Consider the following 57,671-nt stretch of genomic DNA (forward strand, 5'->3'; position numbering starts at 1 on the left):
CATCTTCGCGTTACACTTTTCGCCATCAATAAGGCAGGGTGTTCAGGTTATCACAACAAAGGGGCAGACTATGATTCACTGGCAAGATCTCCACCATGCAAAGCTCAATACACAGCAGCTGTACGCCATTCTTGAGCTTCGCTGTGCGGTATTTGTTGTTGAGCAACGGTGTCCGTATCAGGATGTGGATGGTGATGACCTGAGTGGTGAAAATCGGCACATTCTGGGTTGGCATAACGATGAACTGGTGGCGTATGCGAGGATTCTGAAAAGCGATGATGAGCTTGAGCCGGTCGTCATTGGGCGGGTGATCGTAAGCGAAGCGCTGCGGGGTGAAAAATTGGGGCAACAGCTAATGACTCAGACGCTGGCCTCCTGTACGCAGCATTGGCCGCACAAGGCGCTGTATCTGGGGGCGCAGGCACATTTGCAATCATTCTATGCGCGCTTTGGCTTTGTGCCGGTCACGGATATTTATGACGAAGACGGTATTCCACACGTCGGAATGGCGCGGGAAGCACATCAGGCGTAAACAGGCGCAAACACGCCTGATTGTCTATAGTTAGCGGGTACGTCAATAGAAAGGGAGAATAAAATGTCTTTTCATTCTTATGAATCACGTATCGATGACGATCTGGAATTATTGAGTGAAACGCTGGAGGAGGTGCTGCGTTCTTCCGGCGATCCAGCCGATCAAAAATACCTTGAGTTAAAAGCGCGGGCAGAGCGGGCGTTAGAAGAGGTGAGAAATCGCGTCAGCCACGCCTCTGACAGCTACTATTACCGCGCGAAGAAAGCCGTTTGCCGGGCGGATGATTATGTGCATGAAAAACCCTGGCGCGGAATCGGCGTTGGTGCCACGGTCGGTTTAGTGATGGGATTATTGTTAGCACGGCGATAAATTCCATTCCGTCAGCGCATTTGTACGTACTCCCTAACTGGGGGTACTGCTTTTTCTGCTCAGTACCCCGTATAATGTGAGGTTTTTAACAGGGAGAGGTCCGCGTGCATTCAATCACTACTGCGCTGGAAAGTCTGATGCGTAATTTGTCGCAAGAGATACCAGCAGCACCTGGAATTCGTATTTACGATATCCCTTTCCCACTGAATGATGCGTTTGACGCTTTAGGATGGCTGGCCAGTCAACCTGTCTGGCCCCAGTTTTACTGGCAACAGCGTAATGGCGATGAAGAAGCCGCCGTACTGGGCGCTGTTGCTACATTTTCCTCGCTCGAATTAGCCCAGCATTTTTTACATCAGCATAATGATAATCCTGACCTGCGTATCTGGGGCCTGAATGCCTTTGAGCCTCAGCGCGGCCATTTGTTATTGCCACGGCTGGAGTGGCGACGTTGCGCCGGGGTGGCGAGCTTACGCTTACATCTTTTTAGCGACGTGTCGCTGCGTGAAGACGCCGCGCAGGCGGTGGCGTTTATCTCATCGCTCGCCAACGTAAAGCCGCTGCCCGCATTGCGTCTGCGTTTGACGGGAGAACAGAACTGGCCGGATAAAACTGGCTGGACAGACCTGATAAAGCTCGCCACGCAAACGATCAATGGGGAACAGCTCGATAAGGTCGTGCTGGCGCGGGCGACCGATTTACAGTTTTCTCAGTCGGTTAACGCCGCGGCCGTGATGGCTTCCAGTCGTCGTCTAAACCTGAACTGCTACCATTTCTTTATGGCGTTCTCCGCAAAGTGTGCGTTTCTTGGTTCTTCCCCTGAACGGCTGTATCGGCGGCGTGACACGGCGCTGCGCACCGAGGCGCTGGCGGGAACCGTTGCCAACCACCCTGAGGATCATCGGGCCTGGCAGTTGGGGGAATGGCTAATGAAAGATGATAAAAACCAGCGCGAGAATATGCTGGTGGTCGAAGATATTTGCCAGCGTCTGCAAGGCTGTACGCAAACTCTTGATGTGCTGCCGCCGCAGGTGCTTAGACTGCGCAAAGTGCAGCACCTGCGCCGCTGTATCTGGACGGAACTGAATCAGGCTGATGATACGCTTTGTCTGATGCAACTCCAGCCCACGGCGGCAGTCGCAGGTATTCCGCGTGAGCTGGCGCGTGAATTTATCCAACAAAATGAACCGTTTGAACGCGAGTGGTATGCCGGTTCTGCGGGTTACCTTTCTCTGCGCCAAAGCGAGTTTTGCGTGTCATTACGGTCGGCGAAAATTAGTGAAAATGTGATACGCCTGTATGCCGGGGCAGGGATCGTGCGTGGTTCAGATCCTGAACAGGAATGGCAAGAAATAGACAATAAAGCGGCAGGACTGCGCACTTTATTACAGATGGAAGGGTAATGAGTTGTATATTACCGACTCATATCAAAAATCCATTTATTCGATTCTTTATACTGTGTCGCAATATTGATACCGGACAATCTCATGTCAGTAAGCGCATTTAACCGACGCTGGGCGGCGGTCATTCTGGAAGCACTCACTCGCCACGGCGTCAGGCATGTCTGCATTGCCCCTGGCTCTCGTTCTACACCGTTGACTCTGGCGGCTGCGGAAAACCCGGCTTTTATTCACCATACTCATTTTGATGAGCGTGGCCTTGGGCATCTGGCCTTAGGTCTGGCAAAAGTCAGCCGGCAGCCTGTCGCTGTGATTGTGACGTCCGGTACGGCGGTGGCAAATTTGTATCCCGCGTTGATTGAAGCGGGCCTGACCGGTGAAAAGCTGATTCTACTCACGGCTGACAGACCTCCTGAGCTTATCGACTGCGGCGCTAACCAGGCGATTCGTCAGGCCGGAATGTTTGCCTCGCATCCATCGCAAACGCTCTCTTTACCGCGCCCGACCCAGAACATTCCGGCTAGTTGGCTGGTATCCACCATTGATAACGCCTTAGCTGCGCTGCATAGCGGGGCGGTTCATATCAATTGCCCATTTGCGGAACCGCTGTATGGCGACATGGACGAAACGGGGATTGACTGGCAGCAGCGCCTTGGCGACTGGTGGCAGGATGATAAACCCTGGTTGCGTGAAGCGCGTCGGCTGGAAAGCGACAAGCAGCGTGACTGGTTTTTCTGGCGACAAAAACGCGGCGTTGTTGTTGCAGGCCGCATGAGCGCGGAAGAGGGCAAAAAGGTTGCGCAGTGGGCGCAGATGCTAGGCTGGCCGCTGATTGGCGATGTTCTGTCGCAAACCGGACAGCCTTTGCCGTGCGCCGACCTGTGGCTGGGAAATGCGAAAGCGGTCACTGAATTACAACAGGCGCAGATTGTGGTGCAGCTTGGCAGTAGCCTGACCGGAAAACGGCTCCTGCAGTGGCAGGCCAGCTGTGATCCGCAGGAATACTGGATTGTCGATAATATCGAAGGCCGCCTTGATCCGGCTCACCATCGTGGGCGCAGGCTGGTAGCTACGGTTGGCGACTGGCTGGAGTTGCATCCGGCGGAGAAACGTCAGCCCTGGTGCGTGGAGATCCCACGCCTGGCGCAACTGGCCTGGCAGGCGGTAGAAGCCCGTCGCGACGCGTTTGGTGAAGCGCAATTAGCCCACCGTATCCGCGAATACTTGCCGGAGCAGGGGCAACTGTTCGTGGGCAACAGTCTGGTGGTGCGCCTGATTGATGCGCTGTCGCAGCTTCCGGCGGGTTACCCGGTCTATAGCAACCGTGGCGCGAGCGGCATTGACGGCCTGCTGTCAACGGCAGCAGGCGTACAGCGCGCCAGCGCGAAATCGACGCTGGCTATCGTCGGCGATTTATCTGCGCTGTATGACCTCAATGCGCTGGCGTTATTGCGCCAGGTTTCCGCGCCGTTTGTCCTGATAGTGGTCAATAATAACGGCGGGCAAATTTTTTCCCTGTTGCCGACGCCAGCAAGCGAACGCGAACGATTCTACCTGATGCCGCAAAACGTGCATTTTGAGCATGCTGCCGCCATGTTTAACCTTAAATACCAGCGCCCGGAAAACTGGGAGCAACTGGAGAGCGCGTTGACTAACGCCTGGCGTACTCCGGCGGCAACGGTGATTGAGCTGGTGGTAAACGAAACTGATGGGGCGCAAACCCTGCAGCAACTGCTGGCGCAGGTAAGCCATCTATGATCCTGCACGCGCAGGCGAAAGTGGGCCAGACGGGATTTCCCTGGCTGGTTTTCCTGCACGGTTTTTCCGGTGATTGTCGGGAATGGCAGACGGTTGGCGAAGCGTTTAAGAATTATTCGCGGCTGTATATCGACCTGCCGGGACATGGTGGCTCCGCTGACATCAGCGTGAGCGGATTCGACGACGTAAGCGCTTTGCTGCGTAACACGTTGCTTAGTTACAACATACTTAAATACTGGCTAGTAGGCTACTCTCTTGGCGGCAGAGTCGCGATGATGGCGGCTTGTCAGGAGATGCCAGGACTGTGCGGTCTGGTGGTTGAAGGTGGACATCCAGGCTTGCAAAGTGAGGAGGCGCGCGTTCAGCGTCGCCTCTCTGATGGTCGCTGGGCTGCGCGTTTTCGCGCTGAGCCGTTGTGCGAGGTGTTTATTGACTGGTATCAACAGCCGGTTTTTTCCTCGCTGAATGCGGCGCAAAGAGAAGCGCTGGTCGCACTGCGTAGCCAGAATAACGGGCATACGCTGGCAGCGATGCTGGAGGCCACCTCGCTAGCCGTACAACCTGATTTACGTGCGCAACTCACTACGCGCACATTTCCGTTTTATTATTTATGTGGTGAACGTGACGATAAATTCCGCGCCCTGGCGGCGGAAATATCCGTACCAAGCCATGTGATTCGTAATGCCGGACACAACGCGCATCGGGACAATCCCGCTGGCGTGGTGGACTGTCTGGCTCAGATTCTGCATCGCTGACTATAGGACATTTTATGATCTATCCTGATGAAACAATGCTTTACGCACCGGTAGAATGGCACGATTGCTCTGAAGGCTACACCGACATTCTCTACGAGAAATCCACCGACGGTATCGCAAAAATCACCATTAATCGTCCGCAGGTACGCAATGCCTTCCGTCCGGTCACCGTGAAAGAGATGATCCAGGCGCTGGCGGATGCTCGCTATGATGACAACATTGGCGTGATTATTCTGACCGGTGCTGGCGACAAAGCGTTCTGCGCAGGTGGCGATCAGAAAGTGCGCGGTGACTACGGCGGATACCAGGATGATTCCGGTGTGCATCACCTGAACGTACTGGACTTCCAGCGCCAGATTCGTACCTGTCCGAAGCCGGTAGTGGCGATGGTTGCAGGCTTTTCCATCGGCGGCGGCCATGTGCTGCACATGATGTGTGACCTGACCATTGCGGCTGAAAACGCCATCTTCGGCCAGACCGGTCCGAAAGTCGGTTCCTTCGATGGCGGTTGGGGTGCCTCTTACATGGCGCGTATTGTCGGTCAGAAAAAAGCGCGTGAAATCTGGTTCCTGTGCCGTCAGTACGATGCGAAGCAAGCGCTGGATATGGGCCTGGTAAACACCGTGGTTCCGCTGGCCGATCTGGAAAAAGAGACCGTACGCTGGTGTCGTGAAATGCTGCAAAACAGCCCGATGGCGTTGCGCTGCCTGAAAGCTGCACTGAACGCCGACTGCGATGGTCAGGCTGGTCTGCAAGAGCTGGCGGGTAACGCCACCATGCTGTTCTACATGACGGAAGAAGGTCAGGAAGGCCGTAACGCCTTTAACCAGAAACGTCAGCCGGATTTCAGCAAATTTAAACGGAATCCGTAATGCGTAGCGCGCAGGTATACCGCTGGCAGATCCCCATGGACGCGGGGGTGATTCTGCGCGACAGGCGGTTAAAAACGCGTGACGGGCTGTACGTTCGCCTTTGTGACGGCGAGCGCGAAGGGTGGGGAGAGATCTCCCCGCTGCCGGGCTTCAGTCAGGAGAGCTGGGAAGAGGCGCAAACCGAGCTGCTGGCCTGGGTCAACGGCTGGCTACAGGGGGATTCTTCCTTACCGCAGCAGCCTTCGGTCGCCTTTGGCGCAAGCTGTGCGCTGGCCGAACTGGCTGGCGTATTGCCAGAAGACGCAGACTACCGTGCGGCACCGCTGTGTACGGGCGATCCTGATGATCTGGTACTGCAACTGGCGGACATGCCGGGTGAAAAAGTAGCGAAGATTAAGGTCGGACTGTATGAAGCGGTTCGCGACGGTATGGTCGCCAACCTGCTGCTTGAGGCTATCCCGGAGCTGCATTTGCGACTTGACGCCAACCGAGCCTGGACGCCGTTGAAAGCCCAGCAGTTCGCGAAGTACGTTAATCCAGAGTACCGTGGGCGCATCGCTTTTCTCGAAGAGCCATGCAAAACCCGCGATGACTCTCGTGCTTTTGCGCGTGAAACCGGCATTGCCATTGCCTGGGATGAAAGCTTGCGTGAAGCGGATTTCATCTTCGAAGCCGAAGAGGGCGTCAAGGCAGTGGTTATCAAACCTACGCTGACGGGCAGTCTCGATAAAGTGCGAGAACAGGTGGAGGCGGCGCATGCACTTGGTCTCACCGCTGTTATTAGTTCGTCGATCGAGTCGAGCCTGGGCTTAACCCAACTGGCGCGAATTGCCGCCTGGCTGACGCCGCAGACCATTCCGGGGCTGGATACCCTGAGCCTGATGCAGTGCCAGCAGGTACGCACCTGGCCGGGTAGCGCATTGCCGTGTATCGATGTTGATGCGCTGGAACGCCTGCTATGACCCAGCGGGAAATGCCCGATAGCGTAAGCATATCGGGCCTGGTACAACCCGATGACTGGCCGTGGCGTCACTGGCGACAGGTTCGTGCAGAGGTGCCTGCTCTACGCCTCAACGATGAAGTATTAAGCTGGAGCGAGCTCTGCACGCGCGTTGACCATCTGGCCAGCGGTTTTGCCGCTCAGGGCGTGGAAGAGGGCGATGGCGTCCTGCTTCGCGCCTGGAATCATCCACGTGCTTTGCTGGCCTGGCTGGCATTGCTGCAATGTGGGGCGCGGGTTTTACCTGTGAACCCACAGCTGCCTCAATCGCTGCTTGACGCGCTGGTCCCGGGCTTAACGCTGCGTTTTGCGCTGGATCTTGAGGCAGCTAATGTTCTCGCGGGACTCCATCCTTTGCAGATGCAGGCAGTGCCAGGCAAGCATGCCGCCGCGTGGTTACCCCAGCGTTTGAGCACGATGACGTTAACCTCAGGTTCTACCGGATTGCCAAAGGCAGCGGTGCATACCTGTCAGGCTCATCTGGCAAGCGCGCAGGGCGTGCTGTCATTAATGCCGTTTGACGCTGAAGATGACTGGCTGCTCTCGCTGCCGCTGTTTCATGTTTCCGGCCAGGGTATTTTGTGGCGTTGGTTGTTTGCCGGGGCACGAATGACCGTGCGCGACAAGCAACCATTGGAGCAAATGCTGGCTGGATGCACCCATGCTTCGTTGGTGCCCACGCAGCTGTGGCGCCTGCTGGTCAACAAAACGGCGGTAACGCTCAAAGCAGTGCTCCTGGGTGGCGCGGCAATTCCTGTTGAATTGACGGAACAGGCGCGCGAGCAAAGGATTCGCTGCTGGTGCGGTTACGGTTTAACGGAGTTTGCTTCTACGGTCTGTGCGAAAGAAGCAGATGGCCTGGCGGATGTGGGGTCGCCCCTGGCAGGCAGAGAAGTCAGAATCGTTGATGGTGAAGTCTGGCTGCGTGCCGCCAGCATGGCGCAAGGTTACTGGCGTAACGGGCAGTTGATTCCTTTAGTAAACGCGGAAGGCTGGTTTGCCACCCGCGATCGCGGGGTGTTGAAGGACGGCAAGTTAACCCTTGTCGGTCGGATGGACAATTTGTTCTTTAGCGGCGGGGAAGGCATACAGCCGGAAGAGGTGGAACGCGTGATTGCTGCACATCCGCATGTTCTGCAAGCCTTCATTGTGCCGATAGAAGACAAAGAGTTTGGTCATCGCCCGGTGGCGGTCGTTGAGTATGACACCAATGCGGGTGACACCAATCTGGCTGAGTGGGTGAAAGATAAGCTGGCCCGCTTTCAGCAACCGGTATGCTGGCTGACATTGCCACCCGAACTAAAATCCGGAGGGATTAAAATCTCTCGTCGTGCGCTGTCAGATTGGGTAAGTGCTTCATTGTTAAAATTAAGCAAACAGTAATTACATTTCTCACTTTCACCATTAAGTCGCTATTGTCATTTTGTTTATCTGCTAAAGTGTAACCTGTTGTGAAATCTTTTAACAAAAGGTGCGCTATGGAATGGCATGTGAAGAAGTCTTGCTGTCACAAAAAAGCAGGCAGGCTCTATATCGTACTTTGTGATAGCGGCGGTTCGCTAAAGATGCTGGCTGAGGCGCAATCTTCCGAGTGGGTTAAGCCCGGAGACCTCCTTTCACCGCTGAAAGATGCACTGTATTGCATTAATCGCGATACCTCACGGTTAATCAAAATAGTTGATGCCAGACAGTACATGTGCGACGAATGGGAACGCCTGTTACGACTGTCTGAAGATAAAAAATCTCAGGGTTGGCGCTGGTGTGAAGGTAAAAAAATCGTCAGTAGCCCTGCCATGATGCACAGCACACCGGCGAGCGCTTTCGCTGAAAATATTCCCTGCCAGCCGGGCAGGATCATTGATGCAACCCACACCAGTACATAGCTCAGGCTGAGCAGGGCATACGCTTTGCTCAGTGCGAGCTGGTGCAGCGCTTTATGCCAGCAAATCACCGACAGTAAATACCCTGCCAGTCCGGCATACAGAGCAAACGCGCCAACGCTAAGAGAGAATACGGCAGAAATGAATTGCTGCGGCTGCAGCATTGGCGGCAGATTATCCATCGCAAAGCCGAGACTCAACTGGGCGGCTGAAGTGATAATAACGCTGCATAATCCCCAAAAGATGCCCATTACACCGCACTCCCAAGAATAAAGATGCCGGTGATGATTAACCCCACTCCCAGCCAGTGGCGCGGGGTGACGGGTTCGCGCCAGATTTTCCAGGCAGCCAGAGTCACCCATACAAAATTAAGACTCAGCATGGGGTAGGCGATGCCGACCGGAATGTTCTGCAGCACCGCCAGCCATAGCAGCATGGCCAGACCGAGACTTGCCAGAGCAAGCCCAATCCATAGCGTAATGTGGCGTTTTCGCGCTCGAACGGGAACGGGTCGCGACGCCTGCTTCTGACATAACTGACCGCAGACGCTGAGCAGACTGGCGAGAACTAAGGCTATCCAGATCATTTCGGCCGATACTGAATCAGGACCAGACGCCCCTGATTATCGATATAGTCAGCGGGAGGGATAGCAAGTCGATTAATATCTTCATCCTTATCGACTGAAAGCACGAGCGTAATGTTTCCTTGCTGACGATGTTGCGCTAACCACTCGGCAAAGTTCCCCCGACCGACAAAACGCCCCTGGGCATCCGGGTAGTTAAGGCCATATTTTAACTCGCCCGTTTGTCCGTACATTATGATGTCGTCACGCTTCAGGCTCCAGGCCAGCCCCGCGGCGACGCCAACGCTGTCGGTGAGAATATAACGGCTCGACTCCAGCGACTCTTTGGTCATCTCGACAAAAAATTGTGGCTGTTTAGATTCCATCACCCGGTCAGGAATGGAGAAACCAAACAACAGTGCCAGGCCTAATGGACACAGCGCTGCGAACGTCCAGTTCTTCTCTCGGTTATTTAGCGTATACCAGCCAAAGAGCGTCCAGATGATAAAAATGCCCCACGCACAAAACACTTTATAGGTTTCGATATGCGACCAGACCGGCGTCTTTAATGGACCCAGAGTAGATACAATAAACGTGGCGACAATGCCGGTCACTCCGAACAGAACGTTGATCCAGCCATTCACGCGCAGCGCGGTTGCGCCTTTTTCCGCGGCCTGCAGGCCGAAACGCGCCGTCAATATTGCCAGCGGCGCGAAGCAGGAAAGAATATAGGTCGGCAGTTTTCCTTTCGCGATGCTGAAAAACAGAATTGGCATGATAAGCCAGCTTAGCAGGTACAGTGCGCTGCGCGGAACATCCCGTTCACGCCAGCCCGTACGCAGCGCGCCGGGGAGCAGCCCGAGCCACGGTAATGCGCCAGCCACCAATACCGGAATGTAGTACCAGACGGGGGCCTTATGTTGGGCATCCTCCTGCGCGAAGCGTTGAATATGCTCGACCCAGAAGAAGTAATGCCAGAAATCCGGCTCACGCCGGGCAATCGCTATTCCCCAAGGCAGCACAGTCACGATGCAACCGACTACTGCCAGCAGACCGTAGATAATGAGATCTTTCCAGCGCTTTTGTACGAAAACCCACGGCAGTACGCTGAGCACAGGAACGGCGAGTGCCAGGAAACCCTTGGTCATCACGCCCATGCCGCAGGTTAACCCTAACAGCAGAAAGGCGGTAATTTTGCGCGTTCTGCTGGTGGCTTGCATCCCCTCCCAAAAGCAGCACATGCCCGCCATTAGCCAGAGCGCAATGATGGGATCAAGTACCGCGTAGGTGCCGATGCTGTAAACCGAAAAAAACGTTAAAAAGATAACCGAAGAGAGTACGGCGGTGCGCTTATCCCGCCACAACCGCATGGCTAGCCAGGCTACCATTAGCGCCGTCAGCAAAGTGGCAAAGATGGCTCCTGCTCTGACGCCGAAATTATTGGTGCCAAACAGCCATTGCCCGATGCTGTTTAACCAGTATCCGGCAATCGGTTTTTCAAAATATCGCAGCCCTAAAAAGTGCGGAACGATCCCGTCGCCAGAGGTCAGCATTTCCCGACTGATTTCGGCATAGCGCGTTTCATCAGGCTGCCACAGCAGGCGACTGTTGATGGGGAGAATAAAATACAGCGCAATAAAAGCGATAAATGCCAGGGTGTAGCGGACAGTATGTTTCATCTTGTCACACTCACCGGTTGTTGGCGGCCGACCCATCCCTCTCTGCCGGGTATTTTGCCACGCACGATCTGCCCTGTTGGCAGCGAACTGACATCGTCCGGTAACAGGTCGCCGAGCGGGCAAAATGTTATCCCCATGTCTGCGGCGCGAGTAAGCAGCTCGTCAAAATTCTGCTGAAAGGCGATGCCTTCAACTTCCGCATGAATGGTATACACCGGTGTTCCTCTGCTCATCTGGATGTGGGAGAGAATGTAAGCGTTGAAGTCCACCGCCTGGACTTCCTGACCAACCACTTCATCCCAGGTGGGTAGCGTGACGGGAATTTGCGGCGTACCTGTTTTCCCGGACGTCAGCACCGGACGGAATAACGACGTTCCCCGACAGTCGCTGTTATAACGCAGATGGAACGTTTCTTTGGCGTGGACGACGCGATCGTCGGCACGCCATCCGGCAACGGCAGAACAAGTGACGGGTTGTCCGATAAGAGTTTCAAGGGCCGTGATGCCTCGTGAAATATCATCAATCAGCTGTTTGTCATTCCAGTTTCCGCTTCGCGCCTGCCAGGCATGGTGATCCCAGGCATGCAGACCGGTTTCATGAAGCAGGGCGGTTTGCGCAATGATCGCCGCGTTGGCCTGGCCGATCTCTTTTCCCGGCCAGGCGGTTCCCGCCAGCAATATATCCCATCCGTAAAGTGATGCGGCGTTTGAGCGCAGCATCTTCCACAGAAATTGTGGTTTCACAAGACGCCAGAGGTGGCGTCCCATGTTGTCCGGTCCAACGCTAAAGAAAAAACTTGCCCGCACGTTATGTCGGTTCAATGTCTCCAGCAGGCGGGGTACGCCTTCGCGCGTCCCCCTGAAAGTATCGACATCTATGCGCAAGCCGACTTGGGTCATGATGTGTGTTCCGTGATATTCACACTGCGTAAGAAGAAGTCCAGCGTCTCTTCTACCGTTTCCTGCATCTCAATGGTGGGCTCCCAGTTCAGGCAGCGTTTCGCATTGCGGATGTTGGGCTTACGATGTTCAACGTCTTGATAACCTTTACCATAGTAGCTGCTGCTTTCGACGTCACGGAAACCGGCAAACGGCGGGAAGTGGTTACGCAATGGATGTTTTTCAAAGCAGGTAAGCAGCATTTCTGCCAGTTCCTGAATACTCGCTTCGTTCTGCGGATTACCGATGTTGATAATCTCACCGTCGCAGCGTCCGCCTTCGTTTTCAATGATGCGGTACAGGGCTTCGATACCATCCCGAATGTCGGTAAAGCAGCGTTTTTGCTTGCCGCCTTCAATCAGCTTAATCGGTGAACCTTCCACCAGATTGAGGATCAGTTGGGTAATGGCGCGTGAGCTGCCGATACGCGCGGCGTTAAGGCTGTCCAGACGCGGTCCCATCCAGTTAAATGGCCGGAACAGGGTGAAACGCAATCCCTCTTTTTCGCCGTATGCCCAGATTACGCGGTCCAACAACTGCTTGGAAACGGAGTAGATCCAGCGTGGTTTATTCACCGGACCGACGATCAGATTCGAGCTGTCCTCATCGAAAACTTTGTCGGTACACATGCCGTAGACTTCGGACGTTGACGGGAAAATGATGCGCTTGCGGTATTTCACGCAGTAGCGAATGATTTTCAGGTTCTCTTCAAAATCGAGCTCAAATACGCGCAACGGGTTGCGGGTATATTCGATTGGCGTTGCGATCGCCACCAGCGGCAGCACGACGTCGCATTTTTTAACATGGTATTCAATCCATTCGGAGTGAATGCTGATGTCGCCTTCGACGAAGTGGAATCGCGGATGCTGCAGAAAACGTCCAATGGCGTCACTGCCAATATCGAGCCCATACACTTCGTAATGATCTTCTTGCAGCAGGCGTTCGGTCAGATGGTTACCAATGAAGCCATTAACGCCGAGGATCAGCACACGGGTGCGGCATTTGCTGGTGGCAACCGACTGGCTGTTCAGGCGAGAACCTGGTACCAGGCCCAAAACCTGAGCCAGTTGCGAGCCTTGCATTGCAATACCATCGCCAGCTTGTCCGGTAATAATTTCCAGGGCGCTATCGCCACAGGCGATCAGCAAAGGAGAAACGGAGATGACGGTACCCGGTTGGGCCGCTGAGTTATTTACGCAAACGCGCGATGACCAGACGGTGAACTTTTGTGTGCCGACATAGCTATATGCGCCCGGCCACGGATCGCTGACGGCGCGGACCTGGTTATGCAACTCCGCGGCAGGTGTGTTCCAGTCGAGGAAGCTATCTTCCGGTGTACGGCGACCAAAACAGGTAGCATCTGCTTCCTGTTGGGGGCGTTCTGCATAATCCCCGGTTTTAATCGCGGGCAGTGCCTGTTCCAGCAGGTGACGCGCAGCCTGACACAATTTATGGTGCAGCGTTAACGCCACGTCATCTGGCGAAATAGCGACGCGCTGCTGGGCAATAATGGCACCAGCATCCGCGCGTTTGACCATGCGGTGAAGCGTGACGCCGGTTTCGGTTTCGCCATTGACCAATACCCAGTTCAGCGGCGCGCGACCACGGTATTTCGGCAGCAACGAACCGTGCAGATTAAAAGCTCCCGCAGGCGCAAGACTGAGGATCTCATCACTCAGTAAATGACGATAGTAGAACGAGAAGATAACATCCGGCGCCAGTTGGCTAATGCGTTCAATCCACAAGGGATGATTGACCTCGTCCGGGGCGTAAACCGGAATTCCGGCGCTGGCGGCAAGGCGGGAAACCGAACCAAAAAATGCTTTTTCGCCCGGATTATCGGTGTGCGTAAAAATGGCAGCGATTTCATAACCGGCATCCAACAAAGCCTGGACACCCTGACATCCCATATCGTGATAGGCAAATACGATGGCTTTCATGCGCGGTTTTCCTCGGTTGGCTGCGTGGTTTGTGGGCGGATAACGTGTTGAACAAAATAGCGGGGGCGGGCGCGGACATCGTTATAGATGCGACCGATATATTCGCCGAGTAAACCCATGCCAATAAACTGTGCGCCGATAAAGGTAAACAGGACGGCAAACAGCATGAATACCCCTTCCGCGGCCCACTGTGGACCGAGCGTCAGACGCAGAACCACAAGCAGGATAGACAAGGTAAAGCCAGTGGCGGCGATTACGCTGCCCAACAGGCTCAACATACGAAGTGGCGTTGTGGTCAGACAGGTCACCAGGTCATACATCAGGTTGATCAGACGCATAAAGCTGTATTTGGAGTCACCAAATTCTCGCTCTGCATGGTGTACCGGGATTTCCGTAGCGCGCCGGGCAAAAATGTTGGCCAGAATCGGGATAAAGGTACTGCGCTCCTGGCAATGCAGCATGGCATCGACGATGTGGCGGCGATAAGCGCGTAACATGCAACCGTAGTCGCCCATCGCTTTACCGGTGGTGCGCTGAATCAGATGGTTAATCATTCGCGATGCGGTCTTACGAAATACGCTGTCCTGACGGTTCTGACGTACCGTGCCGACCACATCGAAGCCTTCATCTGCGGTGGCGACCAGCCGTGGGATCTCCTCCGGCGGGTTTTGCAAATCGGCATCCAGTGTGATGATCACGTCGCCGGTGACATGACTGAAACCGGCCATAATCGCCGAGTGTTGCCCGTAATTGCGATTCAATAAAATAGAAACAATATGACTGTTCGGTGCCAGGGAAGCGTCCATCATCAGCTGTGCGGAATGGTCGCTGCTGCCGTCATCAATTAGCAAAATTTCATAGTCTTTGCCCAATTTTTCGCAGGCAGCGCTGGTGCGTCTGATTAACTCCGGCAAACTTTCCTGTTCATTAAAAACGGGAATGACCACCGAGACTTTTTTGATCGGTGCTGCTTCAAACATGGTTATTGTCCTGCAATCTCGCGAAGTGCCGTAATTACCCGCTGGGTGTCATTGGCGGTCATGTCGGGGAATAACGGCAGTGAGCAAATGCGCGCGCTATTCCATTCTGTATTAGGGAGCGAAAGGGTAGTGAAGCGTTCGCGGTAATATTTTTGCGTATGGGCCGCACGAAAATGCAGACCGGTGCCGATATTTTTGGCCTTTAACGTCTCCATTAAGGCATCTCTGCTCAGACCGCAGCGGGCTTCGTCAACGCGAATGATGAACAGGTGCCAGGCGTGAACGTGCGCCCACTGGGGCAGACTCAGTGGTTGGAATGGCGTATCGGCCAGCGCCTGTTGATACTCGCGGGCAATTTGCGCCCGGCGTGAGTTCAGGTGTTCCAGTTTATTTAGCTGTACCAACGCAATGGCGGCGTTGATATCCGTGAGGTTGTACTTGTACCCTGGCGCAAGAACTTCGGCCTGCGGCGCCCGGCCATAGGTTTGTCGATCAAAGGCATCAACGCCCAGACCGTGAAACTTCAGGCTGCGAAGCCGTTGGGCAAGCTGGCTGTCGTCGGTAACGATCAACCCGCCTTCGGCGCAGGTAATATTTTTGATGGCGTGAAACGAGAATATTGCCGTGCCGCGCGCGCCGACATGACGACCTTTATACAACGTCCCTACGGCGTGGGCCGCATCTTCTATAATCGGAATGCCATAGCGTTCGCCAATGGCATAAATCGCGTCCAGGTCGGCGGGGGCGCCTGCGTAATGTACCGGAATAATGGCTTTGGTTCGCGGGGTGATGGCGGCCTCAATTTGCTCCGGTGTGACCATGAGCGTATCGCGGTCGACGTCGATCATGACTGGCGTCGCACCCAGCAGGACAATCATGTTGAGGGTAGAAACCCACGTCATTGACGGTGTAATGACCTCATCGCCTGCACCGATGTCCAGCGCCATCAGCGTGATGTGCATACCTGCCGTAGCGGAGCAGACGGCGACGGCGTGTTGATTTCCCGTGAGCTGGCAGAAGGCTTCTTCCAGCTGTTGATTTTTCGGGCCGGTGGTTATCCATCCAGAGTCCAGAACCGTCTTCACAGCAGCAAGTTCTTCAGCCCCCATTGCCGGGCGAGAGAAAGGCAAAAAGTCAGACATCATTATTCCTTCAAGCCATTTAACGCCACCGACGTTTTATTTTTAGTGATAAACAGGGGCGTCGTTAATTATTTCATCAGGCTTCAAAGGGTAATGACGGAAGGTTAATTTATCCTTAAGAGTTTAAGGTTTGGGAAAGAGAGAGGAATAGCGTGTTTTTATTTATCTTAATGAAAAAAAGATCATGTAGGTTCTTGAGTAGTTTGGGCGACATTGCTGTTATCTGCAGACTGATGAGCGCAATGCCGCTATTAAGAATGTTAATTATATGCCGTTATTAAAATGATGATTTACAGTAACCCTTTCAAGGTTAACGTTTTACGCGTGGCGATATTTAAATCGTAGGAGCCGAGATCTTCCGCTTTAACCCAGGCGAATGCCTGGAATTCTTCATTAATCTTCACTTCACGATTAGCCGCCACACAATCGAAGATGAGATAAATCATATAAATCTCTTCCTGACTGCCATCGGCGTACGTTTTGGTGCGAACATCGTCACTGAAGGTCCATGGCGTAATATCTGATAACACCAGTTGTTCGCCCAGCTCTTCTCTTACTTCACGGCGCAAAGCTTCTTCAATACGTTCACCCGGTTCAACGCCGCCGCCAGAAAGCGCCCACTGACCGGGGAACACACCGCGGTCGTCAGCCATTTTGCACAGTAAATAACAGCCATCGTTTTGAATTAATGGGCAAACAATTGTTCTTTGGCGCATAAGTCGAATCCTTGTAGGGGGAGGTATAGAAAATTCCATCGTGCATGCATCTTACCTTTTGCTGGCGGTAGAAAAAACGCTTCATCGACGAATAACGCCGCTTTGGCAGGGAAAACAGGATGTTTGTAGAAAATGGCGTTCTGCTGCCATCAGTGGCGTAATTGCTACAAGAATTTAACCTTATCTAAATCTTGTGAGTAGTATTTGCTTACAATATGTTATTGCATCGCTTTTTTAGTGCATTGATTCCTCGTGATCTGACAGTACAATTCACCGGTTTTGGGGCTATGTTTTGATTCTTGCTGGAAAGGATAGAAAATGAAAAAAAGTTTAATGTTGGGTTTTGCCGGAATGCTGTTTGTTTCCGCGTCGGCGAGCGCGATTAGCATCAGCGGCCAGGCTGGCGAAGACTACACCAACCTGAGTTTCGGTATGGGTACTGAGACCACCGGTCTGGCCGTCAGCGGTAACTGGATGCATAACGATGACGACGGCGATGCGGCCGGTCTGGGACTGGGTCTGAATATTCCTCTCGGTCCGCTGCTGGCAACGGTCGGTGGGAAAGGCATTTATACTAACCCGAATGATGGTGACGAGGGTTACGCGGCGGCGGTCGGTGGCGGTTTGCAGTGGCCGATTGGCGACAGCCTCCGCCTGTTTGGTGAGTATTATTACTCTCCCGATTCTCTTTCCAGCGGTATCGACAGCTATGAAGAAGCGAATGCAGGTGCGCGTCTGACCATTATGCGTCCGCTGAGCATTGAAGCCGGTTATCGCTACCTGAACCTGGCAGGCAAAGACGGTAACCGCGATAACGCGATTGCTGACGGCCCGTACGTTGGGGTTAACGCGAGTTTCTGATTTTTCCGGCGCGGCGTTCAGTCGCGCCTTCCCCCCTCCATGCGTTATAGTGTTTTCATCATAAAAGCAGGAGAACACGATGTTAAACGTGGAGATGCTATCCACCGGGGATGAAGTGTTGCACGGACAAATCGTCGACACGAATGCCGCCTGGCTGGCCGATTTTTTCTTTAATCAGGGGTTACCGCTAACCCGTCGCAACACGGTAGGCGACAATCTTGATGATTTGGTCGCCGTTTTGCGTGAGCGTAGCGAACATGCCGATGTACTGATCGTTAACGGCGGTCTGGGACCAACCAGCGATGATTTGAGCGCGCTGGCGGCGGCCACGGCAAAAGGTGAAGGGCTGGTGCTGCATGAAGCATGGCTCGCCGAGATGGCGCGTTATTTCCGCGATCGTGGACGCGTGATGGCACCGAGTAACCGCAAACAGGCTGAGCTACCTGCCAGCGCGGAATTCATCAATAATCCGGTAGGAACCGCGTGTGGGTTTGCCCTGAAGCTTAACCGCTGCCTGATGTTCTTTACCCCAGGAGTGCCATCAGAATTTAAAGTTATGGTTGAGCATGAGATCCTGCCGCGTTTGCGTGAGCGTTTTTCGCTGTCTCAACCCCCGCTATGCCTGCGATTAACCACCTTTGGTCGTTCTGAAAGCGAGCTGGCGCAGAGCCTGGATCCGCTGCAATTGCCTCCGGGAGTGACAATGGGCTACCGCTCGTCAATGCCGATTATCGAACTAAAGCTGACCGGGCCGGATTCCCAACGGGAAGCGATGCTGGCGCTGTGGCCAGAAGTTAAGCGGGTTGCCGGGCAGAATATGATTTTCGAAGGTACGGAAGGTTTACCCGCGCAAATCGCCCGCACGTTGCAGGAACGGCAATACAGCCTGACGCTAAGCGAACAATTCACCGGTGGTCTGGTGGCGCTGCAGCTTTCGCGCGCGAATGCTCCGCTGTTGGCGAGCGAAGTGGTTCCGCCCCAGGAAGAAACGCTGGCGCAAACGGCACACTGGATAACCGAACGACGCGGCAACCATTATGCCGGGCTGGCGTTGGCGGTATCGGCTTTCGAAAACGAACATATTAACTTTGCGCTGGCAACGCCTGATGGAACGCATGCCTTACGCGTACGGCTGAACGCTAATCGTTATAGTTTGTCGGTGCGTCAGGAAGTGTGTGCAATGATGGCGCTCAATATGCTGCGCCGTTGGCTCAACGGGCAGGATATTGCCAGCGAACACGGTTGGATAGAAGTGGTTGAATCCCTGACGCTGCCTTCCTGACTTGCACTCTCTCACGCGCTTGTTATGGGAAGGCATTCTGGCCTTCCCGTTATCAGTCCAACCTGTTGTACTCTCTGTAAAAAAATCCGTGCGTTAGTTCACAATTATGCTCGTTTTTTCTCCAGCCAGCTGGAAGAACGAGAGGATTTGATGCGCTTCACAATTTTAACCCCCTTAACCTACCACACTGATTCCAGTATCTCAGACTGGAGTCCAGTATGTTGGAATCAAGCAAAGTTCCCGCGCTCACCAGGGCGATCGAAATACTCAATCTCATTGCGCGTATCGGCCCATGTAGCGCCGCCACCATCATAGAGGCGCTGGGTATTCCAAAAAGCACCGCGTACCTGTTACTTAACGAACTGAAGCGTCAGCGCTTTATCAGCATTGATCATCAGGAAAATTACTGCCTGTGGACCAAGCTGGTTGAGCTGTCCGGGCATGCGCTGAGCAAGATGGATTTACGTGAACTGGCGCGTCCCCGGCTGACACAGCTGATGGATGAGACAGGGTTACTTTGCCATCTCGGGATCATCGACCACGAAAGCGCGTATTACATTCTGAAAGTGGAATCGTCATCCACTATCAGCGTGCGCTCCCACGAAGGGAAAAGTCTTTCGCTCTATCGCTCGGGTATTGGCAAATGCCTGCTGGCCTGGCAACCGGCAGCCGCACGAAAAGCCATTATTGAACAGCTGATATGGGAACAGGCAACGCCGACCACTATCACCAGGCCACAGCAGTTGAATGATGAGCTGGAGCGTATTCGACAGCGTGGATGGAGCTTTGATAATGGCGAAGATTATCCCGATGTTCGCTGCGTCGCAGCGCCTGTTTTTAACGCTAACAATGAACTGACCGCCGCGATTTCAGTGGTCGGCACTCGTCTGCAAATTAACGAAGAGAACCGTGATTATCTGGCCGGTAAAGCGATTGCCTGCGCCAGGGATATTTCACGCCTGTTGGGATGGAAAAGTCCCTTCGACTCACTCGCTTCATAAAAAGGAGAACACCATGACCCTACCTAAAATTAAACATGTTCGTGCCTGGTTTACCGGTGGCGCTACGGCGGATAAAGGCGCTGGCGGCGGCGACTATCACGATCAGGGGGCTAACCACTGGATTGACGATCATATCGCCACGCCAATGAGCAAATATCGTGAATATGAGCAATCGCGCCAGTCCTTTGGCATCAACGTATTAGGAACACTGATTGTTGAAGTGGAAGCTGAAAACGGACAGACCGGTTTTGCTGTTTCCACGGCAGGGGAGATGGGGTGCTTTATTGTGGAAAAGCATCTCAATCGTTTTATTGAAGGGAAATGCGTCAGTGATATCAAACTCATTCACGACCAGATGCTGGGCGCAACGATGTACTACTCCGGCTCCGGCGGTCTGGTGATGAACACCATCTCGTGCGTGGATCTGGCGCTGTGGGATCTGTTTGGCAAAGTGGTGGGGTTACCGGTCTACAAGCTACTGGGCGGCGCGGTACGCGACGAAATTCAATTCTACGCGACCGGTGCGCGCCCTGATCTGGCGAAAGAGATGGGCTTTATTGGCGGCAAAATGCCAACCCATTGGGGGCCGCACGACGGGGATGCGGGGATCCGCAAAGATGCGGCAATGGTAGCCGACATGCGTGAGAAATGCGGTCCGGATTTCTGGTTGATGCTCGATTGCTGGATGAGTCAGGACGTGAACTATGCCACCAAACTGGCCCATGCCTGCGCACCGTCCAACCTGAAGTGGATCGAAGAGTGTCTGCCGCCGCAGCAGTATGAAGGTTATCGCGAGCTGAAACGTAACGCCCCGGCGGGGATGATGGTCACCAGCGGTGAACACCACGGGACGCTGCAGTCCTTCCGCACGCTCTCAGAAACCGGCATCGATATCATGCAGCCGGATGTGGGCTGGTGCGGTGGGTTAACCACGCTGGTGGAAATTGCCGCTATTGCTAAATCGCGCGGACAGCTGGTGGTGCCGCATGGTTCCTCGGTTTACTCGCACCATGCGGTGATCACGTTCACCAATACCCCGTTCAGCGAGTTTTTGATGACCAGCCCGGATTGTTCAACGATGCGCCCACAGTTTGATCCGATCCTTCTGGACGAACCGGTACCCGTCAATGGCCGCATTCATAAGTCGGTGCTCGACAAACCAGGATTTGGCGTCGAGCTTAACCGCGACTGCAATCTGAAGCGCCCTTATAGCCACTAATGACCAGTGCGTTGCCAATACCATGGCAACGCCCTCATTTCTTTGAGGATCTTGCTATGAGTACCACGTTACTTGATGGTGTGGTGAAGAAAAACCGCGCCCGTTTGATTCCCTTTATGCTGGCGCTGTATGTGCTGGCGTTTCTTGACCGCTCGAACATCGGTTTTGCCAAAGAGACCTATCAGATTGATACCGGTCTGAGCAACGAAGCTTATGCGTTGGGCGCGGGGATTTTCTTTGTGGTTTACGCCTTTCTGGGGGTTCCTGCCAACCTGTTGATGCGTAAATTTGGTGCCAGAACCTGGATTGGTACCACCACGTTGCTGTGGGGATTCCTCTCTGCGGCGATGGCATGGGCGGATACTGAATCGAAATTTCTGATTATCCGTACTCTGCTGGGGGCGGCAGAGGCGGGCTTCTTCCCCGGTATGATCTACCTGACGTCCCAGTGGTTCCCCCAGCGTAACCGCGCCAGCATCATGGGGCTGTTCTACATGGGGGCGCCGCTGGCGTTAACCCTGGGATCGCCGCTTTCCGGTGCGCTGTTGGAGATGCACGGCTTTATGGGGCATCCAGGGTGGTTCTGGATGTTCGTTATCGAAGGTTTACTGGCGGTAGGCGCGGGCATTTTCACCTTCTTCTGGCTGGATGATACCCCGCAGCAGGCGCGTTTCCTGAGCGCGGAGGAAAAGGCTGTGCTCATTAGCCAGTTGACAAGTGAAGAGGAAAAAAAGGTTACTTCACGCCTGTCGGATGCGCTGCGTAATGGCCGTGTCTGGCAACTGGCGATTATCTATCTGACGATCCAGGTGGCGGTGTATGGCCTGATCTTCTTCCTGCCAACTCAGGTTGCTGCGTTGTTAGGGACAAAAGTGGGCTTTACGGCTTCGGTCGTGGCGGCAATACCGTGGGTGGCGGCGCTGTTTGGTACCTGGCTTATTCCCCGTTACTCCGATCGCACCGGCGACCGGCGTAATGTTGCCGCGCTGACGCTGCTGGCGGCAGGAATCGGCATTGGCCTTTCCGGGCTGGTTTCACCGGTACTGGCGATTGTGGCGCTCTGCGTCGCGGCGGTCGGTTTCATTGCGGTACAGCCGGTGTTCTGGACGATGCCAACGCAACTTCTTTCCGGGACAGCTCTGGCGGCGGGGATCGGCTTCGTCAACCTGTTTGGTGCCGTCGGCGGCTTTATTGCTCCCATTCTGCGCGTCAAAGCCGAAACGGTGTTTGCCAGCGATGCGGCGGGCCTGCTGGTCCTCGCGGGCGTCGCGATTATTGGCTCGCTAATCATCTTTACGCTGAGTGTGAACCGTTCAGTTTCACAAGCAGGCGCTGCGCATCATTAATCTTATCTACGTTGTAAGGATCGTTATGAACGCATTGTTATCAAATCCCTTCAAAGAAGGATTACGCAAAGGGGAAGTCCAGGTCGGCCTGTGGCTCAGTTCGACCACCTCCTACATGGCGGAGATTGCCGCGACGTCGGGCTATGACTGGCTGCTGATTGATGGAGAACACGCGCCGAACACGGTGCAGGATCTTTACCATCAGTTGCAGGCGATTGCGCCTTATGCCAGCCAGCCTGTGGTTCGCCCGGTGGAGGGCAGTAAAGCGTTGATCAAGCAGGTGCTGGATATTGGCGCGCAGACGCTGCTTGTCCCGATGGTCGACAGCGCAGAGCAGGCGCTTCAGGTGGTTTCCGCGACTCGTTATCCACCGCTCGGCGAGCGTGGTGTCGGCGCCAGCGTGGCACGGGCGGCGCGCTGGGGGCGTATCGACAATTATATGGCCCAGGCTAATGAATCACTCTGCCTGCTGGTACAGGTCGAAAGCAAAGCGGCACTGGATAATCTGGATGCCATTCTGGACGTTGACGGTATTGACGGTGTCTTTATTGGCCCGGCGGATCTTTCTGCGTCGTTGGGCTATCCGGATAATGCCGGACACCCGGAGGTGCAGCGGATCATTGAGCAAAGCATTCGCCGTATCCGCGCAGCCGGAAAAGCAGCCGGTTTCCTCGCTGTTGACCCAGCAATGGCGCATAAATGTCTGCAATGGGGAGCAAATTTTGTCGCGGTAGGCGTGGATACCATGCTTTATACCGAAGCGCTGGATCGCAGGCTGGCAATGTTTAAATCAGGACCGGCAATTCAACCGCTGAAAAGTAGTTATTAGGTGCTAAAGCCCGGTAGCCAACGCCACCGGGCAACAGAATTAACCTAACGCTTTGGCAAGCAGGGTGATGGGGTGTTCGCAGCGCTTACTGGTAGACATCTCAATCTGCCATTTACAGGTTTCGCAGTCGGTGACGACGATATCAGCGCCGCTGTCTTCAATCTGGCGGAACAGCGGTGCGCCAATGGATTGCGATGTCGGGTAGTTTTCCTTTTTAAAGCCGTATGTCCCGGCAATCCCGCAACATTGCGAGTCCAGCACCGATAGCTCCAGCCCTGGAATTTGTCGTAGCAGTTCCAGCGTGTAGAGCGTCCAGCCCATTTTCTCCATGTGGCATGGCGTGTGGTAGACCACTTTCAGCGGCAGCGTTTTCAGCGGCAGCGTTTTGCCTTCATCCAGCTTGCGCCACAGCCAGCGGGTTGCCAGTTCAATGTGTTCGCGTAGACCTGAGTTGTCGACGTCCAGCACTTCCGGATATTCATCACGCAGTGCAAAGGTGCAGGTTGATGAGGTGGCGATCACCGGAATGCCTTTACCGTCAATTGCTTCTCTGAGCGAGGCCACGTTGCTCACCGCCTGCTTACGCGCTTTATCGGTAAAGCCGTTGGCAATCAGCGGTACGCCGCAGCATTTCTCTTTGCTCAGCAGTTGCACCCCAGTTCCCATCGCATTCAACACTTTGATCAGGTCTTTGCCGAGCTGCGGATGGTTATAATTCACAAAACAGCCGTGGAAAAAGGCAACCTGATCCTGATATTGCGCTTGCTGTGCGGCAACGCTGCGATACCAGCGGCGGAAGGTACCGAAAGAGTACTTCGGCAGCGTACGGCGATGGTCGATTTTTAGCGCGTAATCCAGCAGCTGACGCACCGGCTTGAGTGAGGTGGCGGTATTCACTATCGGGGCGAACGGTGTGGACACGCTACCCATCAAATCGGTATGGCTTAAGACAAAGTTACGCAGCGACGGACGCGTTGTGTCGTATTTGGCGCGCGCGCGTTGGATGATATCGCCAATCTTCACATCTGACGGACAGGCTACTTCGCAACGCTTACAGTTGATGCAGTATTTCAGCGCATCGTCATATAACGCGCCATCTTTCAGGCGCAGACGCTCACCGTCCGGTCCGGCCTGTTTAGGACCAGGGTAGTTCGGATTGACGCGACTTACCGGGCAGGCCGTGGTGCACACCGTGCATTTGATACAACTTTCAAAACGTGTGTCGCTCATTGCTGGCCTCCTGCACGTTTCGCAATATGATGTGCGGCGTGTAAGGCGCTAACAGCGCACACGCCGCCTCCGCAACCCTGGGCGATAGGGTCGAATCCGCCGAGAACGGAACCGATGGCATACATGTTCTCTATCGTTTGTCCCGCCAGCGACGGGCGCAGCCCGGCATCGGTCGTAACGCCAAACTGCTGCCACGGTTGTGGGTCGAAGACGTCACGCTCATACCACTCGGCGCGCGTGGCGGTTTGCTGTACATCCAGCCCCAGGATAGGTTCGTAGATGGCCTCACGCGTGGCGACCAGCCCGCTGCTGAAGAAGCTGCCGCTGGCGAGCACGGCGAAACGTGGCCGCAAAGGAATATCGGCATGATTACGGGTCCAGATTTCGCTGACTACGCCGTCCTGACAGGTGATTTTCTTCACTTCATCACCCGGCATCCAGACGCCGCCCTGGCGCACAAACTGGCGCTGCAATTTGTTATGCAAACGCATACCCAGTACCGAAGGCGGTAGGGTCGGTAACAGCGTCAGCGAGCAGGGGAGGCGCTCGTTAAGCCATTGCCAGAGCTGTTCATCCGCCAGACCGAAGCAGGCCGGCATAATTATCATGTCGCAGGTTTTTGCTACTGGCAGTAAAGCGTCATAGAGCAGCGACCATTTATCTTCGTTATCCAGCAGGCGCGCAATATTGACGGCGCGAAACTCGGTCGGGTTATCACGCAGGACATCCAGCTCAGGCAGATCGATTTCTGCCGTCTCGACGCTGAGATTGCGTTGACGCAGTGACGCCGCGGCGAGATGTGCCTGAAAATCCAGTAAACCGCTAATACCTACAACGCAGATACGCTGCGCGGACAGCGGCCAGACCGGAACTTCCGGGGAACTTAACCAGGTTGAGCGTAGCGTTCCCAGCGGGGTGATGCGTTGATGTGACTGATGTACCTTGCCTTGCAAATGCGTTCCGCATTCTTCGAGAAGATTTTGCGCCTGCTGGGCCAGCTCCAGGACGTTGTGCGTTCCGATGGTGCTGTACGGGTGCGCGGGTGCCTGAGTGCGCAGCGCATTCAGGCCTGCTTCTATATCCGTCACCGGTTGGCCATCGGGTAAGTTGCTGAGCAAATCCAGTGAGCCGGAGGAGAAATGCAGGGCGCTTTGGCCGCGAGTGACAATCGTGCAGCGTAAACCGCTTTTTTGCAGTTGCAGGCCGCACAGTAGTCCGGCCAGGCCGCCGCCGATAATGACGGTATCAAATTTCATCCTGGTGCTCCTTTTCCAGACCGCACAATCCCTGATAGACCCAGCGTGTGAATTCGCTTTCGCGCAGCGCATCTCCCCAGGCGATAGGCTGCACGCCTTTCCAGCGTTCATTGAGGAAATCGGAAAGCTGAGTGATAGATTGCGCGGCGGTGGTGACATTAAAACGTTGCAGCAAACCTGCGGCGCGGCAGGCACACAATTCGCCCTGGCAGGTCCCCATTCCAACACGGGTACGGCGACGCAAATCCAGCAGGCTGTTGACGGTCAAATTCTCGACGGCGTACTGCACTTCACCTGCAGTGACCGCTTCGCATTCACAGACCAGGCTGCGGTGCTGACGACCTTCGCTAAGCCACGCAGGGGTGCGATCGCCGTGACGGTAGACCGCTGAGCCGCGCAGTGGCGCGGGCAACGAGATCACGCGTTTGAGCGTATGCTCGGTCGATTCTTGTGAGCCAGGCAGCGCCGTGTCTGCCGTTGTGCAAGGTTGGGTATTGCCCAGCTTACGGCAAACGGCATCGGTGGCCCACTCTGCCATCAGGCGGTAGGTCATCAATTTGCCGCCAGTAATGGTGATAAACCCGTCCAGTCCGTCACGCTGGGCGTGATCGAACAGTACAATCCCACGACTGACGTTACGGCCACTTGGATCGTCGTCGCTGGCTACCAGAGGACGCACGCCGGAGTAGGCGCGTAAAATGCGCGTTTTCGCCATAATCGGCGCCAGTTTTTCGCCTTCACGCAGCAGTATATCGACCTCTTCTGCGGTGACGCGGTTGCTGTCGATATCATCGTAATCGATGTGCTGTGAGGTGGTGCCAATCAGCGAAATGGTATCACCGGGCACCAGGATATCGGCGTCAGATGGCTTACGACAGCGGTTGATGACATGCTGGTTAATGCGGTGATCCATAATCAGCAGCGAACCTTTGGCCGGGAACATACGGATGCTCAGGTCGGCATATTCCGCAATGCGCTGGCCCCAGATCCCGGCGGCGTTGACGACTACCGGTGCATGCAGAGACTGCATCTCCCCCGTCAGATGATTGCGTACGTTCACGCCGCAAACCGTTGCCCCTTCACGAATCAGTCCCGTCACTTCGTGCGCCGTTAAGATTACTGCGCCATGCTCACGCGCATCCAGCATGTTGGCGGCGGTTAAGCGGAAAGGATCAACCGTGCCGTCCGGCACTTTTACCGCGCCAATCAGCTGTGGGTTGACGGAAGGTTCGATAATGCGCGCCTGCTTAGGGTCAATGGCTTCTGCGCGAATACCGGCCTCTTCACAGGCGCGAATAAAGGTTGCCTGGAAGGAGAGTTCATCTTCCGGCAGGGTAATAAACAGACCGTCCGTCGGCTCAACGCAATGACGGGCGATACGTTTGAGAATTTGGTTTTCGCTGATGCACTCCCGGGCAGATTCAGCGTCGGTGACGGCGTAGCGTGCACCGCTGTGCAGCAGACCGTGGTTACGTCCGGTCGCCCCTGTGGCGATATCGTGGCGTTCCACTAAGATGACGCGCAACCCGCGCAGCGCACAATCGCGTGCGATCCCTGCACCTGTTGCTCCTCCACCAATGATAATCACGTCACTTGTTTGCGAGTCGCGAATTTTCATTGTTTTTCCTCACAGTTCGTTTTTTATCATTTAGCCACATAAAAAACATGGATTGTTTGATTTCGCGCATAATCGCTCATTATTCGAAAATGAAACGTGATTTCGTGCGCCTTTATGAACATTTGTCATAAATCTGTAACAATATGTGCAGCGTTTCACATTTTTGTTATGTATCTTTCCTTAACATCGCGGCCACACTGGGAGCGGTAGGGTAGTAATGACGAACTGCAGTGTTTACTTCGAATGAAAGACGGCCACGGAGGCTACACTATGTTGAGCATTTTTAAACCAGCGTCACACACGGCGCGTTTGCCTGCAGCGGAGATCGACCCGACATATCGTCGATTACGTTGGCAGATCTTTCTGGGGATATTCTTTGGCTATGCCGCGTACTATCTGGTACGTAAGAACTTTGCCCTTGCGATGCCGTATCTGGTTGAGCAAGGTTTCTCGCGTGGCGATCTGGGTTTTGCGTTATCCGGTATCTCCATTGCTTACGGATTTTCGAAATTCATCATGGGGTCCGTTTCGGATCGCTCGAATCCGCGCGTTTTCCTGCCAGCGGGTCTGATTCTGGCCGCCGCTGTCATGTTGTTCATGGGCTTTGTGCCGTGGGCGACTTCGAGCATTGCGGTTATGTTTGTGCTGCTGTTCCTCTGCGGATGGTTCCAGGGAATGGGTTGGCCGCCGTGTGGTCGTACCATGGTGCACTGGTGGTCGCAGAAAGAGCGTGGGGGCATTGTTTCCGTCTGGAACTGTGCGCACAACGTGGGCGGTGGTCTGCCTCCTCTGTTGTTCCTGCTGGGTATGGCCTGGTTCAATGACTGGAAAGCGGCGCTGTACATGCCTGCTTTCGGTGCGATCGTCGTCGCGCTGTTTGCTTTTGCTCTGATGCGTGATACGCCGCAGTCTTGTGGCCTGCCGCCTATCGAAGAGTACAAGAACGACTACCCGGACGATTACAACGAGAAAGCGGAAGAAGAGCTGACTGCGAAGCAGATCTTCATGCAATACGTACTGCCGAACAAACTGTTGTGGTACATCGCTATCGCCAACGTGTTTGTTTATCTGCTGCGCTACGGCATCCTGGACTGGTCCCCGACCTATTTGAAAGAAGTGAAACATTTCGCGCTGGATAAATCATCCTGGGCCTACTTCCTGTATGAATATGCGGGTATTCCGGGCACGCTGCTGTGCGGCTGGATGTCGGATAAAGTCTTCCGTGGCAACCGTGGTGCGACCGGCGTGTTCTTTATGACGCTGGTGACTATCGCGACTATCGTCTACTGGATGAACCCGGCAGGCAACCCGAACGTGGATATGGCTTGTATGATCATCATCGGCTTCCTGATCTACGGTCCGGTAATGTTGATTGGTCTGCATGCGCTGGAACTGGCACCGAAAAAAGCGGCGGGTACGGCGGCTGGCTTTACCGGTCTGTTCGGTTATCTCGGCGGTTCCGTAGCGGCGAGCGCTATTGTTGGCTATACCGTTGACTTCTTCGGTTGGGACGGCGGCTTTATGGTGATGATTGGCGGTAGCGTGCTGGCAGTTATTCTGCTGGTGGTCGTCATGATTGGCGAAAAACGCCATCACGAAGAGATCGCACTGAAGCGTAACGGGGGCTAATAGATGAAAACCACATTGAAAAGTCTCAGCGTGGCGCTAATGCTGACAGGTATGGTGATGAGCAGCGCGGCGGTTGCCGCAGAAAAAATCGTGATTGCGCACCGTGGCGCCAGCGGTTATCTACCGGAGCATACGCTGCCAGCAAAAGCGATGGCTTATGCTCAGGGGGCTGATTACCTGGAACAGGATTTGGTGATGACCAAGGACGACCATCTGGTTGTCCTGCATGACCACTACCTTGACCGCGTCACCGATGTTGCCGAGCGTTTCCCGGATCGTGCGCGTAAAGATGGGCGCTACTACGCTATCGACTTTACGCTGGATGAGATTAAATCGCTGAAATTTACCGAAGGCTTTGATATCGAAAATGGCAAAAAGGTCCAGACCTACCCAGGGCGTTTCCCGATGGGTAAATCTGATTTCCGTGTGCACACTTTCGAAGAAGAGATTGAGTTCGTTCAGGGATTAAATCATTCAACCGGTAAAAACATTGGCATTTACCCGGAAATGAAAGCGCCGTGGTTCCATCATCAGGAAGGGAAGGACATTGCGGCTAAAACGCTGGAAGTGCTGAAAAAGTACGGGTACACCGACAAGAATGACAAGGTTTATCTACAGTGTTTTGATGTCGCAGAGTTAAAGCGCATTAAGAATGAACTGGAACCGAAGATGGGGATGGATCTCAATCTGGTACAGTTGATTGCGTACACTGACTGGAATGAAACTCAGGAGAAAAAGCCGGACGGTAGTTGGGTTAATTACAACTACGACTGGATGTTTAAACCGGGTGCCATGAAGCAGGTTGCGCAGTATGCGGACGGCATTGGGCCGGACTATCACATGCTGATTGATGAGAAGTCGAAGAAAGGCAATATCTCGTTAACGGGTATGGTACAGGACGCGCATCAGAATAAGATGGTGGTGCATCCTTATACCGTTCGTGCCGATCAACTGCCGGATTACACCACTGATGTAAACCAGCTGTATGACATTCTGTATAACAAGGCGGGCGTTGACGGGCTGTTCACCGACTTCCCCGACAAAGCAGTGACATTCCTGAATAAAGAGTAATGGCACAAGGTCTGTGATGCACCTCCGGTCACAGGCCTGGTTGGATCAAATGTTATTAACGGCTAGATAAGGCCGTCTGCCGTCAACGTGGCCATACCTGCCTCCAGGAGAAATAAAGAGCTGCCGTCCATCGGCGGCTCTTTTTTAGTCGTAATTTTTATCCCGCCACGCGTTACAGTTCTATTTCAATATCGCCTTTTGCCCGACAGCAGCAGGGTAAAATTTCACCTGGCTGAATGAAGGCCAGAGGTTCGGCAATCCAGTCGACCTGTCCCGCTACCAGACGGGTACGGCAGGAGCCGCAATAACCTGCGCGGCACTGGTATTCAACTTCAACATTGTGCGATTCGAGCGCGGCAAGCAGGGAAGGGTGTTCATCCTGGCACAGCAGTTGTGTGCCAGAGATGCGCAGAGTAACGCGGCCCATCAGAGCTGGAAGTTACTCAGGTCGTCGGTATCGACTTCCGAATCGATCTGGCCGACCAGGTAAGAGCTGACTTCCACTTCCTGCGGCGCAACCTGCACGTTATCAGACACCAGCCAGGTGTTGATCCATGGGATTGGGTTAGAGCGGGTCTGGAACGGCAAGTCGAGTCCGACAGCCTGCATACGGATGTTGGTGATGTACTCAACGTACTGGCACAGAATGTCTTTATTCAGGCCAATCATTGAGCCGTCACGGAACAGATAATCCGCCCACTCTTTTTCCTGCAGCGCGGCCTGTACGAACAGGTCGTAGCATTCTTGTTTACACTCTTCGGCGATTTCCGCCATTTCCGGATCGTCCACGCCGCTGCGCAGCAGATTCAGCATATGCTGGGTCCCGGTCAAATGCAGGGCTTCATCGCGGGCGATCAGGCGAATAATTTTCGCGTTGCCTTCCATCAGTTCACGTTCGGCGAAGGCGAAGGAGCAGGCGAAGCTGACGTAGAAGCGGATCGCTTCCAGCGCGTTCACGCTCATCAGGCACAGATACAGCTTCTTCTTCAGTTCACGCAGGCTTACGACAACCGTTTTACCGTTAACGGTATGCGTGCCTTCGCCCAGCAAATGCCAGTAGCTGGTCATCTCAATCAATTCGTCGTAATAGCTGGAAATGCCTTCCGCGCGTTTCTGGATCTGCTCGTTGGTGACGATGTCATCAAACACCACCGCCGGATCGTTCACGATGTTACGAATGATGTGGGTGTAGGAACGGGAGTGGATCGTTTCTGAAAACGCCCATGTTTCCACCCAGGTTTCCAGCTCAGGGATCGAGATTAACGGCAGCAGCGCCACGTTCGGGCTACGTCCCTGAATGGAGTCCAGCAGCGTCTGATATTTCAGGTTGCTGATGAAGATATGCTTTTCATGTTCCGGCAGCGCCTGGAAGTCGATGCGATCGCGAGAAACATCAACTTCTTCCGGACGCCAGAAGAAAGAGAGCTGCTTTTCGATCAGTTTTTCGAAGATGTCATATTTTTGCTGATCGTAGCGGGCGACGTTCACCGGCTGGCCGAAGAACATCGGTTCCAGAAGTTGGTTATTTTTCGTCTGTGAAAAAGTGGTGTATGCCATTGATGTGAATCCTTTGTGGGATGAGTGCCGGATGGCGTTACAAGTACCCTTTCCGGCCTACAAACCAAGCTACTGTAGGCCGGGTGAGCCTGGTGCCACCCGGCATCGTTCATCAGATCTTACATGCGCCGCTTTCGCAGCCATCGTCCTGAATGGACGGCACCAGATCGTCCTGAGAATCTTCCGCACCGTCACGGGTGTTTTGATAATACAGCGTTTTGACACCAAATTTGTAGGCGGTGAGCAGGTCTTTCAGCAACTGCTGCATCGGTACTTTTCCGGATGGGAATCGTGACGGATCATAGTTGGTGTTGGCAGAAATCGACTGATCGATAAATTTCTGCATGATACCTACCAGCTGCAAATAGCCATCGTTGTTCGGCATTTCCCACAGCAGTTCGTACGCGTCGTGCAGGTGTTCGTAGTCCGGCACGACCTGGCGCAGAATACCGTCTTTCGACGCTTTGATGCTCACATAGCCGCGCGGTGGTTCAATACCGTTGGTGGCGTTAGAGATCTGCGAAGAGGTCTCCGATGGCATCAGGGCTGACAGCGTGGAGTTACGCAGACCGTGCGTTTTGATGGATTCGCGCAGTTGTTCCCAGTCCAGATGCAGCGGCTCGTTGACAATAGCATCGAGATCTTTTTTATAGGTATCGATCGGCAGAATACCTTTGGAGTAGGTCGTTTCGTTAAACCACGGGCACGCGCCTTGCTCTTTCGCCAGCTCGTTAGAGGCTTTCATCAGGTAATACTGAATGGCTTCAAAGGTTTTGTGAGTCAGGTTGTTCGCGCTGCCGTCAGAATAACGCTTACCGTTTTTCGCCAGCCAGTAGGCGTAGTTGATCACGCCAATACCCAGCGTACGGCGACCCATCGCGCCGCGTTTGGCGGCAGGAATCGGATAATCCTGATAATCGAGCAGCGCATCCAGCGCGCGCACCGCCAATTCGGCCAGCTCTTCCAGCTCGTCCAGGCTGTTGATAGCACCGAGGTTAAATGCGGACAGCGTACACAGCGCAATTTCGCCGTTTTCGTCGTTAACGTCGGTCAGCGGTTTGGTCGGCAGGGCGATTTCCAGGCACAGGTTAGACTGGCGCACCGGAGCGACAATGGGATCAAACGGGCTATGGGTGTTGCAGTGGTCAACGTTCTGAATATAGATACGCCCGGTAGAGGCACGTTCCTGCATCATCAGAGAGAACAGTTCAACGGCTTTCACGCGTTGCTTGCGGATACTGTCGTCGTTTTCATATTTGGTGTACAGACGTTCGAATTCGTCCTGGTCAGCGAAGAACGCATCATACAGGCCTGGAACGTCGGACGGGCTGAACAGCGTGATGTCGCCGCCCTTCAGCAGACGGGTGTACATCAGTTTGTTGATCTGTACGCCGTAGTCCATGTGACGCACGCGGTTGCCTTCGACGCCACGGTTGTTTTTCAGGACCAGCAGGCTTTCAACTTCCAGGTGCCACATTGGGTAGAACAGCGTTGCAGCACCGCCGCGTACGCCGCCCTGGGAGCAGGATTTTACCGCGGTCTGGAAGTGCTTGTAGAACGGAATACAACCGGTGTGGAACGCTTCACCGCCGCGGATCGGGCTACCCAGCGCACGGATGCGACCGGCGTTGATACCGATGCCGGCGCGCTGGGAAACGTATTTCACAATCGCGCTGGAGGTGGCGTTGATGGAGTCCAGGCTGTCGCCGCACTCGATCAGTACGCAGGAGCTGAACTGACGGGTAGGGGTACGCACGCCGGACATAATCGGCGTCGGCAGCGAAATTTTAAACGTAGAAACGGCGTCGTAGAAACGTTTTACGTATTGCAGACGCGTTTCACGCGGATAGTTAGAGAACAGGCAGGCCGCTACCAGAATGTAGAGGAACTGCGCGCTTTCATAAATCTCACCGGTAACACGGTTTTGTACCAGGTATTTACCTTCTAACTGCTTCACCGCAGCGTAGGAGAAGGTCATATCACGGTCGTGTACGATGAACGAGTCCATCTGCTTGAACTCTTCTTCCGTGTAGTCTTCCAGCAGATGATTGTCGTATTTGCCCATTTCAACCATTTTCACGACATGGTCGAACAGTTTCGGCGGTTCAAACTCGCCGTAGGCTTTTTTGCGCAGATGGAAAATCGCCAGGCGAGCAGCCAGGTACTGATAATCCGGTGCCTCGCGGGAGATCAGGTCGGCGGCAGCTTTGATGATTGTTTCATGGATATCGGATGTCTTGATACCGTCATAAAACTGAATGTGGGAGCGCAACTCGACCTGAGAAATCGATACGTTATTCAGTCCTTCTGCCGCCCAATCCAGAACTCGGTGGATTTTGTCGAGATTGATGCGCTCTGTACTACCATCACGCTTTGTCACCAGCAGACTCTGATTCATGTGGTTTTTTACCTGTCCGTGAAAGAAAAAATATCCCCCATATTATCCACAAAGTCATGTTGTGACTAAGTCTGTGGATAAATACTATATGTAGGGGTTGTTTGATAAAGTAAACGCTATATGGTGAGTATTCTAGTAGGGATTCTTTTCAGTACAAGAGTTGATTTTGAGGTTAAATTGAGGTTGCAAAAGGGTAATAATCGCTAAGTGCGCGTCTTATAAGGCCTGGCGAGGATGTCAATAATTGAGAAAAAAAATAGAAAATTTGATCGAGTGCTGATTTCTTCATCTAAGGCAAGGTAAGTTCTTATGACCTGGCGCAAAAATTGCCCTGACGATCCTACTCAGGATTGGTAGGCGATGCGCAGGCCCGAAAGCTGCGCACTATCGGGCACGGTGCCGGATTGCGGCGTTGCACGCCTTATCCGGCCGGGTGGAGGTGGTTAATCTGCTTGCGCGGTAGTGTGTAGCATATAGTTCACATCAACGCCGGGGCCGAGTTTAAAACTGTTGGTGATCGGGTTGTAGTGCAGGCCGGTCATATGACGCTCTTTCAGCACGGTCTGGTCAACCCACTCTAACAGTTCAGCCGGCTTAATGAATTTTTTCACATCATGCGTGCCTTTCGGCACCATACGCAAAATATATTCCGCGCCGACCACCGCCATTAGCCAGGATTTGCCGTTGCGATTAAGCGTGGAGAAAAACACTTCGCCGCCCGGTTTGACCAGTCTGGCGCAGGCCCTGACCACCGACTGCGGGTCCGGTACGTGCTCCAGCATTTCCATGCAGGTCACAACGTCATACTGATGCGCATGTTTTTCCGCATGTTCTTCAACGGTTTCTTGAACGTATTCCACCTGGATGCCACTCTCCAGCGCATGCAGTTTTGCTACCTGTAACGGTTCAAAGCCCATGTCCAGCCCGGTGACGGTTGCGCCTTCGCGCGCCATGCTTTCCGCCAGAATGCCGCCGCCGCAGCCGACGTCGAGTACCTTTTTACCAAACAGGCCGCCTGAGCGCTCCGTGATATAGCCCAGGCGCAGTGGGTTAATACGGTGCAGTGGCTTAAATTCACCCTCAAGATCCCACCAGCGTGACGCGACTGCTTCAAACTTGGCAATTTCTTCCTGATCAACGTTGTGAGTTACCGGAGGTTTTTCGGCATTCATTGGGGCTTCTACTCCTAAATTTGCGATGCAAATGAGTATATCAGCCTGACGGGATGAATAAAGCCTCTGTCAGGGGGAATCCATTTACCTGAATCTGCACGGATGTGTTATAATTTGCGACCTTTGAATCCGGGATACAGTAGAGGGATAGCGGTTAGATGAGCGACCTTGCGAGAGAAATTACACCGGTCAACATTGAGGAAGAGCTGAAGAGCTCCTATCTGGATTATGCGATGTCGGTCATTGTTGGCCGTGCGCTGCCGGACGTCCGAGATGGCCTGAAGCCGGTTCACCGTCGCGTACTTTACGCCATGAACGTATTGGGCAACGACTGGAATAAAGCCTATAAAAAATCTGCCCGTGTCGTTGGTGACGTAATCGGTAAATACCACCCTCATGGTGATATCGCCGTTTACGACACCATTGTTCGTATGGCGCAGCCATTCTCCTTGCGTTACATGCTGGTAGATGGTCAGGGTAACTTTGGTTCTGTCGATGGCGACTCCGCAGCGGCGATGCGTTATACGGAAATCCGTATGTCGAAAATCGCCCATGAGCTGATGGCTGACCTGGAAAAAGAAACGGTGGATTTCGTCGATAACTACGACGGCACCGAACAAATTCCTGACGTCATGCCAACCAAAATTCCTAACCTGCTGGTGAACGGCTCGTCCGGTATCGCGGTAGGTATGGCGACCAACATTCCGCCGCACAACCTGACGGAAGTGATCAACGGCTGCCTGGCATACATTGACGATGAAGACATCAGCATTGAAGGGCTGATGGAACATATTCCGGGTCCGGACTTCCCGACCGCCGCGATCATCAACGGTCGTCGTGGTATTGAAGAAGCCTACCGTACCGGCCGTGGCAAAGTGTACATTCGCGCACGCGCGGAAGTCGAAGCGGATGCCAAAACTGGCCGTGAAACCATCATCGTCCATGAAATTCCGTATCAGGTGAACAAAGCGCGCCTGATCGAGAAAATCGCCGAGCTGGTAAAAGACAAACGCGTTGAAGGTATCAGCGCGCTGCGTGACGAGTCTGACAAAGACGGTATGCGCATCGTGATTGAAGTGAAACGCGACGCAGTCGGGGAAGTGGTTCTGAATAACCTCTACTCCCAGACCCAACTGCAGGTTTCTTTCGGTATCAACATGGTTGCGTTGCACCATGGACAGCCGAAAATCATGAACCTGAAAGATATTATTGCTGCGTTTGTACGTCACCGCCGTGAAGTCGTAACCCGCCGTACTATCTTTGAACTGCGTAAAGCCCGCGACCGTGCGCACATCCTTGAAGCACTGGCGATTGCGCTGGCGAACATCGATCCGATCATCGAACTGATCCGCCGTGCGCCGACCCCGGCAGAAGCGAAAGCAGCGCTGGTCGCGCGTTCGTGGGAGCTGGGTAACGTTTCTGCCATGTTGGAACGTGCCGGCGATGATGCCGCGCGTCCTGAATGGCTGGAACCGGAATTTGGCGTGCGTGACGGTCAGTACTACCTGACTGAACAGCAGGCCCAGGCCATTCTGGATCTGCGTTTGCAGAAACTGACCGGCCTTGAGCACGAAAAACTGCTCGACGAATACAAAGAGCTGCTGGAGCAGATCGCTGAACTGCTGCACATTCTGGGCAGCGCCGATCGTCTGATGGAAGTCATCCGTGAAGAGATGGAGCTGATTCGTGAACAGTTCGGCGACGCACGTCGGACCGAAATCACCGCGAACAGCGCTGACATCAACATCGAAGATCTGATTAGCCAGGAAGATGTTGTCGTGACCTTGTCTCATCAGGGCTACGTGAAATATCAGCCGTTAACCGATTACGAAGCGCAGCGTCGTGGCGGTAAAGGCAAATCTGCAGCACGAATTAAAGAAGAAGACTTTATCGACCGCCTGCTGGTGGCCAACACCCATGACACGATCCTCTGCTTCTCCAGCCGCGGTCGTTTGTACTGGATGAAGGTTTATCAGTTGCCGGAAGCAAGCCGTGGTGCGCGTGGACGTCCTATCGTCAACCTGCTGCCACTGGAAGCTAACGAACGTATCACCGCAATTCTGCCAGTACGTGAGTACGAAGAAGGCGTCAACGTCTTCATGGCAACCGCCAGCGGTACCGTGAAGAAAACAGCGCTGACCGAGTTCAGCCGTCCGCGTTCAGCCGGTATCATTGCGGTTAACCTGAACGAAGGCGATGAGCTGATTGGCGTTGACCTGACGTCTGGTAGTGACGAAGTTATGCTGTTCTCTGCTGCCGGTAAAGTGGTGCGCTTCAAAGAGGGGGCTGTTCGTCCGATGGGACGTACCGCGACCGGCGTACGCGGTATCAAACTGGCGGAAAGCGACAGCGTGGTATCGCTGATCGTTCCGCGCGGTGAAGGTGCTATCCTCACCGTTACCCAGAACGGCTACGGTAAGCGTACAGCGGCGGAAGAGTATCCGACCAAGTCTCGTGCGACCCAGGGCGTTATCTCCATCAAAGTCACCGAGCGCAACGGTTCCGTTGTCGGCGCAGTGCAGGTTGAAGATACCGACCAGATCATGATGATCACCGATGCAGGTACGCTGGTGCGTACTCGCGTGTCGGAAATCAGCGTGGTAGGGCGTAACACCCAGGGCGTTATCCTCATCCGTACTGCGGAAGATGAAAACGTTGTGGGTCTGCAACGCGTTGCTGAACCGGTTGATGATGAAGAGCTCGACTCCATCGACGGTAGCGCTGCTGAAGGGGACGAGGATATCGCGCCTGAAGCGGAAAGCGATGACGATGCAGCGGACGACGCTGAAGAGTAATTAAGACGTGATAAAAAGGGCCGGAAATATCCGGCCCTTTTTTTTAATTCATTCGCTCCACTATCATCGCAATGCCCTGACCGCCGCCGATGCACAGCGTGGCCAGTCCAAGCGTTTGATCCCGTGCCTGTAGCGCATGCAGCAGCGTCACCAGTATTCGCGCGCCGCTGGCGCCAATAGGGTGTCCCAGCGCAATTGCCCCACCGTTGACGTTAACCTTTTGCGGATCAAATCCCAGCGTTTTACCAACGGCAAGAAACTGAGCAGCAAATGCCTCGTTAGCTTCGATCAGATCGATATCAGAAAGCTGTAAGCCGCTCAGTTGCAGTGCCTTCAGCGTGGCGGGAACCGGCCCCATGCCCATCATAGCCGGAGCTACGCCGCCACTGGCCCAGGCTTTGATTCGCGCCAGTGGCTTCAGCCCAGCCTCCAGTGCTGCGGACTCTTCCATTATCACTAATGCCGCTGCACCGTCGTTGATCCCCGAGGCGTTACCTGCGGTGACGGTTCCTGCTTTATCAAAGGCTGGACGCAATGCGGCGAGGCCTTCGGCCGTCGAGTCAGCTTTGGGGAATTCGTCACGCTCAACGATGATGGTTTTCTTCCGTGATGACACGCTGACGGGCACGATTTCAGCCTCAAATGCGCCAGACTCGATTGCGGCAACGGCTTTACGCTGCGACTGCAGAGCCAGTTCATCCTGCATTTCGCGGCTGATGCCATACTCTTTGGCAACATTTTCTGCAGTGATCCCCATGTGGTAACCATGCTCGGCGCAGATCAGGCCGTCGCGCAGAATCACGTCGGACAATTGCCCGTCACCGAGGCGATAGCCCCAGCGGGCTTTTGCATCTAACAGGTAGGGGGCAAGGCTCATGTTTTCCATCCCTCCCGCGACGATCGCCTGGGCTTGTCCGGCCTTGATAGCGAGGGCGGCAAGCGCCACGCTTTTCAGGCCAGAGCCGCACACTTTGTTGACTGTAAAGCCGCAAACGGTGTCGGACAGGCCGCTTTTTAATAATGCCTGACGCGCTGGGTTTTGCCCGAGTCCTGACTGCAGCACGTTGCCCATAATCACCTCGTCCACGCGCTGTGGGTCAAGGTGCGCGCGTTCAAGAGCGGCTCTAATGACGGTTGATCCAAGCTCGACGGCACCCGTAGTTGCCAGTGCGCCGTTAAAACTGCCGATTGCGGTACGTGCCGCGCTGACGATGACACAGTTTTTCATTTTTCAGTTCCTTTAATTAAGTTGTTGCCGTCAGAACAAGGTCAATCCAATAACAAAAATGACGCCGGAGAAGAGCAGGGCAGTGATGCAGTAGCCCATAATGTCGCGTACTCCGAGACCGGCGATGGCCAGCGCGGGTAGCGCCCAGAACGGTTGTGCCATGTTCATCCACTGCTCACCGTAGGCGATGGCCATCACCGACTTGCCGAGGTCCGCCCCCAGTGCCTGAGCGGCAGGCATGACGAACGGTCCCTGAATAACCCAATGGCCACCGCCGGATGGCACGGCAAAGTTAATCAGGGCTGAACTGAAGAAAGTCATCAGTGGGAAGGTATCTTTGTTGGCAACGTTGATGAAAAATTCAGTAATGAGCCCACCGAGGCCGGAGTGCTCCATCATCAACTGAATGCCGGCATAGAAGGGGAATTGCACCAGAATCCCGGCGGTGCTGCGTGCCGCAGCACTGACGGCACGCATATAGGCCATCGGCGTTTTGTGCAGCAGCAGACCGGCAATCATAAACATCAGGTTGACGGTATTGATGGTGATGTTGAAACCTTTCTCGGCAAAGTAGATACCCAGATAGGCAATCCCTAATGCACCGATGATCAGCGCCAGAATGCGGCTCTCTTCCAGTTTTTCAGATGGCGGCGCATCTGGCGGTAGTTTCTTCTGAAAATCAGCTTCTTCCAGTAACAGTTTCGGATCGATGCTCACCACATCTGAAGGTTTTGGCGTCATCATCCGGGTGATAAACGGCATCACCACAATCAGGCCGAGCGTGATGAAAATATTGAAGCCGGTGAACAGGGTATCCGCGACAGGAATGAGGCCCGCTACGTGCTCGACCGGGTTGCCAGGCGTTGCCGCCAGCAAAGGCATTGAGCCGGAGAAGCCGCCGCCCCAGGTCAGGAACCCGATGTAGGCGCAGGCAATCAGTAACGGATAATCGGAACCCGGTACCCGACGAGCAACTTCGCGGGCGAACATCGCCCCGACCACCAGACCAAATCCCCAGTTAATAACGCAGGCAACTGAACCAAAAAAAGTCACCAGCATGACGCCCTGAGCGGGGGTTTTGGCGGCTGATGCCGCCGTACGCAGCAGGCTTTTCACCGGCCCGGAACTGGCTAACGCATGGCCGGTTACGATGATCAGCGCCATCTGCATACCAAACGCCAGCAGGTTCCAGAAACCGTCACCCCAGAATTTCACCATGCTGATGGGGGTCTGCGGCGTTAACCACAGCGCGATGCCAAAGGTCAGCAACGTTAATAACATGGCGAAAATCAGTGGGTCGGGCAGCCAGCGGCTGACTACCCGTGTCATAAAGCGAGCGATGCGGCCAATCATGCGTCACCTCGCAGGATGCGCAGATCGTCGGCAATTTCAAACTGTGCTTCGGTTTTTTCACATAGCGTGGCGATGTCGCATCCTTCGACGATTTCAGTCAGCCACATCTTGCCATCTATAAAGCGGAATACAGCCAGCTCGGTGACCAGCATATGCACAGCATGCTGCGCGGTGAGCGGCATGGTGCATTGACGCAGGATTTTTGCTGAGCCGTCTTTTGCGCAATGCTCCATGGCGATAATGACTTTACGCGCACCGGTCACCAGATCCATTGCGCCACCCATGCCGGGCACCATCTTGCCGGGAACCACCCAGTTGGCGAGGTTTGCCTGCTCGTCGACCTGCAACCCGCCAAGCACACAGGCATCAACATGACCGCCGCGAATCAACGCGAACGACATGGCGCTATCAAACATCGCCGCGCCCGGCAAAATACCGCACGGTTGGCCGCCCGCGTTCACCAGGTCAGGATGGGCGGTGGTGACTGGGCCCAGTCCCAGAAAACCGTTCTCAGATTGCAGCGTAATGTGAATATCAGCAGGTAAATAGTTAGCTACCATCGTTGGCAGGCCGATACCTAAGTTGACGATATCGCCATCGCGAAGTTCTTGCGCCACCCGGCGCGCAATACGTTGTTTAGCATCCATGATTAGCTCTCCTGTGGAATGACGATATGGTCGATAACGGCGGCGGGGGTCACAATCTGGTCAGGCTGCAGCTCCCCTGTTTCAACCATTTCGTCCGGTTCGACCAGCGTGATATCAGCGGCGAGGGCAATCAGAGGGTTAAAGTTACGGGCGCTGAGCTGGTAGGTGAGGTTGCCAAGCATGTCAGAGCGGTGGGCGCGAATAAGCGCTAAATCGGCGCGTAATGGGCGTTCAAGCAGCCAGGTTTTACCCTCAAGCGTCATGGTTTGCTTGCCTTCTTCCACGATGGTGCCAACGCCAGTGGGGGTCAGAAAGCCGCCAAGACCCGCGCCGCCGCAACGAATCTGCTCGATCAGGGTACCTTGCGGAACCAGCTGTACATCCATCTCGCCGGCAATCATGCGACGACCGGTTTCCGGGTTTGTACCAATGTGCGAGGCAATCACTTTGCTCACCCGCCCATTGACGATCAGGGGGCCGATACCGGTATCGACAAAGGCGGTATCGTTAGCAATCAGCGTCAGATCTCTGACGCCGGACTCCAGCAGGGCTTCAACCAGACGAGGTGGTGTGCCAACGCCCATAAAACCACCGACCATGATGGTCATGCCGTCACGAAAGAAGCCCGCAGCGTCTTGTAAGGTAATCAGTTTTGTTTTCATTATGTTTCCCTTTTTGCATACTCCATTTTGGGTACGCTCAGGGAATTGCAAGCAGGGTGCCAGAATGACTAAAGAAACGTATTAATGTTTAGTTGATTGAATTTATTGGTTTATTTTTGTGGTCTTGGTGAAAGGAGACCACGAGGGGTTATGCAGAATTTTGCGCAGTGTGCAAAATTCTGCATAGCAAATTTGCGTATCAGGAACCCGATGGGTCGATGCCGTACTCTTGTAATTTATACATTAAAGCGCGACGGCTAATTCCCAGCATCAGCGCCGTGCGGGTGCGATTGCCGTCCTGATTGTCGAGGACTTCGAGGATAATTCGTTTTTCCTCACGCTTAATCTCTTCTTTCAGATTGCGTTCCCCGGAGTAAGTCGGTTTTGCCTCTGTTGTGGCGCTAACCGGGTTGCGCAACGGGTCGGGGAGATCGTCGGCAAAGATCACCGCACCGGTATTCATAACGACTGCACGTTCGATGACGTTTGACAGTTCGCGAATGTTACCGGGCCAGGGCCAGGCGGTGAGGATCGACATCGCCGTCGGGTCGATCTCGATAATATCCCGCTGATTTTCAGAGCTGAATTTTTGTAAAAAGTGGTTTGCTAATAAGGCAATATCTTCACGACGCTCGCGTAAGGGCGGCAAAGTCAGATGGATAACGTTGAGCCGGTAAAACAGGTCTTCGCGAAACGTTCCTTCCTTCACCATCGTTTGCAGACAGCGGTTGGTGGCGGCGACGATTCGAATGTCAACGCGAATGGTCTGGTGCCCGCCGATGCGTTCAAACTCTCTCTCCTGCAAAATGCGCAGCAGCTTGGCCTGCAGCACCAGCGGCATCTCGCCAATTTCATCAAGCAATAAAGTTCCCTGATGAGCGCGTTCGAACAATCCCTGGCGTAATGTCTGTGCCCCGGTAAACGCGCCTTTTTCGTGACCAAATAGCTCGCTTTCCAACAACGACTCCGGCAGGGCCGCGCAGTTAATTTTGATAAATGGGCCATTGGCGCGTTTGCTGTTGTAGTGAATGGCGCGGGCGATCAGCTCCTTTCCTGTGCCGCTTTCACCGCTAATCAACACGTTTGCCTGGGAGAGAGCGATTTTCGCCGTGTCTTTACAGATATCCATCATACGCGGGCTGGTGGTCAGAATGTGTCCCCACTGCCAGCTGGTGGTCAACGCTTTATGCAGATTGCGGATTTCCTGTTTCATCTCCTGCAGTTGCAATGCGCGTTGAATCACCATGCTTAGCTCGTCGAGATCAAAGGGCTTAATCACGTAGTCGAATGCGCCGCTACGTAAAGCTTCTACTGCGGTTTCTACTTCAGCGTAAGCGGTCATCAGAATGACGGGGATCCGTGGTTGCTGCGTGCGCATAACTTTCAGCGCGTCGATACCGTCCATCTCCGGCATGCGAATGTCCATCAGCACCACGTCTGGCTGCGTTTCGCTAAACAGGCTCAGCGCGGCTTTCCCGTCGCTGGCGCAATGTGTCTCATGCCCTTGCAGGGAAAATGCGGTGGCAAGCATACGGCGAACATTTTCTTCATCATCAACGATGAGAATACGATAGGTCGTTTTCATTCTGACGGATTTCCCTGCGGGTTAAGAGGTAAAATCAGAGTGAATATCGCCCCGCAGCCAGGCTGGCTGGTTACGTGGATATCCCCCTGATGTGCGTTGATGATGCGCTGGCTCAGCGCCAGTCCAAGACCGGTGCCTGATGCTTTTGTCGTAAAAAAGGGATCGAATATTTTCTTCTGTATGGCGAGATCGATACCGTTGCCATTATCTTCAATCATCACGGCCTGTTGCGAGGCCGAGTATTGCCAGGTACGGATGCGAATTTCGCCTCGCGCAGCGATCGCCTGCACCGCATTGATTAAAATATTGAGGATCACCTGTTTGAGAAGCTCGCGATCGGCGACGATCGGCGGCAGGCTGGGATCTAATTCCGTTGTAAAGGCGATCCGTGCCTGCAGGCCAGCGGTTTGCACCAGGATTAGCGTCTCTTCAATGAGCGCATTGAGCCGAATCTGTTGCCACTGGCTTTGTCGTGGGCGAGAGAAATCTAACAGTTGTTGAATAACTTTATTGATGGAATCAATTTCATTCAGCACAACAGATAAATATTCCTGATGTTCCGGCAGCGAGGTTTGCTGGCGGATGATCTGGACGTAGCCACGAATTGCAGTCAGCGGGTTTCGCACTTCATGCGCGACGCCGGCCATCAGCTCACCCAGGGTGGCAAGCCTTTCGGTTTGCGCCAGTCGACGCTGGGTCTCTTTACGGGCGGTTAAATCGGAGAAAATAACCAGCGCGCCAATCAGCTCGCCGTGTGCGTTATGGATCCGACTGGTGGTTACACTGATCTCAATGGTGCGTTCTCGTCCTGGAAAGCTAATCTCCTGGGCCACATGTTCAGTACCGTGCTCAAGGGTGTCCAGTACCGGGCTATAAAACTGCGTATTGGCAAAGAGCGTCGCATAGGGCTGTCCGACCAGCTCATGCAGCGTGTAGCCCGTTATCTGTTCTGCCGCCGGGTTCATGGTGGTAACGTCGCCTTGCCTGTCGATGGCGATCACGCCATCTGCGGCATTTTCAATGATCAGATCGTTAAGGGTTTTGGTTTCCCGTAGCGTTTGTGCCAGCGCATTGACGCTACGGCTGATTTGTCCCAACTCGCCGGGGAGTTCAGGCAGTCGGGTAGGGGTTTTTTGTGCCAGCGTGGAAAGCCCATCGGTGATGATGTCGATATTCGCACTGAGTCGGCGGGAGAAGTGCACGATGAGCAGCAGACTACAGATGAGCCCGGCAACCAGTACGGCAATAATCCTGACGTCCATTCTCCAGGCCTGCTGGCGGATATCTTCGGTGAGCTCATTGGCCCAGATATACCCAATAACCTCTCCCTGGCGCGCTATTGGGATCATCGAGTTGAGTATGTCGCCGCGAACCTGTCGCCCGGAATAGACCACAGGTGCGTTGCTACTCATCACTTCGCGTCCGGGATGATCCTCGGTGATGGTGATACCTACGTTGCCTTGGTAAAGCGCGGAGGGGGCGTAGGTGATAATGGCATCCAGCGCTTTGTGATAATACCCGGCGCCAATGCCGGGAAACGCTTGCGTAATGCGCTCGGTGATGGGGGCCAACTCTTGATTAAGCGCGCGAATGCGTGCTTCACGCGGCAAATTTGGGTAGTGACTAAAGCGGTCGCCCAGCGCATCGTTTAGCAGGGTTATCACCGATGACAGTTTTTTCTCTTTTTCAGATAAGACTGCTGAACGGCCTTCAGTTTCTACGATATAACCTATAGATATCGTCGGAATGATGACCATCAGGATGGCCATCATGATCATTTGGTTGCGTAATCGTCGTGGGTATAACCGACGAGCCAGCCATCTCAGGTCGCGCATTCTGACATCCGTGCAGTGTTTTTCAGGCAAACGACGATTATCACGGGTTAAGACAATGGTTTCAGAGCGGTGTATCATATTCCCGTAAAGAGAGGGCATTGCGACGCCGGACATTTACCGCTACCTTAACCACACTCTATTAATGCCCTGAGGCGGAGCTTCGCCCCTTTGAAATACCTTGCTTCCGTTCATTCAACGCTAAAAGTCTCACGCTATCTGTTCAGGGCGTTGGCGCTCCTGATCTGGGGGCTAATCGCATTTGCCTCCGTTTTCTACATCGTGAATGCGCTGCACCAGAGAGAGTCCGAGATTCACCAGGAGCTTAACCTCAGTTCCGATCAGGCCCAACGTTACATTCAGCGCACCTCTGATGTGATTAAAGAGCTGAAATATATCGCGGAGAATCGCTTAACGGCGGAAAACGGCGTGATGTCGTTGCGCGCGCGGGATGATAAAACTGCCGTGCCAAACTTCGAGCCGCTGTTTGCCGACTCCGACTGCTCGGTGATGGGCAACGCCTGGCGAGGTTCGCTGGAATCGCTGGCGTGGTTTATGCGCTACTGGCGGGATAACTTTTCCGCGGCCTATGATTTGAATCGTGTGTTCCTGATCGGCAGCGACAACCTTTGCATGGCCAATTTCGGTCTGCGTGATATGCCTGTCGAACGTGACGGGGCGTTGAAGGCGCTGCATGAGCGCATTATTAAGTATCGCAATGCACCGCAGGACGAAAACGGTAATAACCTGTTCTGGATTAGCCAGGGGCCGCGGCCGGGGATAGGCTATTTCTATGCGCTGACGCCGGTTTATCTCGCTAATCGCCTGCAGGCGCTGTTGGGTGTGGAACAGCCTATCCGCATGGAGAACTTTTTCACGCCGGGCAGTTTGCCGATGGGAGTGACCATCCTTGATGAAAATGGTCATGCGCTGATTTCGCTCACCGGCCCCGAGGGGAATATTAAGGCTGAACCTCGCTGGATGCAGGAGCGCTCCTGGTTTGGCTATACGTCGGGTTTTCACGAACTGGTGCTGAAGAAAAACCTGCCACCGTCATCGCTAAGCATTGTGTACTCCGTACCGGTTGACCTGGTACTGGAGCGGATCCGCATGATGATCCTGAACGCTATTCTGCTGAATGTGCTGGTTGGCGCGGCGTTATTTATGCTCACGCGCATGTATGAGCGGCGCATTTTTATTCCTGCGGAAAGCGATGCCCAGCGTCTGGAAGAGCACGAGCAGTTTAACCGTAAAATCGTGGCTTCTGCGCCGGTTGGGATTTGTATTCTGCGTACGATAGATGGCATTAACATCCTGAGTAATGAGCTGGCGCACACCTATCTCAATATGCTGACGCATGAAGACCGGCAACGGTTAACGCAAATTATCTGCGGCCAGCAGGTCAATTTTGTTGATGTGCTGACCAGCAACAATACCAATCTGCAAATCAGCTTTGTGCACTCGCGCTATCGTAATGAAAACGTGGCAATTTGTGTGCTGGTTGACATCAGCGCGCGCGTTAAAATGGAAGAGTCGTTGCAGGAGATGGCGCAGGCGGCGGAGCAGGCGAGCCAGTCCAAATCGATGTTCCTTGCGACGGTAAGCCACGAGCTGCGTACGCCGCTGTATGGCATTATCGGTAACCTTGATTTGTTGCAAACCAAAGAGTTACCCAACGGAGTGGATCGCCTGGTGACGGCGATGAACAACTCTTCCAGCCTGCTGTTGAAAATTATCAGCGATATTCTCGATTTCTCGAAAATTGAATCTGAACAGCTGAAGATTGAACCGCGCGAGTTTTCACCGCGTGAAGTAATGAATCATATTACGGCTAACTATCTGCCGCTGGTGGTTCGCAAACAGCTGGGGTTGTACTGCTTTATCGACCCTAATGTACCGGTGGCGCTCAATGGTGATCCTATGCGTTTGCAGCAGGTGATTTCCAATCTGCTGAGTAATGCTATCAAGTTTACCGATACCGGCTGCATTGTGCTGCACGTGCAGTGCAACGAAGACTATCTCAGTATTCGCGTGCGTGATACCGGGGTTGGGATCCCAGCTAAAGAGGTCGTCCGCTTGTTCGATCCTTTCTTCCAGGTGGGAACCGGCGTACAGCGTAATTTCCAGGGTACCGGGCTTGGTTTGGCTATCTGTGAAAAACTGATCAGCATGATGGATGGGGATATTTCCGTCGATTCTGAACCGGGAATGGGTAGCCAGTTTATGCTGCGTATTCCGCTTTATGGCGCGCAGTACCCGCTGAAAAAAGGTATCGAAGGGCTTGTCGGCAAACGTTGCTGGCTGGCGGTGCGTAACGCGTCGCTGTACCAGTTTATTGAATCCAGTCTGGCGCGTAACGGGATGACGGTGCAGTGCTATGAGGGACAGCAACCGGATGCGGATGACCTGCTGATTGCCGACGATGTGCTGGAGCAGGCGTGGCAGGGACGCGCCGCGGTGATTTTCTGCCGTCGTCATATCGGTATTCCGCTGGAAAGGGGGCCCGGGGAGTGGGTGCACAGCGTGGCATCGCCTCACGAACTGCCCGCGCTGTTGGCGCATATCTACAGCCTTGAGCTGAGCAGTGAAGAGCTTTCAACGGCGTTGCCAGCCCCGGATAAAGTTGCTGCAACTAACGATGACATGATGATTCTGGTGGTCGACGATCATCCTATCAACAGGCGTTTACTGGCCGATCAGTTGGGATCGTTGGGGTATCAGTGTAAAACCGCGAATGACGGCGTGGACGCACTCAATGTACTGAGTAAAAACCATATCGACATCGTGCTGAGCGACGTTAACATGCCGAACATGGATGGTTATCGTCTGACCCAGCGTATTCGCCAGTTAGGATTAACCCTGCCGGTTGTCGGCGTGACGGCCAACGCGCTGGCTGAAGAGAAGCAGCGTTGTCTGGAGTCAGGTATGGATAGCTGTCTGTCTAAGCCGGTGACGTTAGATGTATTGAAGCAAACGCTGACGGTCTATGCGGAAAGAGTGAGAAAGGCGCGGGAATAAAAGAGGCCGGATGGGGCGTTTGCCTTATCCGGCCTACGTAACACGCACAACATCGTGTCATTCGTAGGCCTGATAAACGCCGTGCCATCAGGCACGTCGATGTTAAAAGAATTACTCTTTGTCTGACGGACTCAGCGTGACGGAAGAAAGGTAATTCAACAGGGCGATATCGTTTTCCACACCGAGTTTCATCATTGCCGACTTTTTCTGGCTACTGATGGTTTTAATACTGCGGTTGAGTTTTTTCGCGATTTCAGTAACCAGGAAACCTTCGGCAAACAGGCGCAGAACTTCGCTCTCTTTCGGTGACAGACGTTTGTCGCCGTAACCGCTGGCGCTGATTTTTTCCAGCAGACGAGAAACGCTTTCCGGGGTGAATTTCTTACCCTTCTGCAGCGCGGCAAGCGCTTTCGGCAGATCTGTTGGCGCGCCTTGCTTCAGGACAATTCCTTCAATATCGAGATCCAGTACCGCGCTCAGGATTGCCGGGTTGTTGTTCATGGTGAGAACAATAATCGACAGGCTCGGGAAATGGCGCTTGATATACTTAATTAACGTGATCCCGTCACCGTATTTATCTCCCGGCATGGAGAGGTCGGTAATCAACACATGAGCATCTAACTTAGGCAAATTGTTGATCAGTGCAGTGGAGTCTTCAAATTCGCCGACAACGTTTACCCACTCGATTTGCTCAAGTGATTTACGAATACCGAACAGTACAATCGGGTGGTCATCGGCAATAATTACGTTCATAGTGTTCATGTATTGGGCTACCTTGCTACAGCAAGCTCTTGACGTAATCGTCAATGTCGCTGATGTATTTTTCTATACCTGGAGCATCTTTCTCTTGAATAAGATGTTCCAGCGCTTCACATAACTGCTTGCCGGGTACCAGATTAAGCATGGCAAACACGCCTTTCAGGCGATGGGCCGTTTGGGCTAACGCAGCGAAATCGCTGGTTGCTGCCTCAGTATACAACCTCTTAACATCATCCGGTACTGTGTCTACAAAGAGTGCATAGTAACCACTGGCATGAAGTTCGGCGTTTTCATCTCCGCCGAGGGGGAGTTCCTGGATCTCTTCTTGTGCCAGCTGCTCTTCTATCAGCTCGAGGACAGCTTCCTGCATAGCATTGCTCATATTAAAGTTGACGCGCAGCTGACCAGGGCCAATTTTCCGCACGCCAGACTCATCATCGCTTAAAAGAAGGCCTGAGGCAGTAAGATTAGACGGATTATCTGTTAAAAAGAGATCATATTCTTGACTATTCAACCGCTCATCAGGCGTGATGCAGGTTGCTCCCCAGTTCTCCAGTTGGCGTAATACGATGCTGCGTACGTCATTAGAGGTGACATCAACCATTATGCAGACGTCATCTAACAAACGCTCTTCACTTTCAGCATGTTGATCGTGCAGCGGCATTTTAACATGGACTATATAACGTGTTCCAAGTTCTTCCCGCGCTTTAATGTTCAGGTGTCCACCTAGCTTGCGGGCGAGCTGATCGCATAACCAGAACGTCAGCGGGTTGGCCTTGCTATACCGATCGCCCTGGGTGTCATTGATGAACGGGAAGTGCAGGTTATCAACTTCATTCAACGTGACACCTTGCCCGGTATCCAGAATTCGGAAGGTCAGGCGTTCAGTCTCCGATTCATCCTGGTCGACTTCCAGCGTGATTTTGCCAATTTGCGTGGTGGTTACCGCATATTGGATCAGCAACAGCAAAATACGGCGCAGGGCATCGCGGTCGCCGCGGCGTTCATCATGGGCGCTAAGGTGATTTTTAATCAGTAGCTGCAGCCCTTTACGTTTAATGGCTGGCAGAACCTCCGGAACCACGTCATCAATTAACGACTGCACGGAAAACAGCGTCGATTCACTTTTCCAGGCGTCGCTTTCCAGCAGGTTGGCCAACTGGATTTCATCTACCATACGCACCAGAACGTCTGCCTGATTAGCCAGTTTCTGGCTGTCCGGGCTATTCAGTGCGGCAGCATTAGCGGCAAGTGTTTTCGCCGGGTCTTTCAGTGCGCTGCCGATATTCTGCATAAAGGCCGCCCGGGCCTGCTGGTTTTTCTCATACAGTCGCTGCGCTTGCTTCAGCTTCTTATTAACCAGCACTTCGCGGTCCTGGTCACGAATAATAAAGATCTGCGTTCTCGATGAGATCTGGCTGCGGAACAGCCGGATCTCATACAGCTCATTATTGATGGTGGCCTGAATCACCCCCTGATGCTGCTCCGCCATACTGGTAATGTTTTGCAAATTTAAATGCGGTAACAGGTGGTCGGCAATTTTATTGCTGATAACCGTGCGGTTTGCTTCTTGATCGTGCACCAGCAAGCCCAGAGGCAGCAGGGACACAATCTCTTCATTGATGGCGCGCAGAACACGCAGTTCATTATTTGCCGCAAGGTTTGGTGCCACTTCGGTGGAACGGGCAGGAAGGTGGCGAAAGGTGGTATAGCCAAACAGCGCCAGGGCCAACAAAGCAATGTTGAGTAACAGCGGCAGCAGAATGCTTTGCAAGGTGTCGAGCAGCAATGAGCCAAACGGAACCTGCCACACCAGCCGCATATCCGTTGAGTTTAGCGCCGAAGAGATCTCAATTTTACTGTTGTTGAAATTAATGCTGACGCTGTCAGGCGACTCTTTTTCATTCAGATGCTCGGTTGTTGACGTGGCATCTGGAACCAGATGGAAGCTGTCCAGCGGCATGCCGGGTGGGATCAAGTCATTAATCGGCAGGTCAAAGGCGACAACCGTTGCCAGATGTCCAGGCTGATTAAAGGTCGTGCGTAGCGTGAAGTAATGCCCGTTCTGCCACGCCAGACGGCGCAGTGAAGAGAAGCTTTCACGTTCATCCAGCGCATTGGCCTGTTGTAACATTTCCGCGCGCCGTGAATCGACAATATTACCAATCGTCGACTCTTTAAAACCGGAAGTCAGATCTTTTAGCGGCAACGTTGAGATAAGGATCAGGCTATTGTCCTGACCATTCAGGTAATACATAGACCACGGAACATTTTCCGCGCCCCACAGCGTATCAAGATAGGTTGAGATGCGTTGGGTCATCTCCAGCGTAGAACTGTCATGGGAACCGAAAATCAGCGCCTCGGTCTTTCTGCGCGGTTTCTCAAGATAATAGACGTCTTGTTTCAGACGCGTTTCCTGCAGTCCTTCTGCACCAGGTGAACTGGCCGTGGCGGCAATATTGTCATAGATTTGCCAGGTCACGTATCGCCAGGTATCGACCCTTTTATGAATGGCATGGGTGATATCGACAATCTGATAGCTCTTATCCTTTAACCAGGTGTTGACGGCGCTCTGGACCATAACGCCCATCATCACCAACAGCACAACGATCAGTAATAAGAAGAAACGGGTAATACTTCCCGGTAGCAGGGAGAATCGGGTAGAAGCCGTTGTGTCAGACTGACTCATTCGTGTTTATGACCTGTTAAACGACGCGAAAGATGATGGGGCAGTATAAAGGGTAATATATGAATTGCCACACTTACACCACGCCGGATGGCCCGCATTTTTTACGCTCCATTCTGTTGCAGCCATCACAATGCAAAGGTGTACAGTGGATAAAGGCGGGTACAAATATTTGTACGGAATGTATACATTTAGCATTAAATAACAAGAAATTATTAATCAGATTTATATCTGAATACGACGCAATGAGATAGTTAATAGTTGTTATAGTTTTGCATCGGTAGCACAGAACGGTAAGTTTTGTGTAAAGAAGGGTAAAAAAAAACCGAACGCGAAGCATTCGGTTGAAATAGGGGTAAACAGACATTCATGAATGAATGACGGTAATAAATAAAGTTAATGATGATAGCGGGTCTATTTTAGTTGCGAGTGAAGATTTTGTTTTGTCATTCAGTGCTATAACTATTTTCAATGTAACTTATTGATTTTAAATTTAATTAAAACAGTTCTTGATTATTTGTGCTTATTTTGCCTGTTTTTTGATTTTAAAAAAGTTCCCTCTTATTAATATTTTGAAACATCTATGTCGATAAATGAAACACCTTAAAAGTTTTAGTATCATATTCGTGTTGGATTATTCTGTGTTTTTGCGGAGAATGAAGTTGCCGACTGGTTAATGACCTTAATCAGTATGCAGTGGCATAAAAAAGCAATAAAGGCATATAACAGAGGGTTAATAACATGAAAGTTAAAGTACTGTCCCTCCTGGTACCAGCACTGCTGGTAGCAGGCGCAGCAAATGCGGCTGAAATTTATAACAAAGACGGCAACAAATTAGACCTGTACGGCAAAGTCGACGGTCTGCACTATTTCTCCGATAACAAAGGTGATGATGGTGATAAGACTTACATGCGTATCGGCTTCAAAGGCGAAACCCAGGTTAACGACCAACTGACCGGTTACGGCCAGTGGGAATACCAGATTCAAGGCAACCAGAGTGAATCCAGCAACGACGCCTGGACGCGTGTGGCATTCGCAGGCCTGAAATTCGCTGATGCAGGTTCTTTCGACTACGGTCGTAACTACGGTGTAACTTATGATGTAACGTCCTGGACCGACGTCCTGCCAGAATTCGGCGGTGACACCTACGGTGCGGACAACTTCATGCAGCAGCGTGGTAACGGTTATGCGACCTACCGTAATACAGATTTCTTTGGCCTGGTTGATGGTCTGAACTTTGCCCTGCAGTACCAGGGTAAAAACGGCAGCGTAAGTGGTGAAAACGAAGGTGGTCGTAGCCTGCTGACCCAGAATGGCGATGGTTACGGCGGCTCTCTGACTTACGATCTCGGCTCTGGCTTTGGTATCGGTGGTGCGATCACTACCTCTAAACGTACCGCTGATCAGAATGCTCTTGGCGTGTACGGTAATGGTGACCGTGCAACGGTTTATACCGGTGGTCTGAAATACGACGCTAACAACGTTTACTTGGCTGCACAGTACTCCCAGTCCTATAACGCAACCCGTTTCGGTACCTCTAACGGTAGCAACCGGACTGCTGCATATGGCTTCGCAGATAAAGCACAGAACTTTGAAGTTGTGGCACAGTACCAGTTCGATTTCGGTCTGCGTCCTTCCGTGGCTTACCTGCAGTCAAAAGGCAAAGACATCAGCAATGGCTTCACCAACTACGGTGACCAGGATATCGTGAAATATGTTGATGTTGGCGCGACTTACTACTTCAACAAAAACATGTCTACCTATGTTGATTACAAAATCAACCTGCTGGATGACAATGCGTTTACCCAGGCAGCAGGTATTGCTACCGATGATATCGTAGCGCTGGGTCTGGTTTACCAGTTCTAATCTGCGCTCATGTCGTTAAAAGGCCCTGCGGGGCCTTTTTTAATGCCGTTTTTTCGTCGTACAAACAACGATTTTTGGTGTACTCTTGCGCCCGTTCGCATGAGGATAATTACGTATGGAAGTGAATTTCTATCGCGCAGCACTACTGGCTGTGACGATCTTTTTTGTCGGGTGCGATGAAGCCCCGAAACCTGCCCAGACCACACAACCTGCCACCGTTCTGGAAGGTAAAACCATGGGCACTTTCTGGCGGGTCAGTGCGGTGGGCGTAGATGCCAAACGCGCCGGGGAACTGCAGGCGAAGATCCAGGCTCAGCTGGATGCCGACGATCAGCTTCTCTCTACCTATAAAAATGATTCTGCGTTAATGCGCTTTAACCTGTCGAAAAGCCTGTCGCCATGGCCGGTTAATGATGCTATGGCCGATATCGTGACTTCGGCGCTACGCATTGGCGCAAAAACCGGTGGGGCCATGGATATTACCGTGGGTCCGTTGGTCAATCTGTGGGGCTTTGGCCCGGATCAGCAACCGGTGCATATTCCTACGCAGGCGCAAATTGACGCCGCAAAAGCGCAAACCGGGCTTTCACATCTGAAGGTTGTTAATGAGGCGCATCGGAACTACCTGCAAAAAGATTTGCCCGAGCTGTACGTGGATCTCTCGACCGTTGGCGAAGGTTATGCCGCCGATCATCTGGCACGATTAATGGAGCAGGAAGGGATCGCCCGTTATCTGGTTTCCGTTGGTGGAGCATTGAACAGCCGCGGTATGAATGCAGACGGGCTTTCGTGGCGAGTCGCGATTCAGAAACCGACCGATCGCGAAAACGCGGTACAGGCGATCGTCGACATTAACGGGCATGGCATTAGCACCTCCGGCAGCTACCGTAACTATTATGAGCTGGATGGTAAGCGCCTTTCCCATGTTATCGATCCGCAAACCGGTCGTCCGATTGAACACAACCTGGTATCTGTAACGGTAATCGCACCAACGGCGCTGGAGGCTGACGGTTGGGATACCGGTTTGATGGTTCTCGGCCCGGAAAAGGCCAAAGAGGTGGTGCGTCGTGAAGGACTCGCGGTCTATATGATTATAAAAGAGGGCGAGGGGTTTAAAACCTGGATGTCGCCGCAGTTTAAAAGCTTCCTGCTCAGCGAAAAAAATTAAAAAGCAAGATTGCGGGTTTTCGTATCCGGCTATGGGGACACACTGAGGCTAAGCGCTATGCTTAACAAAGGAGTCCATAATGAAAAATCGTTTACACATAACTGATGATGACCGCTGGCAGTCCGTTGTGGATCGTGACGCCGACGCTGACGGTCAGTTTGTTTTCGCCGTCCAGACCACCGGCATTTTCTGCCGTCCGTCCTGTCGGGCGAAACATGCGCTGCGCAAAAATGTCACTTTCTTTGCCGATGCCCGGCAGGCGCTGGCCGCCGGTTTTCGTCCCTGTAAACGTTGTCAGCCGGATAAAGACAGCGCCCACCAGCATCGGCTGGAGAAAATAGCCCACGCCTGCCAGTTGCTGGAGCAGGAATCTCCCCTCACGCTGGACGAGTTGGCGCAGCAGGTGGCGATGAGCCCGTATCACTTACATCGCCTGTTCAAAGCCACAACGGGCATGACCCCCAAAGCGTGGCAGCAGTCCTGGCGCGCCCGTCGTCTGCGCGATGCGCTGGCGAAAGGCGTTCCGGTAACGCAGGCAATTCTCAACGCCGGATTTCCCGACAGCAGCAGCTACTACCGAAAAGCGGATCAGACGTTAGGCATGACCGCAAAGCAATTTCGTAAAGGTGGTGACAACGTTTCTGTACGCTATACCCTGGCAGATTGCACTCTGGGTCGCTGTCTGGTGGCGGAAAGCGAACGTGGTATCTGCGCGATCTTACTTGGTGATGATGACGCTACGTTGGTTGCGGATCTGCATGGGTTGTTTCCGGCCGCTCAGGATGTGCCAGCAGATACCGATTTTCAGCAGCGCGTGCGCGAAGTGATCGCCGCAATCAATGCGCGTGACGCGCCGTTATCGCTGCCGCTGGATATCCGGGGAACCGCATTTCAGCAGCAGGTGTGGCAGGCGTTGCGCGCAATTCCGTGCGGCGAAACGATGAGCTACCAGCAACTGGCCAGCGCCATTGGCAAACCGAAGGCGGTGCGTGCGGTGGCCAGCGCCTGTGGGGCGAATAAACTGGCAATCGTCATCCCGTGTCACCGGGTGATCCGCGGCGATGGCGCGCTTTCGGGCTACCGGTGGGGCATTGCGCGCAAAGCACAGTTACTGCAACGTGAAACGACTGACGAGGAAACATAATGCTCGATCTCTTTGCGGATGCGAAACCCTGGCAGGAGCCGCTGGCGTCAGGCGCGGTTATTCTGCGACGCTTCGCTTTTGACTGCGCACCGTCTCTGCTGCAGGCGATAGCGGCTATCGCCAGACAGTCGCCGTTTCGCCAGATGGTGACGCCCGGCGGCTACACGATGTCGGTGGCAATGACCAACTGCGGTCGTCTGGGCTGGACGACCGATCAACATGGTTACCTTTATTCTCCTTTTGATCCGCTAACCGGCGCGCACTGGCCGCCGCTGCCGGATGCATTCGCTGACCTGTGCCAACAGGCAGCGACGGCGGCGGGCTATGCTGATTTTCAACCCGATGCCTGTCTGATTAACCGCTACACGCCAGGGGCAAAGCTGTCCTTACATCAGGATAAAGACGAACCCGACCTGCGGGCGCCGATTGTCTCGGTGTCGCTAGGATTGCCGGCCATCTTTCAATTTGGCGGCTTGCGCCGTAATGATCCCTTAAAGCGTTTGCTGCTGGAGCATGGCGATGTGGTGGTGTGGGGCGGTACTTCGCGGCTGTTTTATCATGGGATCCAGCCGCTTAAGACGGGGTATCATCCGTTGACCGGAGACTGTCGCTACAATCTGACGTTTCGTCAGGCGGGTAAAAAAGAATAAAAATAAGAATTATTTTTGCTGTCAGCGAAGAGATGTTTAAACTGCGGGCTGTTATTACTTGTCCGGGTTGTTCGCATGGAACTTTTACTTCTTGTCTGGCGGCAGTATCGCTGGCCATTTATCAGCGTCATGGCGCTCAGCCTCGCCAGCGCCGCGTTGGGGATTGGGCTGATTGCGTTTATCAACCAGCGTCTGATTGAAACGGTCGACACCACGCTGATGGTGCTGCCGGAGTTTCTTGGCCTGTTGCTGCTATTGATGGTTGTCACTCTCGGCTCTCAGCTGGCGTTGACCACGCTCGGCCACCACTTTGTCTACCGTCTGCGTAGCGAATTTATCAAACGTATTCTGGATACCCACGTCGAGCGTATTGAACAGCTTGGCAGCGCCTCATTGCTGGCCGGTTTAACCAGCGACATTCGCAACATCACCATCGCCTTTGTTCGTCTGCCTGAGCTGGTGCAGGGGATTATCCTGACCATCGGATCGGCGGCGTATCTGGCGATGCTGTCGACCAAAATGCTGCTGGTGACGGCTATCTGGATGGCAATCACCATCTGGGGGGGATTTGTGCTGGTGGCGCGGGTGTATAAGCACATGGCTACCCTGCGCGAAACAGAAGACAAGTTGTACAACGATTATCAGACGGTGCTGGAAGGGCGCAAAGAGCTGACGCTCAACCGCGAGCGCGCCGAGCATATCTTTAATCAGATGTACGTCCCGGATGCCAAAGAGTACCGTCACCATATTATTCGCGCCGATACCTTCCACCTGAGCGCGGTCAACTGGTCAAACATTATGATGCTGGGCGCCATTGGCCTGGTATTCTGGATGGCCAATAGTCTGGGCTGGGCGGATACCGCCGTGGCGGCGACTTACTCACTGACGCTGTTATTCCTGCGTACGCCGCTGCTCTCTGCCGTTGGCGCGCTACCGACCCTGCTCACTGCGCAGGTGGCTTTCAACAAGCTGAATAAATTCGCACTGGCACCTTTTAAGGCCGAATTCCCGCGCCCAACCGCTTTTCCAAACTGGCAAACGCTGGAACTGCGTAACGTGGTTTTCCACTATCAGGATAATGCCTTTTCCGTAGGGCCGGTCAATCTGACGATTCATCGCGGTGAACTGATTTTCCTGATTGGCGGCAACGGCAGCGGAAAATCTACGCTGGCGATGTTACTGACCGGGCTATACCAGCCGCAGTCAGGTGAAATTTTGCTTGATGGTAAGGCCGTGGCCGTTGAAAAGCCGGAAGATTATCGCAAGCTGTTCTCCGCCGTGTTTAC

At 53.6% G+C, this 57,671-nt stretch carries 47 protein-coding genes and 1 pseudogene (2 of these 48 cut by a window edge); 24 read left to right on the forward strand and 24 right to left on the reverse strand.

All coding sequences use genetic code 11. From position 1 onward, the window contains the following. Positions 1 to 3, reverse strand: the beginning of a protein-coding gene (gene rbn, locus OGW44_RS10830) for a ribonuclease BN (protein WP_047359224.1). The gene continues 915 nt to the left of window position 1, outside the view; 3 of the gene's 918 nt are visible here — the first part of the coding sequence; it begins with the start codon at positions 1 to 3; the stop codon falls past the left edge of the window. A 67-nt stretch (positions 4 to 70) separates the two neighbouring features. Between rbn and OGW44_RS10835 the strand changes: the two genes are divergently transcribed. The 9 genes and pseudogenes from OGW44_RS10835 to pmrD form a co-directional block, all read left to right on the forward strand. Beyond that, the gene (locus tag OGW44_RS10835; RefSeq protein WP_016153827.1) at positions 71 to 532 is read left to right on the forward strand and encodes a GNAT family N-acetyltransferase; all 462 of its coding nucleotides are present in this window, start codon (positions 71 to 73) and stop codon (positions 530 to 532) included. Between the two features lie 63 nt (positions 533 to 595). Further along, on the forward strand, positions 596 to 901 hold the full coding sequence (gene elaB, locus OGW44_RS10840; protein WP_003027683.1) for a stress response protein ElaB: 306 nt from the start codon (positions 596 to 598) through the stop codon (positions 899 to 901). A 104-nt stretch (positions 902 to 1,005) separates the two neighbouring features. After that, positions 1,006 to 2,304: an isochorismate synthase MenF gene (gene menF / locus OGW44_RS10845; protein WP_181599052.1), complete on the forward strand. Its 1,299-nt coding sequence runs from the start codon at positions 1,006 to 1,008 to the stop codon at positions 2,302 to 2,304. A gap of 84 nt (positions 2,305 to 2,388) precedes the next feature. Further along, entirely contained in the window at positions 2,389 to 4,059 is a 1,671-nt protein-coding gene (gene menD, locus OGW44_RS10850; protein WP_049042370.1) for a 2-succinyl-5-enolpyruvyl-6-hydroxy-3-cyclohexene-1-carboxylic-acid synthase, read from the forward strand. Then, complete coding sequence (gene menH, locus OGW44_RS10855) at positions 4,056 to 4,814, forward strand: 2-succinyl-6-hydroxy-2,4-cyclohexadiene-1-carboxylate synthase (protein WP_101700092.1); 759 nt, start codon at positions 4,056 to 4,058, stop codon at positions 4,812 to 4,814. The genes menD and menH overlap by 4 nt, the downstream gene beginning before the upstream one ends. A 14-nt stretch (positions 4,815 to 4,828) precedes the next feature. Continuing rightward, positions 4,829 to 5,686, forward strand: a complete 858-nt coding sequence (menB, locus tag OGW44_RS10860) for a 1,4-dihydroxy-2-naphthoyl-CoA synthase (protein WP_003027671.1) — start codon at positions 4,829 to 4,831, stop codon at positions 5,684 to 5,686. Then, entirely contained in the window at positions 5,686 to 6,648 is a 963-nt protein-coding gene (gene menC, locus OGW44_RS10865; RefSeq protein WP_016157036.1) for an o-succinylbenzoate synthase, read from the forward strand. The genes menB and menC overlap by 1 nt, the downstream gene beginning before the upstream one ends. Then, on the forward strand, positions 6,645 to 8,069 hold the full coding sequence (menE, locus tag OGW44_RS10870) for an o-succinylbenzoate--CoA ligase (RefSeq protein ID WP_016157035.1): 1,425 nt from the start codon (positions 6,645 to 6,647) through the stop codon (positions 8,067 to 8,069). The genes menC and menE overlap by 4 nt, the downstream gene beginning before the upstream one ends. A gap of 95 nt (positions 8,070 to 8,164) precedes the next feature. Continuing rightward, positions 8,165 to 8,425: pseudogene (gene pmrD, locus OGW44_RS10875) on the forward strand (signal transduction protein PmrD); the annotation flags it as partial. A 5-nt stretch (positions 8,426 to 8,430) separates the two neighbouring features. Here the strand turns inward: pmrD and arnF are convergent. From arnF to nudI, 8 genes are all read right to left on the reverse strand, one after another. Further along, positions 8,431 to 8,817 carry a 4-amino-4-deoxy-L-arabinose-phosphoundecaprenol flippase subunit ArnF gene (arnF, locus tag OGW44_RS10880; protein ID WP_016153820.1) on the reverse strand — a complete coding sequence of 129 codons (387 nt, stop codon included), beginning with the start codon at positions 8,815 to 8,817 and terminating at the stop codon, positions 8,431 to 8,433. Continuing rightward, entirely contained in the window at positions 8,817 to 9,152 is a 336-nt protein-coding gene (arnE, locus tag OGW44_RS10885; protein WP_016153819.1) for a 4-amino-4-deoxy-L-arabinose-phosphoundecaprenol flippase subunit ArnE, read from the reverse strand. Before arnE ends, arnF begins: the two co-directional genes overlap by 1 nt. Next, on the reverse strand, positions 9,149 to 10,807 hold the full coding sequence (arnT, locus tag OGW44_RS10890) for a lipid IV(A) 4-amino-4-deoxy-L-arabinosyltransferase (RefSeq protein WP_185654872.1): 1,659 nt from the start codon (positions 10,805 to 10,807) through the stop codon (positions 9,149 to 9,151). The genes arnE and arnT overlap by 4 nt, the downstream gene beginning before the upstream one ends. Further along, positions 10,804 to 11,706, reverse strand: a complete 903-nt coding sequence (arnD, locus tag OGW44_RS10895; RefSeq protein ID WP_019077280.1) for a 4-deoxy-4-formamido-L-arabinose-phosphoundecaprenol deformylase — start codon at positions 11,704 to 11,706, stop codon at positions 10,804 to 10,806. The genes arnT and arnD overlap by 4 nt, the downstream gene beginning before the upstream one ends. Beyond that, a complete protein-coding gene (gene arnA, locus OGW44_RS10900; RefSeq protein ID WP_185654871.1) occupies positions 11,703 to 13,685 on the reverse strand; it encodes a bifunctional UDP-4-amino-4-deoxy-L-arabinose formyltransferase/UDP-glucuronic acid oxidase ArnA in 1,983 nt (660 codons plus the stop codon). Before arnA ends, arnD begins: the two co-directional genes overlap by 4 nt. Continuing rightward, a complete protein-coding gene (gene arnC, locus OGW44_RS10905; RefSeq protein ID WP_016157031.1) occupies positions 13,682 to 14,665 on the reverse strand; it encodes an undecaprenyl-phosphate 4-deoxy-4-formamido-L-arabinose transferase in 984 nt (327 codons plus the stop codon). Before arnC ends, arnA begins: the two co-directional genes overlap by 4 nt. Before the next feature lie 2 nt (positions 14,666 to 14,667). Continuing rightward, entirely contained in the window at positions 14,668 to 15,807 is a 1,140-nt protein-coding gene (gene arnB, locus OGW44_RS10910; RefSeq protein WP_016157030.1) for a UDP-4-amino-4-deoxy-L-arabinose aminotransferase, read from the reverse strand. Between the two features lie 290 nt (positions 15,808 to 16,097). After that, positions 16,098 to 16,523, reverse strand: a complete 426-nt coding sequence (nudI, locus tag OGW44_RS10915; RefSeq protein ID WP_016153813.1) for a nucleoside triphosphatase NudI — start codon at positions 16,521 to 16,523, stop codon at positions 16,098 to 16,100. Positions 16,524 to 16,841: 318 nt separating this feature from the next. Between nudI and OGW44_RS10920 the strand changes: the two genes are divergently transcribed. From OGW44_RS10920 to yfaU, 6 genes are all read left to right on the forward strand, one after another. Further along, positions 16,842 to 17,384, forward strand: a complete 543-nt coding sequence (locus tag OGW44_RS10920; RefSeq protein WP_016157029.1) for a YfaZ family outer membrane protein — start codon at positions 16,842 to 16,844, stop codon at positions 17,382 to 17,384. A 79-nt stretch (positions 17,385 to 17,463) separates the two neighbouring features. Beyond that, entirely contained in the window at positions 17,464 to 18,666 is a 1,203-nt protein-coding gene (locus tag OGW44_RS10925) for a nicotinamide mononucleotide deamidase-related protein YfaY (RefSeq protein WP_016153811.1), read from the forward strand. 218 nt (positions 18,667 to 18,884) lie between these two features. Beyond that, positions 18,885 to 19,667, forward strand: a complete 783-nt coding sequence (locus tag OGW44_RS10930) for an IclR family transcriptional regulator (protein ID WP_016153810.1) — start codon at positions 18,885 to 18,887, stop codon at positions 19,665 to 19,667. Between the two features lie 13 nt (positions 19,668 to 19,680). Next, a complete protein-coding gene (gene rhmD, locus OGW44_RS10935) occupies positions 19,681 to 20,886 on the forward strand; it encodes an L-rhamnonate dehydratase (RefSeq protein ID WP_016153809.1) in 1,206 nt (401 codons plus the stop codon). A gap of 56 nt (positions 20,887 to 20,942) precedes the next feature. Then, positions 20,943 to 22,232 (forward strand): MFS transporter, encoded by a 1,290-nt coding sequence (locus OGW44_RS10940; RefSeq protein ID WP_016153808.1) that lies wholly within the window; start codon positions 20,943 to 20,945, stop codon positions 22,230 to 22,232. A gap of 25 nt (positions 22,233 to 22,257) precedes the next feature. After that, entirely contained in the window at positions 22,258 to 23,061 is an 804-nt protein-coding gene (gene yfaU, locus OGW44_RS10945) for a 2-keto-3-deoxy-L-rhamnonate aldolase (RefSeq protein ID WP_185654870.1), read from the forward strand. A gap of 39 nt (positions 23,062 to 23,100) precedes the next feature. On the opposite strand, the gene glpC is transcribed toward yfaU, so the two are convergent. Genes glpC through glpA form a run of 3 tightly spaced genes read right to left on the reverse strand, consistent with a single transcriptional unit; the run spans position 23,101 to position 27,165 of the window. Beyond that, on the reverse strand, positions 23,101 to 24,291 hold the full coding sequence (gene glpC / locus OGW44_RS10950; RefSeq protein WP_137380911.1) for an anaerobic glycerol-3-phosphate dehydrogenase subunit GlpC: 1,191 nt from the start codon (positions 24,289 to 24,291) through the stop codon (positions 23,101 to 23,103). Further along, entirely contained in the window at positions 24,288 to 25,547 is a 1,260-nt protein-coding gene (gene glpB, locus OGW44_RS10955) for a glycerol-3-phosphate dehydrogenase subunit GlpB (protein WP_046275944.1), read from the reverse strand. The genes glpC and glpB overlap by 4 nt, the downstream gene beginning before the upstream one ends. Then, a complete protein-coding gene (gene glpA / locus OGW44_RS10960; RefSeq protein WP_016157025.1) occupies positions 25,537 to 27,165 on the reverse strand; it encodes an anaerobic glycerol-3-phosphate dehydrogenase subunit A in 1,629 nt (542 codons plus the stop codon). The genes glpB and glpA overlap by 11 nt, the downstream gene beginning before the upstream one ends. A gap of 270 nt (positions 27,166 to 27,435) precedes the next feature. Between glpA and glpT the strand changes: the two genes are divergently transcribed. Together glpT and glpQ are read left to right on the forward strand one after the other, a co-directional pair. Then, positions 27,436 to 28,794 (forward strand): glycerol-3-phosphate transporter, encoded by a 1,359-nt coding sequence (glpT, locus tag OGW44_RS10965; protein ID WP_016153802.1) that lies wholly within the window; start codon positions 27,436 to 27,438, stop codon positions 28,792 to 28,794. Positions 28,795 to 28,797: 3 nt separating this feature from the next. Next, positions 28,798 to 29,865, forward strand: coding sequence for a glycerophosphodiester phosphodiesterase (gene glpQ, locus OGW44_RS10970; RefSeq protein ID WP_016153801.1), 1,068 nt, complete (start codon positions 28,798 to 28,800; stop codon positions 29,863 to 29,865). Positions 29,866 to 30,037: 172 nt separating this feature from the next. Here glpQ and yfaE read toward each other — a convergent pair whose 3' ends face one another. The 4 genes from yfaE to ubiG form a co-directional block, all read right to left on the reverse strand. Then, on the reverse strand, positions 30,038 to 30,292 hold the full coding sequence (gene yfaE, locus OGW44_RS10975) for a ferredoxin-like diferric-tyrosyl radical cofactor maintenance protein YfaE (protein WP_016153800.1): 255 nt from the start codon (positions 30,290 to 30,292) through the stop codon (positions 30,038 to 30,040). After that, complete coding sequence (gene nrdB / locus OGW44_RS10980; RefSeq protein ID WP_016153799.1) at positions 30,292 to 31,422, reverse strand: class Ia ribonucleoside-diphosphate reductase subunit beta; 1,131 nt, start codon at positions 31,420 to 31,422, stop codon at positions 30,292 to 30,294. Before nrdB ends, yfaE begins: the two co-directional genes overlap by 1 nt. Before the next feature lie 112 nt (positions 31,423 to 31,534). Further along, positions 31,535 to 33,820 (reverse strand): class 1a ribonucleoside-diphosphate reductase subunit alpha, encoded by a 2,286-nt coding sequence (gene nrdA, locus OGW44_RS10985; RefSeq protein WP_016153798.1) that lies wholly within the window; start codon positions 33,818 to 33,820, stop codon positions 31,535 to 31,537. A gap of 443 nt (positions 33,821 to 34,263) precedes the next feature. Beyond that, on the reverse strand, positions 34,264 to 34,992 hold the full coding sequence (ubiG, locus tag OGW44_RS10990) for a bifunctional 2-polyprenyl-6-hydroxyphenol methylase/3-demethylubiquinol 3-O-methyltransferase UbiG (protein WP_016157023.1): 729 nt from the start codon (positions 34,990 to 34,992) through the stop codon (positions 34,264 to 34,266). Between the two features lie 158 nt (positions 34,993 to 35,150). Between ubiG and gyrA the strand changes: the two genes are divergently transcribed. Continuing rightward, complete coding sequence (gene gyrA, locus OGW44_RS10995) at positions 35,151 to 37,787, forward strand: DNA topoisomerase (ATP-hydrolyzing) subunit A (protein ID WP_049281471.1); 2,637 nt, start codon at positions 35,151 to 35,153, stop codon at positions 37,785 to 37,787. Positions 37,788 to 37,830: 43 nt separating this feature from the next. Here the strand turns inward: gyrA and OGW44_RS11000 are convergent, their stop codons facing one another. The 6 genes from OGW44_RS11000 to atoS form a co-directional block, all read right to left on the reverse strand. Then, on the reverse strand, positions 37,831 to 39,015 hold the full coding sequence (locus tag OGW44_RS11000) for an acetyl-CoA C-acetyltransferase (protein WP_049268990.1): 1,185 nt from the start codon (positions 39,013 to 39,015) through the stop codon (positions 37,831 to 37,833). Positions 39,016 to 39,045: 30 nt separating this feature from the next. Then, positions 39,046 to 40,368: a TIGR00366 family protein gene (locus OGW44_RS11005; RefSeq protein ID WP_016153794.1), complete on the reverse strand. Its 1,323-nt coding sequence runs from the start codon at positions 40,366 to 40,368 to the stop codon at positions 39,046 to 39,048. Beyond that, entirely contained in the window at positions 40,365 to 41,015 is a 651-nt protein-coding gene (locus tag OGW44_RS11010; protein WP_016157021.1) for a 3-oxoacid CoA-transferase subunit B, read from the reverse strand. Before OGW44_RS11010 ends, OGW44_RS11005 begins: the two co-directional genes overlap by 4 nt. Positions 41,016 to 41,017: 2 nt before the next feature. Next, positions 41,018 to 41,677 carry an acetate CoA-transferase subunit alpha gene (atoD, locus tag OGW44_RS11015; protein ID WP_016153792.1) on the reverse strand — a complete coding sequence of 220 codons (660 nt, stop codon included), beginning with the start codon at positions 41,675 to 41,677 and terminating at the stop codon, positions 41,018 to 41,020. A gap of 199 nt (positions 41,678 to 41,876) precedes the next feature. After that, positions 41,877 to 43,262, reverse strand: a complete 1,386-nt coding sequence (gene atoC, locus OGW44_RS11020; protein WP_049268993.1) for an acetoacetate metabolism transcriptional regulator AtoC — start codon at positions 43,260 to 43,262, stop codon at positions 41,877 to 41,879. After that, positions 43,259 to 45,097, reverse strand: coding sequence for a two-component system sensor histidine kinase AtoS (gene atoS / locus OGW44_RS11025; protein WP_032947136.1), 1,839 nt, complete (start codon positions 45,095 to 45,097; stop codon positions 43,259 to 43,261). The genes atoC and atoS overlap by 4 nt, the downstream gene beginning before the upstream one ends. A 168-nt stretch (positions 45,098 to 45,265) precedes the next feature. Between atoS and rcsC the strand changes: the two genes are divergently transcribed. Continuing rightward, positions 45,266 to 48,112 (forward strand): two-component system sensor histidine kinase RcsC, encoded by a 2,847-nt coding sequence (gene rcsC, locus OGW44_RS11030; RefSeq protein ID WP_019077260.1) that lies wholly within the window; start codon positions 45,266 to 45,268, stop codon positions 48,110 to 48,112. 111 nt (positions 48,113 to 48,223) lie between these two features. Here rcsC and rcsB read toward each other — a convergent pair whose 3' ends face one another. Continuing rightward, positions 48,224 to 48,874 (reverse strand): response regulator transcription factor RcsB, encoded by a 651-nt coding sequence (gene rcsB / locus OGW44_RS11035; protein ID WP_003027592.1) that lies wholly within the window; start codon positions 48,872 to 48,874, stop codon positions 48,224 to 48,226. Positions 48,875 to 48,890: 16 nt separating this feature from the next. Continuing rightward, complete coding sequence (rcsD, locus tag OGW44_RS11040; RefSeq protein ID WP_016157016.1) at positions 48,891 to 51,560, reverse strand: phosphotransferase RcsD; 2,670 nt, start codon at positions 51,558 to 51,560, stop codon at positions 48,891 to 48,893. Between the two features lie 738 nt (positions 51,561 to 52,298). Here rcsD and OGW44_RS11045 point away from each other — a divergent pair. The 5 genes from OGW44_RS11045 to OGW44_RS11065 all read left to right on the forward strand — a co-directional run. Continuing rightward, on the forward strand, positions 52,299 to 53,423 hold the full coding sequence (locus OGW44_RS11045) for a porin OmpC (protein WP_016157015.1): 1,125 nt from the start codon (positions 52,299 to 52,301) through the stop codon (positions 53,421 to 53,423). 115 nt (positions 53,424 to 53,538) lie between these two features. Next, positions 53,539 to 54,591, forward strand: a complete 1,053-nt coding sequence (gene apbE, locus OGW44_RS11050; RefSeq protein WP_016153786.1) for an FAD:protein FMN transferase ApbE — start codon at positions 53,539 to 53,541, stop codon at positions 54,589 to 54,591. A 79-nt stretch (positions 54,592 to 54,670) separates the two neighbouring features. Continuing rightward, positions 54,671 to 55,735 carry a bifunctional DNA-binding transcriptional regulator/O6-methylguanine-DNA methyltransferase Ada gene (gene ada / locus OGW44_RS11055; protein WP_185654869.1) on the forward strand — a complete coding sequence of 355 codons (1,065 nt, stop codon included), beginning with the start codon at positions 54,671 to 54,673 and terminating at the stop codon, positions 55,733 to 55,735. Continuing rightward, positions 55,735 to 56,385 carry a DNA oxidative demethylase AlkB gene (gene alkB / locus OGW44_RS11060; protein WP_016153784.1) on the forward strand — a complete coding sequence of 217 codons (651 nt, stop codon included), beginning with the start codon at positions 55,735 to 55,737 and terminating at the stop codon, positions 56,383 to 56,385. The genes ada and alkB overlap by 1 nt, the downstream gene beginning before the upstream one ends. A gap of 75 nt (positions 56,386 to 56,460) precedes the next feature. Next, positions 56,461 to 57,671: the 5' portion of a multidrug ABC transporter permease/ATP-binding protein gene (locus OGW44_RS11065; protein ID WP_016157011.1), read on the forward strand. The gene runs 433 nt beyond the window's last position; 1,211 of the gene's 1,644 nt are visible here — the first part of the coding sequence; it begins with the start codon at positions 56,461 to 56,463; the stop codon falls past the right edge of the window.

The organism is Citrobacter sp. Cb023, assembly GCF_030336805.1.
In the GTDB taxonomy this organism is placed as follows: domain Bacteria; phylum Pseudomonadota; class Gammaproteobacteria; order Enterobacterales; family Enterobacteriaceae; genus Citrobacter; species Citrobacter braakii.

Excerpts from the sequence above, each read along its gene's own strand:
- arnE (WP_016153819.1), bottom strand. The coding sequence starts at position 9,152 with ATGATCTGGATAGCCTTAGTTCTCGCCAGTCTGCTCAGCGTCTGCGGT.
- alkB (WP_016153784.1), top strand. The coding sequence starts at position 55,735 with ATGCTCGATCTCTTTGCGGATGCGAAACCCTGGCAGGAGCCGCTGGCG.
- OGW44_RS11000 (WP_049268990.1), bottom strand. The coding sequence starts at position 39,015 with ATGAAAAACTGTGTCATCGTCAGCGCGGCACGTACCGCAATCGGCAGT.
- OGW44_RS11010 (WP_016157021.1), bottom strand. The coding sequence starts at position 41,015 with ATGGATGCTAAACAACGTATTGCGCGCCGGGTGGCGCAAGAACTTCGC.
- OGW44_RS10835 (WP_016153827.1), top strand. The coding sequence starts at position 71 with ATGATTCACTGGCAAGATCTCCACCATGCAAAGCTCAATACACAGCAG.
- glpT (WP_016153802.1), top strand. The coding sequence starts at position 27,436 with ATGTTGAGCATTTTTAAACCAGCGTCACACACGGCGCGTTTGCCTGCA.
- ubiG (WP_016157023.1), bottom strand. The coding sequence starts at position 34,992 with ATGAATGCCGAAAAACCTCCGGTAACTCACAACGTTGATCAGGAAGAA.
- atoC (WP_049268993.1), bottom strand. The coding sequence starts at position 43,262 with ATGAAAACGACCTATCGTATTCTCATCGTTGATGATGAAGAAAATGTT.
- menC (WP_016157036.1), top strand. The coding sequence starts at position 5,686 with ATGCGTAGCGCGCAGGTATACCGCTGGCAGATCCCCATGGACGCGGGG.
- arnD (WP_019077280.1), bottom strand. The coding sequence starts at position 11,706 with ATGACCCAAGTCGGCTTGCGCATAGATGTCGATACTTTCAGGGGGACG.
- menD (WP_049042370.1), top strand. The coding sequence starts at position 2,389 with ATGTCAGTAAGCGCATTTAACCGACGCTGGGCGGCGGTCATTCTGGAA.
- arnB (WP_016157030.1), bottom strand. The coding sequence starts at position 15,807 with ATGTCTGACTTTTTGCCTTTCTCTCGCCCGGCAATGGGGGCTGAAGAA.
- gyrA (WP_049281471.1), top strand. The coding sequence starts at position 35,151 with ATGAGCGACCTTGCGAGAGAAATTACACCGGTCAACATTGAGGAAGAG.
- nudI (WP_016153813.1), bottom strand. The coding sequence starts at position 16,523 with ATGCGCCAAAGAACAATTGTTTGCCCATTAATTCAAAACGATGGCTGT.
- rcsD (WP_016157016.1), bottom strand. The coding sequence starts at position 51,560 with ATGAGTCAGTCTGACACAACGGCTTCTACCCGATTCTCCCTGCTACCG.
- ada (WP_185654869.1), top strand. The coding sequence starts at position 54,671 with ATGAAAAATCGTTTACACATAACTGATGATGACCGCTGGCAGTCCGTT.
- atoD (WP_016153792.1), bottom strand. The coding sequence starts at position 41,677 with ATGAAAACAAAACTGATTACCTTACAAGACGCTGCGGGCTTCTTTCGT.
- OGW44_RS10930 (WP_016153810.1), top strand. The coding sequence starts at position 18,885 with ATGTTGGAATCAAGCAAAGTTCCCGCGCTCACCAGGGCGATCGAAATA.
- yfaU (WP_185654870.1), top strand. The coding sequence starts at position 22,258 with ATGAACGCATTGTTATCAAATCCCTTCAAAGAAGGATTACGCAAAGGG.
- OGW44_RS10920 (WP_016157029.1), top strand. The coding sequence starts at position 16,842 with ATGAAAAAAAGTTTAATGTTGGGTTTTGCCGGAATGCTGTTTGTTTCC.
- glpA (WP_016157025.1), bottom strand. The coding sequence starts at position 27,165 with ATGAAAATTCGCGACTCGCAAACAAGTGACGTGATTATCATTGGTGGA.
- glpQ (WP_016153801.1), top strand. The coding sequence starts at position 28,798 with ATGAAAACCACATTGAAAAGTCTCAGCGTGGCGCTAATGCTGACAGGT.
- glpC (WP_137380911.1), bottom strand. The coding sequence starts at position 24,291 with ATGAGCGACACACGTTTTGAAAGTTGTATCAAATGCACGGTGTGCACC.
- arnA (WP_185654871.1), bottom strand. The coding sequence starts at position 13,685 with ATGAAAGCCATCGTATTTGCCTATCACGATATGGGATGTCAGGGTGTC.
- menB (WP_003027671.1), top strand. The coding sequence starts at position 4,829 with ATGATCTATCCTGATGAAACAATGCTTTACGCACCGGTAGAATGGCAC.
- OGW44_RS11005 (WP_016153794.1), bottom strand. The coding sequence starts at position 40,368 with ATGATTGGCCGCATCGCTCGCTTTATGACACGGGTAGTCAGCCGCTGG.
- atoS (WP_032947136.1), bottom strand. The coding sequence starts at position 45,097 with ATGCGCGACCTGAGATGGCTGGCTCGTCGGTTATACCCACGACGATTA.
- arnT (WP_185654872.1), bottom strand. The coding sequence starts at position 10,807 with ATGAAACATACTGTCCGCTACACCCTGGCATTTATCGCTTTTATTGCG.
- OGW44_RS10925 (WP_016153811.1), top strand. The coding sequence starts at position 17,464 with ATGTTAAACGTGGAGATGCTATCCACCGGGGATGAAGTGTTGCACGGA.
- OGW44_RS11045 (WP_016157015.1), top strand. The coding sequence starts at position 52,299 with ATGAAAGTTAAAGTACTGTCCCTCCTGGTACCAGCACTGCTGGTAGCA.
- rcsB (WP_003027592.1), bottom strand. The coding sequence starts at position 48,874 with ATGAACACTATGAACGTAATTATTGCCGATGACCACCCGATTGTACTG.
- nrdB (WP_016153799.1), bottom strand. The coding sequence starts at position 31,422 with ATGGCATACACCACTTTTTCACAGACGAAAAATAACCAACTTCTGGAA.
- arnF (WP_016153820.1), bottom strand. The coding sequence starts at position 8,817 with ATGGGCATCTTTTGGGGATTATGCAGCGTTATTATCACTTCAGCCGCC.
- menH (WP_101700092.1), top strand. The coding sequence starts at position 4,056 with ATGATCCTGCACGCGCAGGCGAAAGTGGGCCAGACGGGATTTCCCTGG.
- menE (WP_016157035.1), top strand. The coding sequence starts at position 6,645 with ATGACCCAGCGGGAAATGCCCGATAGCGTAAGCATATCGGGCCTGGTA.
- glpB (WP_046275944.1), bottom strand. The coding sequence starts at position 25,547 with ATGAAATTTGATACCGTCATTATCGGCGGCGGCCTGGCCGGACTACTG.
- apbE (WP_016153786.1), top strand. The coding sequence starts at position 53,539 with ATGGAAGTGAATTTCTATCGCGCAGCACTACTGGCTGTGACGATCTTT.
- elaB (WP_003027683.1), top strand. The coding sequence starts at position 596 with ATGTCTTTTCATTCTTATGAATCACGTATCGATGACGATCTGGAATTA.
- nrdA (WP_016153798.1), bottom strand. The coding sequence starts at position 33,820 with ATGAATCAGAGTCTGCTGGTGACAAAGCGTGATGGTAGTACAGAGCGC.
- OGW44_RS10940 (WP_016153808.1), top strand. The coding sequence starts at position 20,943 with ATGAGTACCACGTTACTTGATGGTGTGGTGAAGAAAAACCGCGCCCGT.
- arnC (WP_016157031.1), bottom strand. The coding sequence starts at position 14,665 with ATGTTTGAAGCAGCACCGATCAAAAAAGTCTCGGTGGTCATTCCCGTT.
- rhmD (WP_016153809.1), top strand. The coding sequence starts at position 19,681 with ATGACCCTACCTAAAATTAAACATGTTCGTGCCTGGTTTACCGGTGGC.
- yfaE (WP_016153800.1), bottom strand. The coding sequence starts at position 30,292 with ATGGGCCGCGTTACTCTGCGCATCTCTGGCACACAACTGCTGTGCCAG.